Consider the following 56,775-nt stretch of genomic DNA (forward strand, 5'->3'; position numbering starts at 1 on the left):
GAGGCCGGCGGGCTGAAGCATCCGTGGTTCACCTTCGGCCTCTACCCCGACGACAACTCCGGCGGCATCGACATCATCGGCAACATCGTCTTCCGCGTCGCCCACACGCCCATTCACATGCACAACTCGCGCGATTGCATCGTCGAAAACAACATCTTCGCCCTCGGCGGGAAGTTTCAGTTCGATCTGCACGGCTGGACCAAGGAGCAGCGCTTCTACACCAGCCACATCGACACCATGATCAAAGGCTACGAATCCGTCGCCGGTCAGCTCGCTTGGGCCAGCATGCGCGGCATGGAGTTGCATCCCAAGGACGCCATCCGCGACGACGGCACCATGATGAGCGGCAACAGCTTCCAGCGAAACATCCTGTTCAGCGACACCCCCGGCGTGAAGTATGGCGACATCCGCCACGCCACGGCCAAGTGGAACACCATCGATCACAACCTCGCCTGGAATGGCGGTCATCCCGTCGTCACCGGCGTGAACAAAGTCGGCCCCGACAAGCCCGGTGCGCCGCTGCTCACCGAAACCTTCGACAGCGCCGAACCCGGCAAGACCCCGAAAGGCTGGGGCTTCAACCATCGCCCCAACAAGGACGTGCAACTCGTCGTCGCCGACGGCGCTTTGCGTGCCGATTGCGCCCTCGGCACCGACCCTGGCAATCCCAAGACCGTCTTCCACGGCCCCGACATCCCCATCAAGCCCGGCGCGGCCTATCGCATTCGTCTGCGCATCCGATCCACCGAACCCACCGCGAAGCTCAGCCTCGCCTTCGCCAGCTTCAAAAACGGCGAAGGCTACTGGCAGGCCGGCAGCACCAGCATCACCGCCACGCCCGAGTGGACCGAGTTCGAAGCCACCGGCCGCATGCTCCGCGAAAACGAAGCCGCCTGGAAACCCTGGATGAAGCACTTCTGGCTCCGCATCGACTGCCACGAGCCCAAAGGCCAGATCTTCATCGACGACATCCGCCTCACCGAATGCGAACCCCTCGACGAATGGACCTCCTGGCAAGCCGAAGGCTGGGACCAACATAGCCTCATCGCCGATCCCAAATTCGTGGACTGGAAAAACGACGACTTCCGCCTCCAACCGGACTCACCGGCCTTCAAGCTCGGCTTTGAAGCCATCCCCGTGGAGAAGATTGGCATCAGGAAAGACTGAGAAGTCTGTTTGCCGTCATGCATTTTTCATCTTCATTCCCCCATGGCCAGCATCACCACCGAAGAACTCCTCGCTCACACCCAATGGCTCGAAAGCGGAAGCAAGAGCGGTCGCAAGATCGACGAGACGGGCATGAACCTCGCGGGAGCGGCGCTCAATGACCTGAATCTTGCAAAGGGCCAGTTTGTGGGCACCACGTTCACGAAGGCGAATCTGGCGGGCACGAATTTCGCCGGAGCGGATTTCAGCGGGGCGAACTTTGACAGCGCGAACATGCAAGGCGTGGATTTGAGCGGCGCGGATCTGGGTGGTGTGTCGCTGCGGCATGCGAACCTGACAGGCGCGAATGTGCGCGGAGCGGATCTTTCCGGTGCGAACCTGGAAGGCGCGAATCTGACGAACGCGGACTTCACGGATGCGGACCTGATCGCCGCAAACCTGACCGGAGCCACGCAAACGGGCATGAAACGCGCCGGAGCCAAGCTGGCGGACACGCAGGGGCTGGTGGAATAAAAAAACGGAGTGATGCGTATGGCACCACTCCGTTCGGATCCGGCTAAAGCCGGGACTAAAACACGAGTAGATTACTTTTTGGCGTCTGGTGCCGCAGGCTTCTCGCCGGTCACGGGATTGGCATCAGGTGCAGGCGCGGGTTTGATCTCGGGCTTGGGGGCTTCAGGAAGCGATGAGGCAGGCGTGAGAGTGGGAGGCGTGGCGGCAGGCTTGAGCCCTTCCAGCATCTTGGTCACATTCGGCAGTCCGCTGGTAGGAGCCGTTCCGGCCGCAGGTGCGGCGGCATCTTCTTTTTTCTCAGGCGCGGCGAGGACTTCGGCGCGGGTTTTGAGCAAGGTGCTGACGGTGTATTCGGTGACTTCATAAGCCCAGCCGGAGAGCTTCTTTTCAGCGGCGAGTTTCTCCTCCTGCTTTTTCTTCTCTTCAGCGAAGGCCTCGTCGTTTTTCTTTTTGTCCTCGGCTTTCTCATCCTTCACGGGGGCCCGTTCCTTCGGGATGTCGGCACTGACGGCAACGGTGAGGTAGTACTTGTCCGCGTCAGCGACTTTTTGCTTCACGGTCTGCACATCGTAGGTGAAGCCGTCAAAGGTGACGAGACGGGCCTTCAACGCGCCTTTCATGGTTTCAGCAACCTTGTCCTTGGGGAGCACATCGTTGAAGGTGGGAGCGGAGAGCAGGCTGGTGAGGTTGATTTTGCCATTGTCGAGCTTTTCACCGGGCTTGGCGCCTTCAAGGGTGAACTCGGTGGCGTCCGCGTTCGCACGCGAGGCTTTCCAGGAATCCTCCGGCTTGGCGGCGGTGACTTCGACGGACTTGAGCTTCTGCACATCGAAGAAGGCTTTTTCGATCCAGTTTTCAGGAGCGGTTTCGAGATCGGCAAAGGTGTTGCCAACGACCCAGATGGTGTCGCCGTCTTCAGGAATGCGGATCAAGCGCTCATTGCTGCCGCCGAAGGGCGAGGCGTTGGCGTTGCCGGAGCTGGTGACGTTGGCACCAAGAATGAGGGACTTCTTGAGGTTGCCCTTGGCATCCATCAATTCGACGAGGGTGCCGATACCGTAGGCGTTGGGCTCGCCGGGAGGCTGCACACCGATCTTGCCCCAGGATTCCTTGCCGACGATCTGCTTGCGGGTGTTTTTCTGCTCCTTGAGGGCCAGCAGCGCACGGCTGATCTTCTCAAAGCTGGCCTCGTAACCGCCACGCTCGGCGACGGCCCAGGTGGTGCCGTTGAGAGCGACGTTGACCTCGCTCTTGTCGTCTTTGACGCGGATTTTCTGCACGCTGTTGACGTCGAGGGCGGGCAGCAGCAGCTCGCGCATTTCGACGCCCTTGCGGGCACCGCTGCTGAGGCGGGATTTGCGGTCTTTCTGCTGGTAGAGAACCGCGCCAACGAGGATGGCCAGCGCGATGAGCAGGAGGATGATCTTGTTCATGGGATGCTAAGTGTGTTTAAAAGTGATGATTCAAATCAAACGGCGGCGGTGGTGGCACGGCGGCGGATGGCCAGCAGGATACCGGCGCAACTGACGAGCAGCGGCACGGCGAGGAAGTTCAGCCACTTGAGGGTAGTCTTGGTGTGCTCGATCTCCTTGTTCTGGTCCTTTTTGATCTCGCGCATCTTGCGGGAGAGATCGACGTCGCTTTGCATGAGGGCCTCCAGGTCCTTCTGCTGCTGCGGATCGACGATGTAGCCCTTGCCCTTGGAATCGCGCTTCAGACGCAGCGCGCCCATTTTTTCAGCGGTCTTCTCGCGCTCGGCCTCGAGGGCCATGAGCTGCGGACGGTAGCGGCTTTCGACCTTCTCGCGCATCTCCTTGAGAGTGCTGAAGGGCCGCACGGCGGACTTGCGGTTGCGGACCTGGAGGAGATCCCCACCGCCGGAGAGGACTTCGACGGCGTTGAGCAGCAGAGGCAGATTGCCGGTGCGGGAGACGAGCATGCCGGTCATGGGGTCCTGCTGCACGCAGAAGGCGTCATAGAGCATGTCGGCGTCAGAGAAGAGAATGACGACACCTTCGCTGTTGGCGGATTCCTTGAGCGAGCCGTCATCTTTTTTCTTGGCTTCAGGCTGCGGAGCCGGGGCAGCGGCGGGAGCTGCTACAGGAGCCGCCGTGGGAATGGAGACGGGTGGCGTGATAGCCGTCGCTGGCGCGGCAGGAGCAGCCGCAGTGGCGGGTGCTGTGGGAACGGAAACCGGCGGGGTGGTGACCGTCACGGGACCGGCAGGAGCCGCAGCGGGAACGGAGACGGGTGGCGTGGTAGCCGTCGCTGGCGCGGCAGGGGCCGCAGGAGCAGCGGCGGCGGGCTTGGCCTCGTCCTGGGCACCACCGGTGTCAGGCTTGCCGGTGGGTGGCGCGGGCTTGCCGTTCGGGAAGGCGGTTTTGAATTTGCCGCTGAGACGCAGACCAATGAGCTGCTTGCGACCGCTGGAAGTGAAGTTGGAAAGCCCCTGGGGCGAGCGAGCTTTTTCTGCCTCGGTGATATCAATCATGGCGGACTCCTCGGAGCTGCTGACGAGCGTGTTGGCGTCGATGCCCTCGCGCTTGTCGATGCTGAAGGAACCTGCGGTGACGAGGGTGAGCGAATTGAGGCCGGAGGTGATGCGATCGTCGGGATTGATGGCGGCGGCGGGCAGCAGCAGAGCGGTGGGATTGTTGCGGCCTTGCAGCATGCCACGGTAGTTCATGTCGGCGATGACCATGTCGTTCTTGAAACCGACGCCCCAGGCCTTGAGGAGGTTTTTCAAGTCGGAGGCCGTGTTGATCTGGCCGCCGGGCTGGCCGGTCATGGGGTTCTGCTGGCCACTGAACGCCTGCGCCACGACGCTGTTGGGATCCACAAAGGCGATGACCTTGCCGCCGCCGAGCAGGAACTGGTCGATGGCGTATTCGGCAGACTCACTGATGTCCGCCGGATGCAGGACGATGAGCACCTTGATGTTGGTGTCGATCTTGTCGGTTCCCATCGGCACCTCCGTGACGGTGTAGTCGGCGCGCAACTGCTGCACGATGACCCACGGCCCCTGGCCGGCTTGTTTCTGAAACGGATACATGGGCGAACCCATGACCGGAATGGAACTCATGACACCGATGACATTCTGCGCGGGCTTGGTGACCTTTGAGATGGCACGGGCGATGTCATACTCGACGGCGGAACCTTCATTCGGCGCGGGAGGATTGAGGAAGGGAATGACTTCCTTCTGGCCGAGGCACTCGACAGCCAGGCCAAAGTAAATCTTGTCACCCTCCTGATTCACCGGGCCCATGTCTTGAATTTCATCGGCGCGGGCCTTGTCCTCCTCCTCGGTGTTCGGGTTCGGATGGATGGTTTCGAGGATGATCTTGTCACCGGAGGCTTTCACCAGTTCCAGCAACAGGTCTTCCACGGCGCGGACGTGTGACTTGAGCACGTTCGGCATGACGCGGTCGTCCGTGGTGTAGTAGTAACGAATGGTGACCGGCTCGTCCTCGTTGAGGCGGCTGAGGATGTTTTTCGTGCCCTGGGACAGGGTGTAGATGCGGTCCTCGGTGAGATCGAGGCGGAAGTTGCCGAGGCCGAGGCCGCCGACGAGGAAGTTCAGCACGACAACGATGGCGATCACCAAGATGGCGGTGATACCGGTGGTGGCTTGTTTGCTTTTGAGATTCACGCTCATGGGGTCAAATCAGGTTGGAAGGGTTGGTTTGATGCCAGGATCAGGCGCGCTTGGCGCGCAGGGCCAGATGGGTGATGATCAGGGTGACAACGATGACGGAGAGGAAGTAGAGCACGTCACGCATGACGAAGATGCCCTTGGTCAATTCATAGAAGTGATCCATGAAGCTGAAGTAGCTCACGAAACGTACAAAGCCCTCGGCCCACTCGGGTGTGGTGCTGACAATCGTCTGCGTGACACCTGGGTCGCCAATGAGGGCGATGACGATGCAAAACGCGACGCTCACGATGAAGCAAACCACCTGGCTGCGCGTGATGGCGCTGACCGCGCAGGTGACCGAGAGGCAGGCCAGCGCATACAAGTAGCTGGCGACGTAACCGCTAATGATCGGGCCCATGTCAGGCTCGCCGAGGTAGCAGACCGTCCACACGATGGGGAAGGTCAGCGTGAGACCGATGAGCCACACACAGGATGCGGCGAAGAATTTGCCCAAGATCGCCTGCCAGGGAGAGACCGGCATCGTCAGCAGCAGCTCGATGGTGCCGAGGCGATGCTCCTCAGACCACAGACGCATGCCAACGGCGGGCGCGAGCACGGTGTAGATCCACGGATGCCAGACAAAGAAACGCTCGGTGAGGGAGACGTCCTCGCTGTCCAGGATGCGCGAGAAGAAGAACGGGAAGCCCATCGCCGCGAGAAGGAAGATGACGACGATGACGTAGAGCACGGGCGAGTTGAAGTAGGCCAGGAACTCCCGTTTGAAGACGGCCACGGTGTTTTGAATGTCGCGGTTTCGCATGTTCAGGTTAGATTGGGGTTGGTTTGAGAAAGGAGGGGATCAGGCGGCCTTTTTGTGGGCCGTGTCAGGCTTCGTGATGCTGCGGAAGACCTCGTCGAGCGAGTTCGCGCCGGGAACGAGCTTCTTGAGGCTGTCCGGCGTGCCGTCGGCCACGACCTTGCCACGATCGATGATGATGGCGCGAGAACAGGCGGCCTCGACTTCTTCCAGGATGTGCGTGGAGAAGATGATGGCCTTGTTCTGGCCCATGCGCTTGATCATGCCGCGCACCTCGTGTTTTTGATTGGGATCAAGGCCGTCGGTCGGCTCGTCGAGGATGAGCACATCAGGATCATGAATGATGCTTTGCGCGAAGCAGGTGCGGTGGCGATAGCCTTTGGAGAGCGTGTCCACACTCTGGTTGCGCACGTTGTCGAGGAAGCAGAGGTCGAGCACGCGGTCGATGGCTTTCGTGCGGTCCGCGCCATGCAGGCCGCGCATTTCGGCGCAGAAGCCGAGGAAGCTGGCCACGGTCATGTCAGAATACAGCGGGGCGTTTTCCGGCAGGTAGCCGAGGCGGAACTTCGCCTCCTCGGGATTCTCCAGCATGTCGATGCCACAAAGGCTGATGCTGCCGCTGGTGGGGCGGAAATACCCTGTGACCATGCGCATGGTGGTGGACTTGCCGGCGCCGTTCGGGCCGAGGAAGCCGAGCACCTCGCCTTTTTCCACGGAGAATGAGATGTCATCGACGGCCACCTTTGTGCCGAACACCTTGATGAGGTTCTTAACTTGGATCATAACGTCGTTGTATCGGTAGGGTTGGGGGAGGAAATGAACGTGGCGAGGGGCGGCCATGGTTGTTCGCCCCCTCCGGACTTTCAATCGCGGAGCGCTGCTTTAGGAGGAGCGAACCGTTTTTCAACTGAATTTTCATAAAGCGGCGGGCCACCTTCCGCGCCTTTGCACAGAACGGGTTGCACATAAATTTCAACGTGACGCGGCAATCCGAACACCTACACTCCGCCGCCTCAGCCGCCGCCCATGCTTTGGAATCAAAACATCGACCCCACCAAAGACCCCGCCAAGAAGCCCTTTCTGCTCTGGCGGCCGTTCGTCGCGGCGTGGCAATGGCTGGTGCCGCCCACCGTCGCGCATCGTGACCGCCAGTCGCCCCTGGCGCGCTGGATCGCCACCTTTGTCATTGTCAGCATCTGCACCACGCTGGTCGTCGTGGGCATCATTTATGCCCAGCCGATCAAAAATTCGATCAAGAACATGCGTGCGGAGCGCCTGGTCAAAGAGGCCCGGCGCATGGCCGAGAACGGCCAGATGATCAACGCGGTGATGCAGGCCCAGGAAGCCTATCAGAAGGCTCCGGAGAGCCTCGACGCCATCCGGCTGAACTTTGAATACTTCACCCTGATGAAGCGCGACACCGCGCTTTATTTTTATGACAAGCTCAAGGAGCGCGACGCCCTGACTTCCGCCGACAAGCAGCTTTATGTCCGCAGCCTGATCAATCTCGGCAAGCCCAAGGAGGCATCCAAGGCCCTGGAGGAGCTCATGCGCGTGGAGCAGCCCGGCGAGGCGCTGATGAAGCTCGCCGAAGAGGTCTGGGGCCAACGTGAGCAGAACAAACCGCTGCTCAACGTGCTGCGCAATTACACGCAGATCCACCCGGAGGACAAGGACAGCGCCCTGCGCCTCGCCAAAGTGCAAATCTCTTCCGGCAACCCCACTGAAGTTGGCCAGGGCATGGAAACGCTCTGGAATTTGGCCGACCAGGATGACACGCTCGGTCTCCAAACGCTGGAATACATCAACTCCCTGCCCTCCCTCACGCCGGAGGACATCAACCGCCTCATCTCACGGCTCAAAACCCACCCCAAGGGCGACCACCGGCACTATGTCACCGCGTTGCAGCGTGAAGTAAGGCAGTTCCCGCACCGCAAAAAGGAGATTGTCACCACGGCGGCGGACAAATACCGCGACAAGAAACGCGACCAACTGCTGCCCTTCATACGCTGGCTCGTCGAAGAGAGCGAGCCGCTTCAGATTCTGGCCATCCTGCCCGAAGAAGAAGCCAAGACCCATCAGGGTCTGCTCGAAAACTACCTCAACGCGCTGACCATGCTCAATCGCTTCGGTGATGTCGAGCGTCTGGTCAACGATCCCAAGATCAAGGACGTGCTCGATCCCACCACGGTGGCGATGTTCAAAGCACATCTTGCCTATGTGCTCAAAAAGCCCGCCGAGGAGCTGCGCTCCAAGCTCATCGCCGCCAAGGACATGGCCGAGGTCAACGGACGCTACCCTGCCCTTCTACGCATCGCCCAGTATGGCGAGGATCGCGGCCACTTCGACATCGCCGAAGACGCCTACCGCCTCACCATCCGTGCCGCCCAGCGCGCCTCTGCCCCGCCCCGCATCGAGCGAGAGGCCTACACCGGCCTGATCAAGGCATGCGAGGCCAATCAGAACACCGAAACCCTGCTCCAGGCCACCCAGGCCGCCGTCACCCGCTGGCCGGACGACACCTCGTATGTGGAGCGCAATCTCTACGTCAGTCTGCTCGTGGGCAAGAACACCGAACTCGCTCTTCGCAACGCGCAGAAGCTGCTGCAGATCCAGCCCAAAGATGATCAGCGCAAACTTGCCGTGGCCCTGGCGCATCTCCGTCTCCAGGACATCCAGCAGGCCGTGTCGTATCTCCAATACATGGACTTGAACCAGCTCAGCGAAGGCCAACGCGCTGTGTTTGCCTCCATCGCCCGCAGTGGTGGTTTTCGTGAGGAGGCCGCCGGTGTCATCAAGGCCATCAATCCCAAGGCACACATGCTGCCGGAGGAGAAACGCTGCTTCGAGCGCGCACTGGCACCCTGAGCCGCAACACCGGTGTTTTTCAGGTACGAAAAAGGCCGCCTTGAAACAAGGCGGCCTATACATCCGGTGGCGGAACGGACGGGACTTGAACCCGCAACCTCCAACGTGACAGGCTGGCGCTCTAACCAATTGAGCTACCGCTCCCTACCGAATGGGCCGCGATAGTAAACGCATGACATGTTCTGGCAAACGGAAACTTCCCTGCTCGCAAAATTTCATCACTGCCCCTCTTCACACGAGCCTGACAGGACACGAGGCTTGCGGCGTGGATTGACCGCGCTACATACGGCGCATGATCCAGCCCAACCTGCTTCTCGGTGTCAACATCGACCACGTCGTCACGCTGCGCCAGGCGCGCTATCGCACGATGCTGGACTCGCCGAACGCCGAGCCCTCCGTCCTCGCCGCCGCCCTGGAGTCGGAGGCAGCAGGTGCTCACTCGATCACCGTCCACCTGCGGGCAGATCGACGTCACATCCAGGACGCCGATGTACACCTCCTGCGTCAGAACATCGCCACCAAGCTCAATCTCGAAATGGGCAACACCCGCGAGATCCTCGACATCGCGCTCGCCATTCGTCCAGATTTCGTCTGCATGGTGCCGGAGAGCCGCGAGGAAGTCACCACCGAGGGCGGTCTCGACGTCGCGGGTCAGCGCGAGGCTCTGCGCACCACCGTGAAGGCTCTGAGCGACAATGGCACCCGCGTCAGCATGTTCATCGACCCGGACCTCGACCAAGTCCGCGCCAGCGCCGAGATCGGCGCGGCCATGATCGAACTGCACACCGGCACCTTCGCCAATCACACGGGCGACCTGCGCAAGGCTGAGGTGGACCGTCTGTGCGCCGCTGCCGAGCTCGGTCATGCCCTCGGCCTGCAAATCAACGCCGGCCACGGCCTCACCACGAAAAATCTGCCCGATCTTTGGCCCGTGCCCCATCTCGCGGAGTTGAACATCGGCCACCACATTGTTTCGCGGGCCGTTTTCATCGGCCTAAGGACAGCGGTGCAGGAAATGCTCGCCGTCATGGCCACCTACCGCGATTAAACGCCGATGAAACCCACCGGCATCGGCATTGATCTCGTGGAAGTCCCGCGCATCCGCGAACTGCTGGAGAAGCATGGTCAGCGCTTCAAAGAGCGCACCTTCACCGCTGGCGAGATCGCCTACTGCGACGCCTGCGCCGAGCCGGCCATGCACTACGCCGCCCGCTTTGCCGCCAAAGAGGCCGTCGCAAAGGCCCTCGGCACCGGTTTGTGGGCGGAAGGCGTGATTTGGACCGACATCGAAGTCGTGCGCGAAGCCAGCGGCAAACCAGCGATCGTTCTCCATGGCGCGGCAAAACAGCACGCCGCCGAGGCCATTTGCCTTGTCAGCCTCACCCACACGCGCGACCTCGCCATGGCGCAGGTCATCCTCGCCTGAGCTTTCTGCTTTCACCCGCAGAGCGCCTCCTCTACACTCGGCTTTAGAAAAATCATGCGACGCGCGATCTACCCCGGCAGCTTCGACCCCCTCACCAACGGTCACCTCGACGTGCTTCAGCGTGCTGCGGGCATTTTTGACAATCTCATCATCGCCGTCGCCCGCGACAACGCCAAGGACAGCCTTTTCAGCGTCGAGGAGCGTGTCGAGCTCATCCGCCGCGCCACCGCCGAGATCAACGGCATCGAGGTCATGCCCTTCGACGGCCTGCTGGTCAATTTTGCCCGCCAGCACCGCGCCTGTGCCCTCGTACGCGGCCTCCGCGCTGTGTCCGACTTCGAATTCGAGTTCCAGCTTGCCCTCATGAACCGTAAGTTAGAACCGAACCTCGAAACCCTCTTTCTCATGCCGCGCGAAGAGTACACCTACATCAGCAGCCGCCTAGTGAAGGAAATTTGCCGCCTCGGCGGCCATATCGAGCAGTTCGTCCCCCCGAACGTCGCCGAAGCGCTCTGCGCCAAGCTGCAAACGCGTTGACCCCCTATCCAGCCATGCACCGCCCCTTTCATATCGACATTCGCTCCCTCCCCGAGAGTGGCAAAGACATCACCGGCCAGGAATCCCCCGCATTCTTCGGCCTCGACGCCAATGACCCCATCCAGGTGCTCTCACCCCTCAAATATGAGCTGCACCTGCAGAAAGACGGCGAGGATCTCCTCGTCTCAGGCCGCCTTGAGGCCCTTTTCAGTCTCGAATGCGGGCGCTGCCTGGAGCGTTTCGAGCACCGCGTCGATCTTCCCCACTACGAGACCGAGCTGGAGATTGCAAAGGATGGAACGATCAACTTGACGGATACGATCCGGGAAGATACTCTCGTGGCCCTTCCGAGCTACCCACGCTGCGAGGCCGGCAATGTCCGTCCCCGTCAGTGTCCCGCCGAAGGCAGGTTTGAACCCGTGCTGGAGACAGCCGAAGAAGAGCCTCAAAGTGCGGGTCCGGGTGTGTGGGAAGCTTTGAACAAACTGAACTAGACCCCCACCCCAGAAATCTCATGGCCAATCCCAAGCGCAGACAATCCAAGAGCCGCCAACGCATGCGTCAGGGCGCAAACCGCTGGAAAGCGCCCACCCTCAAGTCCTGCCCCGAGTGCGGCACCACCGTCCCCGGCCACGTCGCCTGCCCTTCCTGCGGCTACTACCGCGGCCGTCAGGTGATCAGCAAAGTCGCTGGCGAGGCTTAATCGCCCCTCTCCCTTTTCAATCAACCCTGCCGTGTCTATCACGGCGGGGTTTTTTGTTTTCCCGCATGCAGGGGTTCACCACACGGCGCAATGATTCGCCGCGCCCTGCCAGAAGGTGTCGGCAAAGTTGCCCACAGCCCCACCGCCACGCGGCAGGCCTATTCCTCGGTTTCAGGCACACGCACGGAGCCGCCCCGAAACCAAGGATCAGAGTTCGTCGGCTGAACAGGATTCACCGGCGACTGTAAAACTACTTCGCCAGGTAGGGCAGCAAGTCTGTGTGGTGCCCGATCATTTTCCACTCGCCCTTTTCTTTGCGGAAGATGCTCGTGGCGCGAATCAGCACCGTCTCCGGCTTCCCGTCCGCTCCCTTGTTCTCGCCCTTCTCGTAGTTGTGCATGACCGCCAGATCCTCACCGGCGTTGATCTTTACCTCCGTCGCATCCACATGGCCTCCCAGCTTCATCGCTGCCTGCGCCTCCCAACTGGCCTGTACCTGGCTCCATCCCACCTGAAATCCTCCCGTTGGCCCCATGTAGGTGACATCTTCGGCGTGCGACCAGATCTCCTTCATCGGGCCCGCGTCACCCGTGAACATTGTGTTCAACGCCTGGTAAAACTGCGCCGCCGCTTTCGCGACCGCCTGCTCATCTTTCTCCGCTGCCGTGACGTTGGTTACCAGCATGACCACGAGCATGGCCAGCGCGCCCAGATTCGCGATGTACGTTTTCATAGGTGTCTCCTTCAGGTTGGTTTGGATTGTTGAACAGGGCCGACTCTGAAACAAACACCCGTGTCGGTTCAAGCGCCGCACCCATAAAGAAAATATTGTTCGAGTTTCAACGCCGCGTGTCGAGAAAAAACATCACCGCAGCGGAGAACCAGCCTCCCCGTTCATGCTGTGCCCCTCTGGCTTGACTTTGGCACCTCGCTCTGTGAAAAACTGCCGGTCCTTTATCTTTAAAGCCATGCCCACCTCCCCCTTGCGCAGCATTGTCACCCAAAGCATTCCCCTTTGGATTCTGGCCGGCGGTCATGTGTTTGCCTCCCTGTTTCTGCGGGAACTCAGCCTCGGCCTTGATCACATTGAGGATCCCGGGCTGCTGGGCACCGTTCAGTTCATCTCCGGCTTCTACCAGTGGACGAACCACTGGCTCAAGCCCGTCGTTCTCGTGCTCATGGTCTTTTTGCAGCTCCGCATCTTGCGCGGGCGCTCCGTCCAAAGCGGCCAGGATCTCCTCGGCGGTCTGCTCTGCCTGCGCTGCCTCTTTCTCTTCGTCACCATGAACCTGCTGCTCATGAGCCGCCTGAAGGCCGACGGCATGCTGCTCTGGCAGTTGGTTTTGTTCATCCCTGTGGTCACTCTGAACTTTGGCTGGCTTTACTGGCGGCTCGATTCCTCCGCCCGCAGCGCCGGGCGGCGGCACATCCGCTTCGAAAACGAAGCGGAAGACCCTGTGAGCATCTTTGACTACTTCCATGCCTCGTCCATGGCCCTGCATCAGTTCGAGCCGAAAGGCGCCTCCCCCACCAGCCGGCTTATGAAGACCCTGTTCATGCTGCACGGCGCCGTCATGCTCGATCTCGTCGCCCTCACCCTCTCCCGGGCCATCGCCCTGGCCTCCGGTGGCTGAGACCACCCAGCCGCGCCATCCTGCAAATCAGTCTGGCCTTTTCCGCCGATCTCTGAGAACATCCGTGCCATGAATTCGCTCATGTCCTCTCCTGATCGGAAATGCCTCAGCCGCCGCGAGATCCTCCGTTCATTCGGTGCCGCCGCAGCCTTCGCCGCCGTTCCTTCCATGCGCGCGGCAACGGCGGGCAAGGATTCCCTGCCCATGCAGTTCTACAAAAGCCTCACCGAGGAGCAGCGCGGCAAGATCATCCTGCCAGTGGATCACCCGAAGCGCCAGTTCGTCAGCAACTGGTGGTACATCTGCCCTGAGCAGCGCCTCCACACCTTCTACACGCCGGACCAGCAGGATCTCGTGCGGCAGATCTTCGAATCCCTGCATCATCCCGAGCATCGCGAAAAGATGAACTGGCAGGTACAGAAGGATCTCATGGGTCAGATCAAAAACACGCCCTCCGTCGGCTTCTTTGGCACGCCGGAGGACAAGGACTTCGAGTTCATCTACACCGGCCACCACGTCACCCGCCGCTGCAACGCCCACACCGACCAAGGCCTCGGCTTCGGCGGCGCCCCCATCTTTTACGGAAACTTCGCCAAGGCATTCCGCGAGTCGAAGGATCACGAGGGCAATCCCTTCTGGTATCAAGGTCTCGTGTTCAATGAGTTCGTCAGCGCCCTCGACGGCAAGCAGCAGGAAAAGATCCTGGTCGGCCGCGAACCACGCGCCGAGAGCCCCGCCGCCGTCATCCAGAGGCGCAAGACGGATCTCCCCGGCCTTAGCGGTGCCGATCTCAGCAAGGATCAGCAGGCCAAGCTCCTCGAAACCATGCGCCGCATGCTCGTCTGCTTCCGGCCCGACGACGTCACCGCCACGATGAAGACCATCGAGGACAAAAAACTCGTCGAACGCCTCTTCATCTCCTGCTACGGCGGCACCTTCGACATCGGCGCTGACAAAGTCTGGGACACCTGGCAGATCGAAGGCCCGGACATGGTGTGGTACTTCCGAGGCTACCCGCACATCCACGGCTACTTCCATCTCCCGAGCTAGCCAGGCCAAGAGACGCGGATGACCCGGCCGGCCATCCCTCGCTCGGATTACTCCGCGTTCCCACGCGTGCGACCCACGCGATACAGCGCCAGTTCCGTGCGGATGAGCAGATCGTTGTCGCAGACGGCCATGGAAGCCAGGGTCTTCTCCTTCAACTCGCTGGTGGCCACCACCTGCAGCGTCTTGCCCGGCTTCACCACGGCGGACGCGCCCTTCTCATCGATCGCGTAGATCAGGCCGTCGGCATACAGCAGCGAGGCGGAACTCGGGCCGAGCAGGCGCTCTTCAAAATACACCGTGTTCGTCTTCGCGTCGCGGCAGGTGAGGAGGCCGTTGTCAGCCAGCATGTACAGTTCGTCGCCGATCACCAGCATGGAAGGATTGTGCGGCACATACTTCGTCTCCTGCCACACCACATGCGTGCTCGTCACGTCACCCTTGCCATCCGCCTTGATCGCCAGGCCCACCGGTTTGTCGTAGCCCGTGCTCAGGAAGATGATCCCGTGCGCAAACACCGGCCTCGGCACCACCGAGTAGCCCGTGCCATACATCACATGCCAGATCTCGCTGCCATCCTTCGGGTTCAGAGCCTGCACGATGCCGCTGCCTGCGCTGATCACCTGCTTCTGGCCTGCCACCTCAATGACCAGCGGCGTGCAGAAGGAAAACTTGCTCTTCGCCTCCGTCGCCGGGCGGGCGACTTTCCAGCGCGTCTTGCCCGTGGACTTGTCCAGCGCCACCACGCTCGGATCCTTGATCCCGTCCGCGCTGAAAATCAGCAGGTCATCCACCAGCGCCGGGCTGCCGCCCGTCCCGTGCTGCGGCAGGTACGCGTTCTCCTGCGAGGTCCACACCACCTTCCCCGCCTCATCCAGGCAGGCCGTGCCATGGTGGGAGAAGTGCGCGTACAGCCGCCCCGCCTCATACACCACCGACGGACTCGCCTGGCTGTTCTTGGCGTGCATCTTCAGCGCCGCCGGATCTTTGGCTTCAAACACCTTCGTGTCCCAAACAGCCTTCCCCGTCGCCGCATCCAGGGCGATCACATGCAGGCTCACCGGCTTCGGCGCTGGCGGCGGTGCCTTCTTCGCTGGCGCGGGCCGCTTGGAACCGTCCGCCTGGGGCGCTGCAGCCACTGGTGGAGGCGCGACGGGCTCCGCAGCCACCGCGTTCGGATCCACCGGCAACTCGACCGCCGTGGTGATGAAAATCCTCCCGTTCGCCACCACAGGCGACGACCAGCCCTTGCCCGCCACTTCCGAGCGCCACACGATGTTCTTGTCCGGTGCCCATTCCGTCGGCAGTCCCTTGGCGCTGGAATACCCCTGCGCCGTCGGCCCGCGAAACTCCGGCCAGAGCGATTCAGCGTGAGAAGAAGCCGCCATCAGGCAGAGTCCGAAGGAGAAGAGGAAAGGAGAGCGAGTCATCATAAGCGGGCCGAAGGAACGGCCCGCCCGCGCACAAGCTTTCGGCTCGCCGGACAAGCGGGCCGAAAAAGCGAAAAGCGGCGCAAAAACTCCCGCGCTCTTTAAAGCTCTTTCGTCTCTTGCGCCCCCCTACTCTTCACGCCACCCAGTCCTCCATGCCCCTCTCCCTCATCCTCACCCATCCCGGCGGCGCTCATAAGGACGAGCTCCTCGCCTGCTCCCTCCTCGCCGCCGTCCACCGCGTGCCCATCGTCCGTCGTGAACCGACGCCAGAGGATCTCGCCGAAGCATCCATCGCTGTCGTCGATGTCGGCGGCGAGCACGCCCCCGAGCGGCACAATTTCGACCACCATCAGTTCCCCGCCGACCACCCGCCTGTCTGCGCCCTCAGCCTCGTGTTGCAGCACCTCGGGGTCTATGAAGACGCCCGCCAGTTCTGCGACTGGCTGGAGCCCGCCGAGTGGTTCGACACCCGCGGCCCGAATGTCACCGCCCAGTGGCTCGGCGTGAACCGCGCCACCATGAACAAGCTCACCTCCCCCATCGACATCACCGTCCTGCGTCGTTTCGCCAAGGCCAAACGGCTCGAACCCGGCGAGCCCCTGTGGGAAATCCTCAGCTACATCGGCCAGGACCTCCTCGACTACCTGCGCGATCTGCGGACGCGGCTCGACTTCGTCGCGCAGAACGCGGAAATCTGGAGCGTCGAAGACCACGAGATTCTCTTCCTCCCCCGCACCGAATCGAGCCCGGAGGATGTCTCCGCCAGCATTGACCGCTACCTCGACACCCTCGGCAAGAGCCGCAGCGTCGCCGCCCTCATTTATCCCGACCGCCGGGGTGCTGGCTACGGCCTCTCCCGTCACAACGACGACCCCCGCTACGACTTCACCCGCATCGAGCAGGAAGCCGACGTCCACTTCGCCCACGCCCGAGGCTTCGTCGCCAAAACCTCCTCTTCAGAGATCGGCCGAGTGAAGGAGCTACTGGGACTGGCACGGGTGTAGCAGAGAGGAAATCCAGATGGGGCATTCACCCCATGGCCCCGGTGGTGATTCTGCGTCATGGTCGTTCATCGCGGTCTGCGTCTGCGTGCGTCCAGCCGCCTTGTTCCCTGATTTCCACCTCTGCCAATGAATCCCCTCAGCGACCTCCCCGTACGCGCCAAACCCGGCATCATTCGCAGCATTCCCATGCTCGCGCTCGCCTTGCTGGCCTACAATCTCGCCCTTGCCATGGGGCACGACTTCCGGCTCCTGCCGGAGCAGCCGCTGTGGGGCGCCGTCCTCATCTCCGGCGCGGCCTGGAGCGTCAGTTGGAATGAAGTCATGATCGCCGGCGGACTCGCCATGCTCTTCATCGAAATCCTGAAGTCCACCCGCACCACCCAGCACTCCACCCTGGAGCACCTTCTCTCCATGCTGGTGTTCATCAGCTTCATCGTCGAGTTCCTCGTCGTCGCCAGGGCCGGCACCAACGTCTTCCTCCTGCTCGGGCTCATGTCGCTCATGGATGTCATGGGCGGCTACGCCATCTCCATCGCCGTCGCGCGCAAAGACTTGAACATCTCCTAGCCTCCCCGTCTCCCGTCTCCCGTCTCCCGTCTCCCGTCTCCCGTCTCCCGTCTCCAAGTCTCCCCGTCTCCAAGTCTCCCCCCCTGCCCCTCTCCAACCCTATGAAAAACATCCTCCTCCTGCTCCCCTTCGCCCTCCTCACCCTGGCCGCTCTGCCAGCCTGCCGCGAGAAAACCACCGGTGAGAAAATAGGCGACAAAATCGACGACGCCCTCGACCAGCGCCCCGGCGAGAAAATCCGCGACGCCGTGGAAGACGCCAAGAAGTAGCCGCCGTGAGCCGGAGGCTCTTCAGGCATTGGCGCACGCTCCCGAAACCGGCCTGTCCACGCTCCGTTCCATTCCACGCAGCCAAAGACTGCGAAGGATGAATCGTCAAACGGCCTTGGCCCCCTTTTCATCAACCATCGCCAGCAAGTCCAAGGCAGGAAAGGCAGAAGAATGGGATCACTCCGGGTCAAAAGCCTGTGCAAGGGCCTGGCTGGAGGTGAGGATGAGGCGCTCGGCTCTGGGAATGACGTCGAGACGCTGCACAACAAGATGCCGCGAGCACCGCCCCGTGATGCCGAGATGCCGGACCAAGGAAATGTCCTTGGCCCGTCCAACCAGCAGTTTCGTGGCGGCGAGGTCGTGCGGGTCGAGAGCGGCAGCACCCTCGCAGCCGGGCACAGGCACCAAGCGTTCCCTCCAGCCGGGTGGCAGGGTCTCGAAGATCGAGTCCCGCAGCACATCCACATGGTAGCCGTGGCGCAGGCGGAAGGCCCCGGACTCACCCAGAGACTCATGGATCATGAGCGCGCGGTCTCACAAAGTGGCTCCTGCTTGAGAACGCACCGCGAGAAAGGTGGGATCGGAACCTCATCCAAGTCATGATTCCTCTGCCAATCATCACCACGTCTGGGTTCCGTCGAGCCAACCATCCATTCGCCGCTCCAACACTGCGAAGGATGAACTGCCAACCATCCATTCTCCGTAGCAGGCTACTGCGAAGGATGAACCGTGACCCATCGTCAACTCACTCCACCGGCAGCCAGCGGGCGCCATCGACGACGATGTAGCCGTTGGCGCCTTCGTTGGAGATGGTGATGGCGGTGTCGTTGCCGCACTCGTATTCACCGAGGTCGATCCAGAACACGCCTTCTCCCGCCTGGGGGGACTTGAGGTCGAGCTTCAGTTTCTTCACGCCGCCCGCGTGCTGGACCTCAACCGGCGCGTTGCTGGCGCGATTGGTGTTGGGCGTGGTGGCCAGTTGCAGGCGGTATTTGCCGGGGCGGGTGAGCTTGGGCTCAAAGCGCAGGCTGGCCTTACCGTCCTTCGCCTGGCCGTCGTGGCGGTAGCCGTCGCCGATGAAGGCCTTGGCCGCGCCGCTTTCCTGCCAGTGGCCGGTCACTTTGGCGTCCATGTCATCGAGCACGATGCCCTTGAGGGATTTGGGCTCGACACCGCGCGAGGACTTGGGGCCGCTGTATTCGAGGATCTGCCCGTCCTTGAGCAATTGCTCGCGCAGCTTCACATAGGGCACGCGCTGCACCGCCAGGTTGTTGTCGATGGCGATCACCGCGGCCGAGGCGGCGGACTGGCCGAGAATCATAAACACCGGCTCCATGCGGATGCTGCCATACGCGATGTGGGTGGCGGACATGGCCACCGGGACGAGCAAATTGCTCCCCTGCCCTTTCTTCGGCACCAGCGAGCCGTAGGCGATCTCATACGGGCCGTTCGTGCTCACGCCGATGTCACCCTCGTTCTGCACAAAGCCTTCGGGGGTGATGTGGCGCTGCACGTTGTGGCTGTCGATGGTGTAGCTGCCCATGCCGACGGACTCGGGCGTGGGTTTCTTTTTGCGCAGCTCGTTTTCGGTCATCACATAATCACCGATCATGCGGCGGGCCTCGCGGATGTAGAGCTGGTGGCTCCAGTGGCCGTTGTCGGTGAACTCATCCTTGGGCAGGCCCCACTGGCGCAGCTCGTCCTGCACCTTCTTGGGCACACGAGGGTCGTTGGCGACGAACCAGAGCAATCCCTGCTGATAGCGTCGGTGCTCGGCGATGATTTCCTTGCGGCGCTCGTAGCTGGCCTCGGGGTAGTCGTAATTGTAGCCGATGTTGTCGAAGCTGAAGGGGCCGTGGTTGTTCGTGTCGGTCTTGTGGTTCGGGATGGGGTCAAACTTCTCAAAGAACTCGCCCCAGCCGGTGTTCAGCACGCGCAGGAGCAGTTCATACTGGCCGGCGTCGTAGCCGTCCGGCTTGGGAAACGGGATGCGATTACTCGGGTCATCGGTATAGCAACTGCGGAAGCAGTAGGCCTGCACGCGTTTGTCGCCCTCGCCCTTGATACCGGGATCTTCGGCGCTCACGCGTGGCAAAACACCGCTCTTCGGATCGCCCGGCACCTTGTAGGGGCTGATGGGTTCCTTCACCGCGCCGAAGTGATGGCGGTGATGCAGCACGCCGACCTGGATGCCGTTGTGCTCCTCGCCATAGACGCTGTTGGCCTCGCGTCCCACATGGTACTCGCAGCCAGCGGCGGCCATGAGATCGCCCTCATAGGTGGCGTCGATGAACATCTTCCCATCATAAGTCTTGCCGCTCAGCGTGGTGATGGCGGTGATCTTCTCGCCGTCCTTTTGGACGCCCTTGGCGCGGTCCAGCCACTCATCGCGCACGACCTCGATGCCGAACTCTTTGATGTAGTCTTCAAACACCTGCTCCGCCGCATGCGGCTCGAAGATCCACATGGTGCGGTTCTCGCCGTCCATGGCGGGCGTACCCTGGCCCTTGTTGCCATACTCGGACTGCTTCTGCTGCTTCCACGCCTCGGGTTTCTGGTAGTGCTGGTAGATGCGATGATAAAAATCCCGCGCCAGACCACCGATGACGGCCTTGTTGCCCGTGTCCGTGAATCCGAGGCCGCCGCTGCTCAGGCCGCCAAGATGCTTGTCTGGGGAAACGATGATGACGGACTTGCCCATCTTCTTCACCTGCACGGCGGAAGTGACGGCGGCGCAGGTGCCGCCGTAGATGACGACGTCATGCTCGGCGGCGGACGACAGGCTGAGGGTGGCAAGAAGCGCGATGAGGGCGTTTTTCATGGGGATGCGTTGGGAGTGCCGCCTTTAGGCGGAAAAGCGTGCTTCACGAGCAGATTTCTTGATTCGTGCGGCGGAGCTTTGAGTTCGGAGAGTCAGAACTCACTTCCAGCCGCCGCCGAGGGCTTTGAGCATGGCGACGGTGGCGATGAGGCGCTGACCTTCGATCTGCGCGGCGAGGAGCTTGGCGTTGAGCACGGTGCGGTTCGCGTCCACGACCTCAAAGTAACTCGCCAGACCTTTTTGATAGCGCAGTTCGGCCAGACGCTGAGTTTCCTGCGCGGCGGCGATGGCGGCATCAAGCGCGGACTTCTGCTTCGAGTAAGAACGCGCGTCGAGCATGCTGTCCTCGACCTCCTTGAGCGCGACGAGGATGCTCTGACGATAATTCGCGAGGGTTTCCTCATACGTCGCCTTGCTCGCGGCGAGATTGCTCCTGAGCTTGCCGCCCTGGAAGATCGGCAGCGTCATGCTGGGGCCGATCGTGAGCACTCGGCTGCGCGCGTCATAAAAATGCGCCGCACCGATGCTCTCCAGACCGCCGCTGCCACCGATGCTGAACGCAGGGAAGAACGAGGCCTTGGCCACGCCGATCTTCGCGTTCGCCTCGCGCATCTTTTGCTCGGCGGCACGGATGTCCGGGCGGCGTTGCAGCAGTGTGGAGGGCAGACCGCCGGGCACTCTCGGAGGCGAAGGCAGACGCGCGTTGCTGGCGATGCGGAAGGTGGAAGGAAGCTGGCCGCAGACGACAGCGAGGGCGTTTTCTGCGTTGCCACGCTGACGTTCGAGCGCGGCGAGATCATTCCGCGCCAGCTCCAGCTCCGTCCGTGCGCGTGACACATCCATTTCGTTCGCGAGACCGCCTTTGAAGCGGGACTCCTGAAGTTTCAGCGCCTCCTGACGCCAGCTCAGGGTGTCGTTCACGACCTGGATTTGACGGTCCATCGAATGCGCCAGGAAATACAACCGCGCCACCTCTGCAGCCAGGGTCAGGCGCTGCGCGGCCAGGGTTTCCGTAGCAGCGGCCTCGCCCGCCTTCGCGCCTTCCACACCGCGTCTCACACGGCCCCAGAAATCAATCTCCCAGCCAAGCTCAAACAGGTTTTGAAAGCGCCGCCGCTGCAAGGATGGCAACGCGATGCCAGCCGGAAGATTCGCGCCGAAGGAGGTCTGCGACAGGCGTTCGTAGTTCATCGAGTCCTTCATGCTGAGCTGCGGAAACCAGTCCGCCTGCTGCACACCGATGAGCGCCCGTGCCGTCTCAACCCGCGCCAAGGCTGCGCGCAGCTCTTGGTTGCCATCAATCGCCTGCGCCACGAGCCGGTTCAGCTCGGAAGAGCCGAACAACTGCCACCATTCGCCGGGCATGGGCAGATCACTCACGCTCGAGCCGCTTTTCCACTTCGAGGGCAGCATCACATCCGGCAGCTTGAAGTCCGGCCCGACGGAGCAGGAGGCAAGCGTGAGGACGACTGCGGGACAAAGCAATGAGCGGAGGTTCATCACGGTCATTGATGCGGTGGAAGACACGGCTTGCAACCAACTCAACGCGGAATCACGCCGGACACCTTGCGCTTCCATGTGGCAAAGATCTCGTTTGCCATCTCGTGCGCCTCGCCGCCCTCGACATGCTCGGTGACGGTCTGCGGCTGCGGTATCCATGCAGGCGTGGTCGTTTCACCGATGTGGTCCTGTTTTTCGGAACGGAGAAAGGCGCGGAGGTTCACCGTGAGCTGGTTGGTGTGGCGGTCGTGGTTGGCGACGGCCTCGGCGCAGACTTCGTATGCGGCACCGTCGATTTCGAGGGTGCCGAGGACTTGCGTGGCATCGAGCAGGGCATGGATCATGCGAAGAGAATGATCGTAGCTTCGCTGAATAGCGATGGGTTTGTTCATGCTGATTTTGGCGAAGGTTTGGAGGCCGGACGAACGTTGAAGGGCGGCCATGCGCTCTCTGATCTGCCTTTTTGCCCTCACTTCGCTCGCCGCTGCGGCGGAGAAGCCTCTCAACCTCTTGTTTTGCTTCGCCGACGACTGGGGGCGCTACGCCAGCATCTACGCGGAACATGAAAAGTTCCCTTCGCCGAACCAGGTCGTGAAAACGCCGAACATTGACCGCATCGCCCGCGAGGGGGCGCTGTTCCGCCGGGCGTACGTCAACGCACCGAGCTGCACGCCCTGCCGCAGCGCCCTGCTTTCCGGCCGCTACTTCTTCAACACAGGCCGCGCGGCCATTTTGAACGGCGCGGTATGGGATTCGGCGATTCCGAGCTTCCCTCTCACACTGAAGGACCAGGGCTACCACATCGGCAAGGCCTTCAAAGTATGGAGTCCGGGCGATCCGGCGGACGCGCCCTTCGGCGGGCAGGCGCATGCCTATCAAAAATCCGGCGGACGCTTCAACAACTTCTCCGAGGAGGTCACCAAACTCGTCGCGGGCGGCACCGCGCTCGATGCGGCGAAACAACAGCTCTACGATGAAGTGCGCGGCAATTTTGACAGCTTCCTGGCCGCACGCCCCAAGGACGCGCCGTTCCTGTTTTGGCATGGGCCGACGAATGTGCATCGCAAGTGGGTCAAAGGCAGCGGCGAGGCCTTGTGGGGCATCAAACCGGATGATTTGAAGGGCAAGCTGCCGAAGCATCTGCCGGACGTGCCGGAGTTCCGCGAGGACTTCGCCAGCTACCTCGGTGAAATCCAGGCCTTCGACGCGCAGGTGGGCGTGCTCATCAGTCAACTCGAAGCAGCAGGCGAATATGACAACACGGTCATCGTCATCAGCGGCGATCATGGCGCTCCGGGCTTCCCCGGCGGCAAGTGCAACCTCTACGATTTCGGCACGAACGTCACGCTCGCGATCCGCTGGCCCGGGCAGCCCGGCGGGCGCTTCATTGACGACTTTGTGAACCTCATGGATCTGGCACCGACTTTCATGGAGATCGGCGGCGCGACGATTCCACCCGGAGTGAACGGCAAAAGCATCGTGAGCGTGATGAAGTCTGGCAAAAGCGGTCTTGTGGAACCGGAGCGCGATTACGTCATCACCGGTCGCGAGCGGCATGTAAGCATCGCGCGTGAGGGCAATCTGCCGTATCCGCAGCGGGCGCTGCGCAAGGACGGCTTCCTCTACATCCACAACTTCAAGCCCGAGCGCATGCCGATGGGCGACACCAAGAACCTCACGGACAGCTTCACCCCGGACCAGGACAGCCTCGAAAACAACACCTATGAGGCCTTCCCGGACATGGACAGCTCGCCTGCCAAGGCGTGGCTCATCCAGCATCGCCATGACTCGCAGTACAAATGGCACTTTGACTACGCCTTCGCCAAACGTCCGCAGGAGGAGCTCTATGATCTCAGCAAAGACCCGGATGCCACGATCAATGTCGCCAAAGAAGCCGGTTACGCCGAGGTGAAATCCAAAATGGCCTCAGAGTTGATGGAAAAGCTCAAAGCCGTCGGCGATCCACGTGTCACCGCCGATCCGGTGCCTTTCGAGCTGCCGCCTTTCACCCTGGACACCAAGTCTGACAAACCCGGCAAAGGCAAAAAGAACAAGAAGGCGAAGGGATGAAACAGACTTTCCCATCATTCGATCTTGGTGAGAGCGGCGATGAGGCTGGGGCGGTGGCGGATAGTAAGCCGTGAATGTGTGGAGAACGCATTCGCATTTGCCACGGTGCTCACTCGCTCTAGCATCGACGCATGAAACGCAACCGCCTCGGCCGCACTGGCATCGTCGTCACGGACATCTGCATGGGAACCATGACCTTCGGCCTCCAGGCCGATGAGAAGACCTCCTTTGCCATCATGGACCGCGCCATCGACGCGGGGATCGACTTCTTTGACACCGCCGAGATGTATCCCGTGCCGCCGAGCGCGGAACTCTTCGGCGTCACCGAGCAGATCGTTGGCAAATGGCTCAAGGGCCGCACGCGGGGCGAGATCATCGTCGCCAGCAAGGTCACCGGTCCCGGCCACGGCTGGTTCCGCCCGCCGATTCGCGGCGGCTTCACCGCGCTGGACCGCCGCCAGATCTTCCAGGCCTGCGAGGACAGCCTGCGCCGCCTGCAAACCGACTACATCGACCTGTACCAGACGCATTGGCCCGACCACGGCATGGAGCAGGCCGAAACCCTCGGTGCGCTGACCGATCTCATCGACCAGGGCAAGATCCGCGCCTGGGGCAGCAGCAATGAAACCTGCTGGGGTGTCATGAAGAACCTCTGGGAAGCCGAGAAGCACGGCCTGGCCCGCATGGCATCGGTGCAGAACAATTTCTCTCTCATCAACCGCCGCTGCGAGAGCGAACTCGCGCAGGTGTGCCGCAAAGAAAACGTCAGCCTCCTGCCCTACTCCCCGCTCGGCGGCGGCGTGCTCTGCGGCAAGTACAACGGCGGCGCTTTGCCGAAAGGCGCACGCTTCACCGACTACATCCAAAACGGCGGCCCGCGGCAGAAGCGCATGGCCGCCCGCTTCGTCAACGAGCGCAGCCTTGAAACCACCGCCCGCCTCCAAGTCATCGCCGCTGACCTCGGCATCAGCGTCACCACGCTCGCCCTCGCCTGGAGCAAGCAGCACGACTTCGTCGCCTCCACCATCGTCGGTGCCACGACCGTCGCCCAGTTTGAAGAAAGCCTCGCTGCAGCCGATCTCGTGCTCAGCGCCGAGACGCGGGCCCGCATCGACGCCATCGACGAAGCGATTCCGAATCCGATGACGGAGGATGGGTTGCGGAGGCTGTAGCCGCACTCGCCAGAACGCGTGGTTTCTGTTTCAAGTCATGGGTCAAGCAACCGAACACTAACATGCCTGAATTAGACTCTACATCGAAAGACAAGACACCCCAGTCAGATCCAAAAATCATGTGGGCGAGCTATGGTCTCGGTACCAATGCTGAGATTGAAGACTTCATTGTTGGATCACAAGCTGGACTCCAACGGCTAAAAGAACACATTGAAACAGCCATCGAATACGGAGAGTCGGTTGTTCAAGAACCAGGGATCGAATTCAATGGAATTCGTCGATGTGATATTCGAGAAGATGAGCCGGTTGGTTCTTGGCCTGCATTGCTGTGGGGATGGGGATGCTTGCTCCTTGCAATATCTATCTTGTTCTTTGCAATCCTTGGTATCAGTTCACTTTTCTCCCAATAAGAATTCCCCCATCGACGAGGCCGCCCCAACTCCGAAGATGGGGAATGTTTTGCGGCGGCTGTGAGCCCCTGATGCGGAGTTGCACAAATCCCAGGATGATTGGATGATATGGCATGCTCACCGCAACCGTCACCGACTTCATGGCCGATGTGGCCTCCTATCTCGCCCGTGTGGAGCAGGGCGAGCAGGTCTGCCTGACGAATCACGGGCAGATCAAGGCCCGGATTGTTCCTGACCGCCCCGTGGTGCGTGCCTCTCTTGAGCGGGCCGAGGCCTTGCGTGCAGAAATCAGCCATGGCAGCACCGAAGATGACTGGAGTGCCGCCGACTACCTTCACGCAGGCCGCCGTGAGTCATGAACCTCGTGGCTGATGCCAGTTCCGCCCTGGGTGTCGTCCTGCCGGGCCATGATCCGGCGGTGACCCAGAAGTTTCAGGACCATCTCCTGCTCGGCGACGACATCCATGTGCCCAGCCTGTGGTATCTCGAAACACTCAACGTGCTGCTCGTGCGCGAGCGGCGAAAGAAGATCACCCCGGCACAACGCGATGAAGCCATCTCCATTCTGCACGGTCTGCCGATGCTCAAGGACTCCGCCTGTGCGGATCACATCGCCCACATTCAGCAGTTGGGATGCCGTCATTCACTCAGCGCGTATGACGCCTGCTACCTGGAGCTTGCCATCCGCCTCGCCGCACCGCTGCTGACAGCGGATGATTCCCTGCGTTCCGCCGCTGTGGCCGAAGGTGTTCCGCTGCTTTGATCATGCAATGGTGAAGCCAGGGATTGAAGATGCTTCGCCCGCGCTTTCCGCAAGCAGCGGCTGGCCGTCAATCCAGCAGAGCCGCCCACTCCGCCATGTGGCGTTCCCAGGTCAGGGACACCACGGTTTCACGAGCAGCGTTGGAGAGCGCCTGCCATTGCGTCTCTCCCAAGGAGAGCGCCTCCTGGATGCGTGAGGCCAGCTCCTGCGGCTGCTGCGGGTGGTAGAGCATGAAGCCGTTTTCGCCGTTGCGGACGTGATCGACAGCGCCGTCCATGACGGAGACGAGACCGGGCAGGCCGCAGGCCATGCTTTGCAGCACGGTGTTGGAAAAGGCGTCGTATTGTGTCGGATGCACGAACCAGTCGGCGGCCTGATACAGCTCCACGAGATTGCTGGTGACAGGCGCGACACGAACGCGTGATGAGAGGTCGTTTCGATTCACGAAATCACGCTGCACGGCATTGAGCCCCTTCCCGGCGATCCAGAGCGTGGCATCCGTGCTTTTCATGGCCTCCAGCAGCGGCTCCAGGCCGCGACGACGATGGCTGAGCGAGATAAAAAGCAGCACAGGCTTCGCCGTGTCGGTTTGGAGCTTGCGACAGAGCAGTTCGCGGACGTTCGCACGGTTTTCAGCCGGTTTGAAAAGCTGCGTCTCGACGGGCGGTGACAGGATGTGAAAGCGCTCGCCATCGGTGCCGTAGATGCCCTGAAGCTGGGAGGCCACGCGGGCGGAACTGGTCACAAACCGCCTCGTCTCCCGACCGGTGTAAAGCCTGCGCTCCAGATGCAGCTCAAACAGATGCTTCACGCTGTAGCGCTGCCAGAGCGGCAGCAGATTGCCATAGAGACGATGGGTGCCTGTGCCGTTGCGGTGGATGTCCTGCGCGCAGGTGCGGCCAAAGCCGATGCTTAAATCGACACGCGCCTCGGCGGCGGCACGCGGGGCGAGGCGGTTGAAGTGCCACATCCGCATCGTGGCCGAACCACGGATGCGCGGCAGCAGCTCCCAGCGCCCAGGCAAGGCAGCACCGATCTCCGGCGTGGTGAGCGAGGTGATGTAGGTCAGCTCATGCCCCGCCGTGACGAGACGCTTCGCGAACTCGATGAGAAAGGTCTCCACACCCGTGCTGCGGATGATTTGCGGATGAATCAGGGCCAGCTTCATCCTTCACCCTTCGACTTTGCCTCCGCCTCGGCTTCAAACATGCGGCTGTAGCGATCAAACGTGAAGAACGCCGTCGCCCCGGCGATCCACAGGCCGGGAAAACCATCGAGAAAGCCGCGCTTCAGCACATAGGCCCGCACAAAGCGCCACCAGGGCCGGAACAGCGTGTGCAGCAGCGACCAGCGCCTGCCTTTGCTCTGCTGTGTCTGGAGAAACACATTTGAGTACTGCACATGCTTCACAAGATAGTGCTGGATGTTCTTGAACGAGTAATGCAACAGATCGCCCTTGAGCGTGGTGCAGGGTCCATCGACATCGAGCCGCTCATGCACCTGCCCGCCGCCATCGGCGGCCCAGCGGCTCTTGTCGCGGCGGAAGAGGCGCACTTTGCGGTCGGGATACCAGTCGCCATGATGAATCCAGCGCCCCATGAACCACACGAGGCGGGGCATCCACGCGCCGTAGTATTTTTCGTGGTCGCCGTTCTCGAAGAAACGCTGAATCGACTCCCGCAGCTCGGGAGTGAGCTCCTCATCGCAATCCAGCGCCAGAATCCACGGCTGTGAGCACAGCGCGAGACAGTGGTTCTTCTGCGCCGTGTAACCGAGCCAGTCCTGATGCACAAACTTGACCCCAAACTCCGCCGCGATCTCCGCCGTGCGATCGGTGGAGCCGGAATCGACAATCACGATCTCCTGCGCCAGCTCCACCGCGCTGACGAGGCAGCGGCGTAGATTGGCCTCCTCGTTTTGGGAGATGATGGAGATCGAAAGCGGCAGCCGGGTCATGCGTGGCGCGACTCTCGCGAATCCACCGCCGGTGCCAAGCAGGAAAGCGGCCTGAGGTAGGGCGCTTGCTCCTGCAAGCGCCGCAGCGGCGGGCTGGGGACAGCCCGCCCCACCTTCTCACACCGCCGCCAAAGACACCGCCGCATTGTGCCCACCCATGCCGGAGGCCAGTTTGATCACACGATCTCCTGAAGCGACTTTGAGAGGCGCTTCATTGAGCGGCAGACCGCACTCCGGTGGCGTGAGGCATGGCAGCACGGCTGGCAGCCAGCCTTCGGCCATACAGGCCGCCAGCAGCGCCACATCCAGCAGACCGCTCGCGCCCAGCGCGTGGCCTGTTTGCGGCTTCAGCGGCAGCAAGGGCACCACTTGTTCCTCCATGGCCCGCAGCAGGGCCGGAGGCTCCACCCGCGCATGATTCAGCGTCCCCGTGGCATGCGGGCACAACGCGATCACCTTGCCTCGATCCCCGGCTTGCAACGCTGTGCGCACACAATCCGCGATGCCGCCGCCGTCCTCGGGAATCATGAGCGCGTCGTAGGCGTCGCTGTTGGCGTTGTAGTGTTCGATTCGACAAACCTTCGGCCTTCCCGCCACATCGCGCTCCAGAGTCAAAGCCACGGCGGCCTCCGCTGGGAAAAAGCCGCTCGTGGCCGGTTCGCAGGCGTTTTTGCCTCCCAGGGCAAATGGATCGATAAGACCGTTGCTGGAGAGCAGCCCTGTGTCACGAAAGTCCCGCAAGAGTTGTGGCACCAGCGGCAGATCCACGGCCACCACAAGGGCTCTCGGAGCCAGACCGCTGCCCACAGCCATCCAGGCCAGGCCCAAGGCATCTAGACCGGAGGAGCAGCCATTGGAGACCATCTGCCACGGGCCGCGAATGCCCAGTTCGATGCTCACCGCCGCCGCGATCTCGCTGTGCATGGAGTTGCTGGCACTGAATCTGCGTATCGGCCTGCGCCATGCATTGGAACCTGCTGTTTCTCCCACATTCCCCCGGCTGCTTGCGGCGTAGAGCCACGCGCCGACCGTTTCCTCCTGCGTCCACCCTGCCCTGCCTGCGGCTGAGCGTGCCACATGCACCGCCGCGTTGGCTGCCGCCCCATAGCGCCTGCCCCGCAGCAGTTCGCGTGAGGGAAAACGACCCGCAGGCATCATCGCAAACTCCTCTAGCCCGGGCAGTCCGCCTAGCGGCTCCAGGCCCCCACACCTACCACGCAAGGCCGTGAGGCAGTCAGCCGTCGTCAAACCAATCGCACAGGCCGTCTCCACGGCTGTGATAAGCACAGATTCCATCATGATTCGACACAGCCGCAAAACTCACGCCGCGCAACTCCGCGCAACATTCTCGTTACATCAACCTCACAAAAAATAAGCAAGCCAAAGATTGACACTCAACTTGCTAACGCTCTATATTTTACATCTCATGTTAAGGCAAATCATTGGACAACCCGAAGGGCAGAAGGACGATCGACGTCCCGAAGCGTCCGCACCGGCACCGGCGGCCGAGCGCGCACCCATTCTCTCCGCCGCCTCCGCACCCGCTGCACAACCCCCACGCACTCACTCCGCTCCTGTCATGACCACCAGCAAAAACGTTCTCGCCAACGACGTCGAAATCAAAGGCTCCATCAAATTCTCCCACGACCTCATCATCGACGGCAAAATCGAAGGCGAAGTCATCTCGGACGGCAGCCTCACCGTGGGTGAAAACGCTCTCATCAAGGGCGAGGTCAAAACCCGCTCCGTCATCATTTTCGGCAAGGTCGAAGGCAATATCACCGTGCAGGAGCGCTGCGAACTCAAGAGCAACGCCATCCTCGTCGGCGACATCGCCGCCGGCACCCTTGCCATCGAAGAAGGCGCCACCTTCATGGGCCAGTCCCAGGTCGGCAAAAAGCCAGACGCTCCGAAGCCCGCCTTTGGCGGCGGCGGTCCGAAACCACAACCTTAACCCGTCCTAACCCGAGTGTTCGGCCGGTTCTTCGGCTCGAAGTCCAGCATTCTGCCCACAACGCCAAAGAATCAAATCGAGGTGGTGTGTCCGTCATGCGGCGCGGGTCAATACGAGCCGCGCCTTGTCGTTTCCACGTTTTGTAAAAAATGCGGGGTGCATCTCACCGTGCAGAAAAAGCGCGTGACCGCCTCGGAAGTCACCCGCTCTGGTGCCGGCGCAGGCATGGCCGATCCTTGGGCGGATGAAGCGCCGCCACCCGCCAAGCCGGCCGAACCAGCACCGCCCAAAGCTGAGGCCAGCACCACCGCCACACCGCCTGCCGCCCCGGCAGAAAACCCGCTCTCCGCTGTTGAGGGTTTTGGAGCCTACCTGCAAAGCCAGGCTCAGCCAGCGGACACCTCCGCCCCCAAACAGCAGGAACTGGCGCTGGAGCAGGAAGCGCAAGACACCGGCACCACGCAGATGCGTCGGCCGCAGTCCAATTCTCCGCCTCCCACGCCATCCCCCGCGCTGCAAACCGCCAGCTCGCTGCAAAAAATGAAGGAGCAGGGCATGTACCGGAACCAGTACTTCAAGGACGCCGAGTGCTTCGACTGCGGACACAAATTCAAGACCGGACGCTCCGCCAAATCCGCCAACTGCCCTGCCTGCGGCGCTTACATCTCGCTCGAAGATGTGGAGATCAACATGACCTCCACGCAGCCTGTCAAAACACGCGGTGATGTGCTCGTCCGCAAACGCGGCCGCCTTTCCACCAGCAGCGTGCATTGCCGTGATCTCGAATGCCACGGCATCATCGAAGCCAACGTCACCTGCTCCGGCGACGCCGCCTTCCGCACCACCGGCAGCATAATTGGCGAAATCCGCTGCCAGCGTTTTGTCGTCGAAAAAGGAGCCGATGTGGCCTTCCTCAATCCCGTACATGCCGCCGAGGTCGATATACAAGCCCGCATCACCGGCACCATCTACTGCACCGGCCTCGTGCTCATCGGCGGCAACGGCTCCGTCAATGGTGATGTCACCGCCCGCTCCGTCTCCATCGAGCCCGGAGGTGAGTTGAATGGCGCGATGAACATCGTGCGCGGCAAGGCTCCGGCACCTGTTCCCACGCCGGGGGCTTGATTCAGACCTTCGCGTATGAGACGGCGCGCCATTCTCACCGCGGTGGTGCTCATCGCCTCTGGTGTGTTGATCGCATGGTTATACTCGTTGAAACCTGTCCGCCTTGGCACATCCCACGTCATGCAGATCATCACCCGTGATCACCTTTCCCTGCCTTACGCTCTTCCGCCCCCGCCGGAACAATGGCAGCCCATGAACGCCGCAGACCGCCTCACCAACGTGCGCTCTCGTCTTTTGCCCAAGCTAGACGACGAACTCGCCGCCAAACAGCTCGAGCTCGGCCAGCCCGCCTTCATCCGCATTTTTAAAGAAAGCCGCGAGCTCGAACTTTGGATCAAAAACAACCAAGGCTGGCAGCTCTTTCGCACCTACCCAATCGCCTGCTTCTCCGGCTCTCTCGGTCCGAAAACCAAAGAGGGCGACATGCAGGCACCCGAAGGCTTTTACAGCGTCACGAAGCAGCAGCTCAATCCCGCCAGCAGCTACCATCTCTCCTTCAACATCGGCTACCCCAACGCCTACGACCTTCATCACCAGCGCACCGGCAGCTTCATCATGGTGCATGGCAACACCGTCAGCATCGGCTGCTTCGCCATGACCGATCCCCTCATCGAAGAGATCTACCTCATCGTCGAGGCCGCCCTCCAAAAAAGCTCCGAGGTGCCCGTTCACAGCTTCCCCTTCCGCATGACCGAAGAGCGCATACAAAAAGAGCAAAACACCCCGCACCGCGACTTCTGGCAAAACCTCCGCACCGCTCACGACCTCTTCGATAAAGAGCACCGCGTCCCGCAAGTCACCGTGGCAAACGGCCGCTACCAAGCCCGTTAAAAGCCCACGAAAACGACCGTCAAAGGTTCGTCATTCGTCATTCGTCGTTTCCATGCGCTCCCTCACCCTCACCGCCGCCAAAACCTTCATCTGGACCACGCTCCCCGAAGCAGCCTCTCCGCAACAAGGTGAAGCCCTTGTCGCCATCCGCGCCATCGGCATCTGCGGCACTGACTTCAGCGGTTACCTCGGCAAGATGCCGTTCATCGAGTTCCCACGCATCCTTGGGCATGAACTCGGCGTCGAAGTCCTCGCCGTTGGTGAAGGCGTCACGCATCTCCTGGTCGGCGACCGCTGCTCCGTCGAGCCTTACCTCAACTGCGGCACCTGCCACGCCTGCCTTCGCGGCAGCACCAACTGCTGCGAAACGCTCCAAGTCCTCGGAGTCCATTGCGACGGCGGCATGCGCGAGCGCATGATTCTTCCCGCGCATAAGCTCCATCCCTGCAACGCGCTCGACTTCGAGCAGCTCGCCCTCGTCGAAACCCTCGCCATCGGCTGCCATGCGGTGAACCGCGCCCAGGTCACCGCTGCTGACGATGTCCTCATCATCGGCGCCGGCCCCATCGGCCTCACCGTCCTCGAATTCGCCCGCGCTGCGAACGCTGCCATCACCATCCTCGAGCTCAACGCCGCCCGCCGTGAGTTCGTCGCGCAGCACTACCCCGGCGTTCAAGTCGTCGCATCATTGCCCGACGCGCCCGCCTTCCAGATCGTCTTCGATGCCACCGGCAATCCCAGCTCCATGGCTACAACGCTGCGCTTCGCCCGCTTCACCGGTCGCATCGTTTATGTCGGCATCACCAAGGAACCCGTCCTCATCGACGATCCCCTCTTCCACCGCCGCGAGCTGACCCTCCTCGCCAGCCGCAACGCCGTCGCTTCCGACTTCCCGCGCATCCTCGCCATGATCCAGTCCGGCCAGATCAACACCCGCCCCTGGATCAGCCATAGGTGCGAGTTCGGTGAGCTGCCTGCGCAGATGGGCGCGTGGTTGTTGCCCGAGGCCCGTGTGATCAAAGCGGTCGTCTCAGTGTGATCAAACTCAGGTTTCCCTCGCCCCTCTGGGGAGAGGGCTAGGGTGAGGGGCCTTGCATCTATCGTCTGACTGCGATAACGACGGCTCATGCCCACCCTTACCGTCCAGCCCCGCGCCCGCCTCTTCCACGGTCACCTCTGGGTGTACGCCACCGAAATCCAGAAGCGCTTCGGCGATCCCAAGCCCGGCGACGTCGTCCATCTCCAAGACGTGCGCGGCAAGCCCCTCGGCAGCGCCATCTACAATCCGCAGTCGCAGATCTCCGCGCGTCTCTTCTCCTACCGCCGCCAGGATCTCGATCTCGACTTCTTCACCCGCCGCATCCAGCGCGCCATCAAGGTGCGCGAAGCCGCTGGCGTCGATCTGAACCTCTGCCGCATCGTCTGGAGCGAGTCCGACGGCCTTCCCGGTGTCATCATTGACCGCTACGGCGACTTCCTCGTGCTCCAGACGCTCACCCTCGCGATGGATCTGCGCAAAGACCTCATCATCCAGGCCCTCAACGACATCCTCAAGCCACGCGGCATCGTCGAGCGCAACGAAGGTGCCGTGCGCAAAGCCGAAGGCATGGAACTCATCAAAGGCGTCATCAGCGGCGAGACACCCGCGCCCTACGTCGTCCGTTATCAGGGCAGCGCTTTCCACGCCGACCTCCTCGAAGGCCAGAAGACCGGCCTCTACCTCGATCAGCTCGACAACTACCAGCTTGTCTCCGCTTTGGCCAAAGGCCGCCGCGTCCTCGACTGCTTCTCCAATCAAGGCGGCTTCGCCCAGGCCTGCGCCCTCGCCGGAGCCAGCGAAGTCACCGCCGTGGACATCAGTGAATCCGCCACTGAGGTTGCGAAACAAAACGCCGCCATCTCCGGCACGAAGATTGAATGCATCGCCGAAAACTGCTTCGACTTCCTCAAGCGCAACGAAGCCGCCGCCGCCCGCTACGACTTGATCATCCTCGATCCGCCCTCCTTCACCAAAACCAAAAGCTCCGTGCGCGATGCGCTACGCGGCTACAAGGAGATCCACCTCCGCGCCATGAAGATGCTCGAGCCCGGCGGCATCTTCGCCACCTTCACCTGCTCCCACCACGTCAGCGCCGAGGAATTCCACAGCAGCATCACCGACGCCGCCGTCGATGCGAAGAAGACGCTCCGCCGCGTCACCACCTACACCCAGCGCCCCGACCACCCCATCCTCGCCACCATCCCCGAAACCGAATACCTCCGCGGCTACGCGTATGAGGTGGTGGCTTCTTGGTGACGTCCATTTGTGACACATGCTGAAAGGCTTGCCTCAGCCACTTCCCTCAAAAAGCTTCGCTATGAATACAACAGCTAAAGGTGACAAGCTTGAAGCTGCTATTTATGAGTTATTCAAACGGCTCATCGACAATGGGGACTTCTGGGCCAAGAAAGACTATTGCAGACTCCTGCCCAAGCCAAAATACCATTCACGAGACCGTGGAAGCGATATAACGTTTGATCTGTCTATCGAGATTTGGACGCCAGGAGCCGACAGACCTGCACTGCTCTACGTCATAGAATGCAAAGACTACAACCATGCAGTTCCAGTGGATGACGTGGAGGAATTTCATGACAAGCTGAAACAGATTCAGGCCCACAAAGGCATTATTGCAACACGCGGCGGCTTCCAGAAGAGCGCTCACGCACTCGCCAAAAATAGAGGCATGGGATTATTGAGATATTTCGCACCAAGTCGTCACAAATGGATACTCGAACGCACCACATCTGCGAACATCATCTCCGTTCCAAGCAAGTCCCTCCAAGAACTTGCCGCAGTGATGACAGATGAGGAATTTGAATCCCCTGTTTTGGATCTGGTATGTGATTCCACACACGGGACAACCACATCAGTTTGGGAGTTTTTCCGCAATTTGGCATCAGACAGTGCTCTTGCTGATTTGTCGAAAATTGAAACCGAAATCAAAAGAATCGGCGGAAATGTTCCATACCTTGAAGAGACTGTAATTGAAGATGCGGCACGGCTAACCGCAGGAATTTTGCATTCTTCAGGCACAGCGCTTGATTTGGATGCGCTGTGCGATCTGGAGAATCGAAAGTCCGGCCTCAAAGTGATAAAACATCGAACGACCGAAGGCCTGGCGGTCAACAAACACACCTTGGGTCGAATAGTGTTTGATGACAAAATCATCGAGCTATTTCTTCAGAACGCAAAAGACGAGCAGCAACTACGCTTCACTTTGGCCCACGAACTCGGTCACTACTATCTGGGTCACCAGCGTTACTTGAAATTGGACACTTGTGAGGCAGACGATTTGGAGGGCATCCCAAAAGGATTCATCGAAATGACAGATGTGAAAAAGTTGGAGTGGCAGGCCAACAGGTTTGCTGCTTCGCTTTTAATGCCTCGCACTTCATTCACCGAAGCGGTCGCAACAGTCTGGGAGAGACTCGACATGCGGAACAAAGGCCATGGCTTGATCTTTGTTGATGGACAGCCAGGCAACCAAGCAGCCTTTGAATTAATTTGTAGAGATTTGGCGAGAAAGTTTGGCGTCTCGTTCGGAGCTACCGCAGTGAGATTGGAACAGCTTGGTCTTCTGAACGATCAACGCGGTAAGTTGGCATTAAGGCCATAAACCTGTGCCAACGTTGAAAGCCAAGCAACTCGACTCACGGCACTGCGATCAGGCTGCAACGGCGTGACAAGCAGTGTCCTGCTTCGCGTTCCTCTCTACAGGAGCACGGCGAAGAAACCCACGCCGAAGGACGCTCAATTTGGCCACGGCGGGTCCAGCGGCTCGATCCTGGGCTCCCAACGGCCCGCGATTTCGCCCGACCGCGCCGGGTGCCAAACTCGCTCCCGACACCGGGAAGCCTGCGCCTCCCCAGGCAGGCCAGAAGGAGAAAAAACCACGCCTGAGCCGCGACAAGGCATGCCTGAACCGAAAAAGGAGGCTCCATCTCGGCAGAAAGGAGTCCCTGAACCGGAAAAAGCCTCCCCTTTTTCCCAAAAGGTTCCTCCTGAGTGGAAAAAAGGAGGAAGTTTCGGACAGAAAGGCATGCCTTTGCGGGAGAAAGGTTAGCCTGATCCGAAAAAAGGCGTGCCTTTGCTGGAGAAAGGCTTGCCTGAATCGAAAAAAGGCGTGCCTTTGCCGCAGAAAAGCTTGCCTGAACCAAAAAAAGGCGTGCCTGCGCCGGATTACCGCATGCCTTTTCCGCATGCCGCTTGCCTCCCCGCCAATAAACGAGCCTCTCCCCACGGTCGGGAACACACCCGCACCGGGCACTTTCGCTGAGGCCGCAGAGGGGCAACAAGGCAAAGGCGGCAGAGCCTTTCTAAATCTCTCCGCCCCCACGGCTCCTCCGCCTCTCCTGACCAATTTACCGTGGCTGGTAAAAGATGGTGGGTAACAGATGGGAGCCTCTGTTTTCATTTTTTACCCCTCACCTTTTACCAGAGACAGATACTGCCTGTGCCACACTCAAGGCACGCTGAGTTCGATTGCTCAGCGTTAAATCCGAACAATGGAGCGCTGACTGTAGCCAAAGTGGCCACGGCGTTTCTGTCTGTAAACTCGATGCCCTCCGCGAACTCGGTGGCCAAACGCCGCTGATTCAATGTCCCGAGCCGCAGGCTCTCCAGCATCCAGCATCCAGCATCCAGCATCCAGCATCCAGCATCCAGCCGACTTGAAGAAAATTGACAGCCTCAACCGTGCGGACGAGGAGGCGTGCCGCTTTCCTGGCACGCAACCCAACTCCCTACCGATGATGAACGAAGCCCCTGGCCGCCGACAGTTTCTGCGCATGCTGGCCACCAGCCCGGCCCTCGCAGCGGGTGGATGGGCAGCTCTTCTCAACGGCATTGCCAAGGGCGAAGACCTGATCACCGCTGCCGATCAGGCGGTGAACGTGCTGGAGTTCGAGGACGTGGCGCGCCAGAACCTCCCGCCCTGGCATTACGGCTACCTCGCCACCGGCGTCACGGATGACTCCACGCTGAAGGCGAACCGCGATGCCTTTGCCCGCTACCAGCTCCGCACGCGGCGTTTGGTCGATGTGAAAAAGGTGGACATGTCCGTGACGCTCTATGGCACCACCTGGGACTCGCCCATCATGCTCTCCCCCGTCGGCAGTCAGCGGGCGTTTCATCCTGAGGGCGAGATCCCGGTGGCGCGTGCCGCAGCGGCCCAGAAGCACAACCTGATCGTCTCCACCCACAGCTCCACGCCCATCGAGGCCGTGAATGAGGCGCTCGGCCATCCCGCGTGGTTTCAGCTTTATCCCACCGACGACTGGAACGTCACCAAGGCCGTCGTCAAACGTGCAGAGAAAGCCGACTGCCCCGTCATGGTGCTCACGGTCGATTCCCAAAACGGCGCGCTGCGCGACACGCTCTTCAAGCTGCGCCGCGCCGCCCCGGTGAAATGCACCGACTGCCACATCGGCGGCTTTGTTTACAACGCCGTCGCCAGCCGCCGGCCGATGTTTGAAGGTCTCGACCTCTCCAAAGTCACCACGCAGTTGCCGCTCGACATGACCTGGGATGTGCTGCCGCGCCTGAAGGAACTCACCACGATGAAGCTCGTCATCAAAGGCATCGTCACGCGTGAGGATGCCCTCCTCGCGCTCGAACACGGTGCCGATGGCATCATCGTCTCCAACCACGGTGGCCGCAGCGAGGATAGCAAACGCGCCAGCATCGACTGCCTGCCCGAAGTCATCGCCGCCGTGAACGGCAAGGTCCCCGTGCTCGTGGATGGCGGCTTCCGCCGCGGCACCGACTTCTTCAAAGCACTCGCCATGGGTGCCCGTGCCGTCTGCGTCGGTCGTCCGTATTTGTGGGGCCTGGCCGCCTTCGGCCAAGCCGGTGTCGAGACCGTTCTCACGCTCCTGCGCAAGGAACTCCAGATCGACATGCGCCAAGCCGGCACCGCCTCCATCAGCCAGATCACCCGAGATTTCCTGATCGAAGGTTAGGCCCGATTTGAAAACCGAAGGCAAACGCTCAGGCGAAGCAAAGTAGTCCTCTCGCTCCGCGAGAGGAACTCAGTGGGTGGCTGGCTGAGCGGTTGCCCCAATCAACAGAACCCTGGTGTCACCGGGACAGCTTTGCTCATTTGCTGTCGCTTCGCTCCACCCTGCGGGCAGCCTACGGCTGGCTATCTCCCTTCAGTCGGTTCGACGGAGCGAGTTAGCCACTTTGCTGGCGCAGCTTTCGAAGCCCAAGATCGTTTTCAAACACGGCCCACGGATGTGATTCATCCAAGATGATGAGCGGAGAAGCGGGAGAGAGGCACCGCAGAAAAGCCCCTTCTGCATCCGCGCTCTGCGGTTATCCGAACTCTCGCGGTATGAACGCGTTCGTCACGACGCTAATGCGTCAGAGCATAAAACACGATGTTGATGCCCAGCGGATACGCGTGCTTCTCGGAGACGTTGCTGAAATACCACGGATCGCTCTGCTCCTGCTCCTGCTCCCAGCCGTCGCCGAGGTCGTTGTTGAGGCAGATCAGCATGACCATGCGGCCACGATCATCATGCACGGCGCGGAAGATGGGCTGGGCGGCATCGGGGCGAATTTCGTTGTGCATGTTCGTCCGCCCCTGCCGACGCATTTCCTCCCAATAGACATTGCTGTGCACCTGTGGTGGCTGCGAAAGATCGAAGACGCTGTAAAAAGCAGGATGATCCGGCTTCAGCTCGGTGAAGCCGCGGTCCGGCAAGATCTTCTTGAAGGTCGGTGCAAATACCTTCCATTCCTTCCCGCCCAAGAAGTCATCCATCAGGATGAAGCCGCCCTTGAGCATGTACTCGCGCAGTACACGCGCCTGCTCGTCGCTGATGTCCATGTTGCTCGGCTCGGAGACGTAGAGGAAGGGATGGTGGCGGAGCTGCCCGGCGTCGATGTCGATGATGACCGGGAACGGATTCACCTGCACCGAGGTGAGCTGATGCAGCCGCCAGAAGAAATTCAGCTCGGTCTCGGTATAGCCCGCCGTCCAGCGCAAGCCTCGGCGAAAGGGATAGCACAACCGCGCAAAGGTGAAGACATCCTTCGGCAGCTCGTCAGACACCTTCCACACCGGCAGGTTCCGGCCGTAATGCCGCAAGCCGCGGAACTGCCGCGCGTCCTGCGGAAATTGAACCTCCCGGCCCTTGTAAACGCCGCGACGAATCTCCGGTGCCACCTGAGAAAGGGATCTCCCCAACGCCAGCAGCCCAAGGCATGGCAGCAGTCATTTCCAAAATCTCATGGAACCTCTTTTAACCGAAGAGACGACTCAAACGCCATTCTTTTCTGATCACTCAGTCAGCGATCACAACCTGCGCTCCTTCACCTCCGCCGTGATCTCGGTGAGGAAGTCGGCGATGGGTTTGACGCCGAGATCGCCCTTTTTGCTGTGGCGAACGGCGACACTCTGCACGGCGGCTTCCTTTTCACCGACGACGAGCATGTAAGGGATCTTGTCGAGCTGGGCGTTGCGGATCTTGGCACCGATTTTGTCGGCGTCGTTGTTGAGGGCGACGCGCAGGCCGGCAGCCTTGAGCTGGGCGTAGGTTTCCTCGGCGAAAGCGTCGGCCTTTTCGCTGATGGTGAGGATGCGAACCTGCTCCGGCGCAAGCCAGGTGGGGAAATGACCGGCGAAGTGCTCGATAAGCACGCCGCAGAAACGCTCCATGCTGCCGAAGGGGGCGCGATGGATCATGACGGGGCGGTGCGGCTTGTTGTCGGGACCGTTGTAGTGGAGGTCGAAGCGCACGGGCAGTACGTAGTCCACCTGCACGGTGCCGAGCTGCCATTCGCGACCGATGACGTCCTTGATGACGAAGTCGATCTTCGGGCCGTAGAACGCGGCCTCGCCAGGCTCTTCGGTGAACGGAACACCAAGCGTGGCGGCGGCTTTGCGGCAGGCTTCTTCAGCGGCGTCCCACTTGGCGGGATCGCCGGTGAATTTGCTGCTGTCGGGATCACGCAGGCCGACGCGGACGCGGTAATCGGTCATGCCGAGAGTGTTGAGCACGATTTTGACGAGGCTGAGGCAGCCGAGGACTTCGGCGGCGACTTGTTCCTCGGTGCAGAAGAGATGGGCGTCGTCCTGCGTGAAGCCGCGGACGCGGGTCATGCCGTTGAGCTCACCGCTTTGCTCCCAGCGATACACCGTGCCGAATTCGGCGAGGCGCACCGGCAGGTCGCGATAGCTGCGCGGCTGGCTGTCGTAAATTTTGATGTGATGCGGGCAGTTCATCGGCTTCAGCAAGAAGCCGTCGAGCAGCTTGTCATCGGCCATCACGCGGTCCTCGGAGACGACTTCCGTGCCCGCACGCTCATTGAGCTGGCTGCGCAACTTCGCGGAGACGGCGCCGAGGCGCTCCATGACCTCGCAGCAGCCGCAGCCTTCCTTGATGACCTTCGCGAGATCATCGTTCTCGATGACCGGTGCGAACTGGCTGTCCTTGTAGTAAGGGAAGTGGCCGCTGGTCTTGTAGAGCACGGTCTTGCCGATGTGCGGCGTGAAGACCTGACTGTAGCCCTGCTTGCGCAGTTCCTCGCTGATGAAGTTTTGCAGCTCCTGACGCAGGATCGCGCCGTTCGGCGTCCAGAGGATGAGACCCTGGCCCACGTCCTCGTCGATGTGGAAGAGCTTCAATTCTTTGCCCAGCTTGCGGTGGTCGCGCTTCTTCGCTTCTTCGAGTTGTTCGAGATGCTTGGCGAGTTCCTCGCTCGTCGGGAAGGCGGTGCCGTAAAGGCGCTGGAGCTGCGGCTTGGTCTCGTCGCCCATGTAAAAGGCGCTGGCGACGGACATGATTTTCACATGCTTGCACTTGCCGCTGTAACCGACGTGCGGTCCGGCGCAGAGGTCGATGAAGTCGCCGTTCTGGAAGCAACTGATCTGCTCGCCTTCAGGAATTTTGTCGATGAGGTCGAGTTTGAACACGCTGGGATTGCCCGGACGCTCGCTCAGGCCGCCGAGACGACCGCTTTGGGCCATGGCCTTCGCCTCGTCACGGCTGATGCCCTTCCATTCGAACTTCTGGTTCTCTTTGGATATCTTTTTCATCTCCGCCTCGATCTTCTCGAAGTCGTCGGGCGTGATGCGGTGATCCGGCAGGTCGAAGTCGTAGTAGAAGCCGTTCTCCACGGGCGGACCGTAGGCGAACTGGGCGTTCGGCCACAGGCGCAGGATGGCGGTGGCCATCACATGGGCACAGGAGTGGCGCAGGCGGTCGATGTCGGACATCTGAGCGCGTTCTTCGAGAGTTTTTCGTTCGGCGGACATGGTTGTGAGAGGGGCGGTGTCCATGCCGCAGGACGTGGGGGGTTTCAAGCGGAGAGCGTGAGGCGGAGGTGGGAAGGTGTTAGAAGTCAGAGGTCAGAAGATCAAGGTGAAGCAGACCTCTCACGTCTAACTTCTAACTTTTCACCACGCTCTTCACCGTGCCCTTCGCCAGACGCGTCACCAGCTCCTCGCCTTCGCTCACTTCTCCCGCGTCGGAGAGCACTCGGCCTTCGGCGTTGGTGGTGTAGGAGAAGCCGCGGGCGAGGACGGATTCGGGGCCGATGTGCTTCAATAACTCGCCACGGGCTTCCAGGCGGTCGTTGAGGCGGTCGAGGCGGTGCAGGACGCTCTGGCGCAGGCGCTGAGAGAGGTTTTCGGAGCGATGCACGGCCTCGGCGAGTTGCACGCGGGGATGATGGGCGGCGAGGACGTGCTGCTTTTGCGTGAGATCGTCGGTCAGAGTCTGCAATCGCTCGCGCAGGGCATCGCGCAGGCGGGATTCGGCCTCGTCGGTGCTTTGCTCGGCCTGCTGGAGCAGGCGCTCCGGCGCGTGCAGCAGCGGGCCTTTGGCGGTGAGGTCGATGACGTGCTGATGATGGTCCAGCAGCGTGCTGACACGCGCTTTGAGCGTGCGGGCGATGCTTTCAAAGTGGCGTTGCAGCTCGCTGGCATCGGGCGCGAGCAATTCGGCGGCGGCGCTGGGCGTGGGCGCGCGCAGATCGGCCACGAAGTCGGCAATGGTGAAGTCGATTTCATGCCCGACGGCGGAGATGATCGGAATCGGGCAGGCGGCGATGGCGCGGGCGAGGCTTTCCTCGTTGAAGCACCACAAATCCTCCAAACTGCCGCCGCCGCGACCGACGACAATCGTGTCCGGTACGGGAAGATCGTAATCCTCGGCATTGCCGAGCACTTGGAGAGCGCGGACGATCTCTAGCTCGGCCCCCTGCCCTTGCACACGCACGGGAAACACCAGCACACGCACCCACGGGGCGCGACGCGTGAGGATGTTCAGCATGTCCTGGATCGCGGCACCGGTGGGCGAGGTGACGAGGGCCACCACACGCGGGAAACGCGGGATGGGGCGCTTGCTCTCCTCATCGAAGAGTCCCTCGGCATGCAGTTGGCGCTTCAAGGCTTCGAAACGCTCCTGCAGCGAGCCTTTGCCCTTCGCCTGCACCTGTTTGACGACCATCTGATACTGGCCGCGTGGCTCATAGACGCTGATCTCGCCATGCACCTGCATCAGCGCTCCATCGTGAATGCGAGCTGTGCTGCGGGCGGCGGCACCGCGAAACATCACGCAGGAAAGCTGCGCTCCGGCGTCCTTCAGGGTGAAGTATTGATGGCCGGAGGATTGCAGGCGGTGGTTGCTGATCTCACCCTCGACCCACACGCTGCCGATGTGGCCCTCCAGCACATCGCGGATCTCGCGGGTGAGCTGGGTGACGGACAGAATCTCGGCATCTTCGGGCATGGGAGCCGGATTTGACACAGATGCGGGCAAAGTCCAGCCGCGTCACCACACCCAGCCCAGAAGCCAGCCAAAGATGCCCGCCGCCACCGACCACCAGCAGCGCAACACCTCGGCAAGCCCCAATCCCGGCGCGGGCGAGGCGGCTAGGAACAGGGCGATGAGCAGGAAGGCGTTGATGAGGAAGATGAGCATCATCGAGAAGAACTCGCCGTTACGTTTGAGATCGCCCTGCTCGGCGATGACCGTTTTGACCGTGTAGGTGGCGTGGAAGCACCAGGTGAGGCCGATCAGCGCGTAAAGAAGGCGCAGCGGCTTCAAGTTCACGGTCCATTTCCAGATGGAAACGGCATGCGCCTCCTGCATGTCCAGCGCCAGACCGATGCAGCCGAAGACCGCCATGATGATCAGCGTGTAAAAGGGCACCAAATACGGGGCGAGCGTGATCCAGGTGTTCGATTTGTCCGTTTCGACGTAGCCGCCCGCCGCGCTGACCTTCCAGTCGAAAATCCGTCCGCCAAACATGCGGGCGGTGACGTAGTGGCTGAGTTCATGGCCTAAAACATAGGCCGTCACTGGTCGCAGCCCCGTCAGATAGGCCAGGCCCCAGAGCAGGCCACCGAAGGAGAAAAAGACGAACTCCTCGGAGCGCAGGAAGTCCATCCGCGTGACCGCCCGCCAGAGCATGACGATGAGTGTGATGGCCGTGACCAAGCAGGCCGGAGCCAGGAGCGCCCCGCCGATCCAGCGCTTCAAAAGCAGCAGAAAACGGTCCTTCTGCACGTCCTGCCGGTTCTTGATGCCGGCAGGGCGGTTGCGGGTCTCGTGGAGATGTCGGCGAACGTTCGCGGTGGACATGGGAATGACGGTTTATTTAACATTTGTTAAACATCTTCACAATTTAAATGTTAATATGTGCATAACCTTGTGAATCAAGGGGACAACTTGCCCAGGAGAAAATCACCGACTGCGGCCGGTTTTACTGCCCCGCGTTTCCGCTCCTGAGCGGGCGTTGCAGCCGGAAACTGAGGGCTGCCAGCAGGAATGTGCTGGCGATGAGCAGGGTGCTGAGCGCGTTGATGACCGGCAGGCTGCGGCTGGTGCGCATCATGCTGGCGACTCGGAGCGGCAGCGTGGTGGTGCCGGGACCGGAGACGAAGAAGGTGATAACGTAGTCGTCGATCGAGAGCGTGAAGGCCAGCAGGCCACCGGCGAGCACACCGGGCAGCAGCAGCGGGAGGAGCACCTTTTTCACCGCCTGCACCCGTGTGGCACCGAGATCACGGGCGGCGTCGATCAGGGTGAAATCGAAGTCCTGCAACCGCCCAAGCACGACCATGGTGACAAAACTCAGGCAAAACGTGACGTGGGCGATCCAGATCGTCAGCAGCCCGGTTTCGACGCCGGTGAGGACGAACAAGGCCAGCAGCGACATGCCCATGAGAATGTCCGGCATGACCAGAGGCAGCGTGATGAGCATGGAATGCGCGCTTTGCAGCCCGGAGCGGAAGCGGTGCAGCGCATAGGCCGCCAGCGTGCCGAGCAGCATGGAGGCCAGCGAGGCGGACACAGCAATTTTGAGCGTGATGGCGAGGGATTCCCATACCTCATCCGCCGCCCAGAGCTTTTCATACCAGCCCCAGGTGAAACCATCCCACTCACCGCCAAAACGGGAGGCGTTGAAGGAATTGACGACCAGCACGACCAGCGGCGCGAAGAGGAACGCGATCACGCCAAGTGTCAGCAGCGCTGGAAACCCTGATTTCCTCATGACGCGGCCTCCTTCCGGCCAAAACGCTGCCACGCGGCCACCACAAACATCGGCACGAGCACCGCGAGCATCAAAGCGGCGGCCAGGGCGCTCGCCTGCGGCAGATTGCGGTCCGCAAACACACGCTGGGCGATCTTGCTGCCGATCATTTCATCCGAAGCACCACCCACCATCTGCGGGATGACGTACTGGCCGAGCGAGCAGACAAACACCATCACCGCCGCCGAAATGAGGCCACGACGGACTCCAGGAACGAAAACTTTGGAAAACGAGCGCCACGGCCCCGCGCCGAGATCACGCGCGGCATCGAGCAGGCTGAAATCAAACTTCTCCGCCGCAGCGTAGAGCGGCAGGATCGCGAATGGGAGCTGAGTGTAGATCATCACCAGCAGCACCGCGCCCACGTTGTTCAGCAGCAGCGCATCCTCTAGCACAAGGTGAAGGCTGATGAGCAGCTTGGTGAGCGGGCCTTCAGGATGCAGCAGGGATTTCCAGGCAAAGATGCGGATGAGGAAGTTCGAGAGAAAGGGAATGACAACGAGCAGGAGCAAAATCTGCCGCAGGCGCGGCCCGACCCGGGCCATGTGAAAGGCCATCGGCAGCGCGAGCGCCAGACAGATGAACGTGGTGGCAGCGCTGAGTGCCACGGTGCGCCAGACGATGGGCAGCCAGGCTGGATCGCGCAGCGCCTCAATGTTTTCCATCGTCCCCCCTGCCCCGACACCCCCATGCAGATCCGCCGGGCGAAACGCGGTGACGACGATCAGAATGGCCGGAATGACAAAAAACACGCCCAGCCAGGCCAGCGAAGGCAGCGTGAGCAGCCATTGTCTCGAACTCGGGCTTCGGGAGATCATGCGCCGCCCTCCAGCATCACCACGCGGCCTTCATCGGGGTGAAAACTCATCCACACCTCGGCGCCACACGCAGGCTCGATCACACCGCCACTGAAACGGCTGCGCTGAAGCTGCGCCAGAACGCGATGCTCACCGGCGCGGATGCGATAACGTGTGTGCGGGCCAAAGTACGCGATGTCCTCGACGACGCCTGGAAAGGCGTTCACACGCTCGCCGCTGGGCGGGCGTGTGAGCGTGAGGCTGATTTTTTCCGGGCGCACCATGAGGCGCAGGGTTTGGTTGGATGAAACCGCGCCGTTGCTGATCACGAGCGGACTGCCCAGCCCCTCGATCATGACGCGGACGTAGCCCTCGTGCTGGAGCTCGACGGCGGTGCCGGTGAAGAAGTTTGCATCCCCGATGAAGGTAGCGACGAAGCTGCTGCGCGGAGACTCATACAGCGCCTCCGGTGCATCCACTTGTTCCACTTTGCCCTCGTTCATGACCGCGATGCGGTCGCTCAGGCTCATGGCCTCGCCCTGGTCGTGGGTGACGTAGATGAAAGTCGTGCCGACCTGCTCGTGGATGGCATTCAGCTCCAAGAGCATGTGCTGGCGCAGCTTCAAATCGAGCGCGGCCAGCGGCTCGTCGAGCAGCAAGACCTGGGGGCGGTTCACCAGAGCGCGGGCGATGGCAACGCGCTGCCGTTGCCCACCGCTGAGCTGAGAAGGACGTTTGCGAGCATGCTCGGAGAGCCGCACCAGCTCCAGCATGCGATCCACGCCACCGCGGATCTCCTCACGCGGGCGGCGGCTCATGCGCAGGCCGAAGGCGATGTTCTCCCACACGTTCAGATGCGGAAAGAGCGCGTAGTTTTGAAACACGGTGTTCACCGGACGCTGCTCCGGCGGCAGCGCAGTCAAATCCTGCCCGCCGAGGAGAATCCGGCCGCTGTCAGGCCGCTCAAACCCGGCCAGCATGCGCAGCAGCGTGGTTTTGCCGCAGCCGCTGGGGCCGAGCAGCGCAAACGCCTCTCCTTGGGAGACCGACAACGACACGTCATCCACAGCCCGCAAGGAGCCGAAGGATTTGGAAACGTGGTCGATGACAAGAAAGTCGCTCATGCAGGTCGGAACAAGAAATCTAGCCTGCAAACAAGGAGTGTGGCAAGGAGCTTGCGCGATCCGCTCTCAAGCGCGAGTTTTACAGAATGCCCGCACGTTTTGAGATTCTGCGTCCTCTGGAGGAGGATTCCGCCAGCACGCTGTTCCTGATCCGCGACGAGAAACGCGGAGTGGAAGCCTGTCTGAGGCGTTTCAAGACGCAAAAAGCCCAGGAAATCGAGGGATTGAAGGAGTTGTTCACGCAGCTGGCAGGCATCGAGAGCAACGGCATCGATAAGCCGGAGGACTTCGGCACGGACAAGGATGGCTTTTATTTCATCACCGCTGGAGCACCGTCGGGAGAGACCTTGGAAGCTGTGCTGGAACGCGGACCGCTCACAGCAGACGAATTTGAGGTCGTGGCCCTGCAGCTTCTCGACGCACTGGACGCGCTGCATGAGCAAGCAGTCGTGCATGGCAGCATCCGGGCGGACTATGTGCGCATCACCGGCAAAACCGCCGCAGAATGGCGCGTGACCTTGCAAGGCTTTGGCCAGGGATTCGCCACCAAGGACGACACCAAAGAGGCGCAGGTCCGCGCCTATCGCTGCACCGCCCCGGAACAGTGGGTGGACGGCACCACGCGCCGCCGCACAGACGTGTATGCGCTTGGCTGCGTGTTATATGAGGCGCTGGCCGCCCGCCCACCCTTTGATGGCCGAGCCCTCAAGGAAATCCGCCACAAGCACATCGGGCACGATCTGGCGCCGCTGCAAAAGCTGGCCAATCATGTGCCCTCATGGATGTGCGCGTGGGTCATGCACCTGATGGCGGCAGATCCCGAGCAACGCCCTCGCAAGGCGGCGGCGGCCCGTGAGTTGTTTGAGCGGCGCGAAGCTCCGCCCCTGCCCGAGCTGCCGCCCCGCTCAGAAAGTCCTGCTGAAGCCGTTTCCAGCACACCGCCGGTGAGTCTCAGCGCACAGCCTGTCTCAGCCCCGGTGACTCTGCCCGCAACGCAGCCAGGAGCCCGCCATGCCACTTCGAGCACCATCCCCATCACCCCCGGTCCTCATGTGGCAGCAGCAGCCGCACGCCGCCGCACGCCGCCGCCTGTTCAACGCAAGACCTACACGCCTCCGCGCAAGCCGCCTTCGGCTGGCAAACCCGGGAACAAGAAATACATGATCATCGCGACCGCCGCAGTCGTGCTGATGATTGCGGTCTTCATCCTGCCCCGCTGCGGCAAACAACCTGAACCGGCGAAAAGCAAGCCGGCGCAGAAGCAAAAGAAATAAAAACGGCTAGATCAGGACTCCTCGCGTCTCTTGCGCATGATCTGGCGAATGCCTTTGCGCAGTGTGGGCACGTGAAAATTCACCATCAGCCCGGCGCGCAGCTTGCTGAGTTTGAACAACGACTCGAACTGCTGTTCCTCCAACTTGGAAAGCATCTCCTGCGCCCGCACTTGCAGCAGCAGGACGCCGTTCACCACAAAGTCGAGCCGGGTGGCGGTTTTCACCCGCTTGCCACGATAGTCGAAGGCCAGCGGCACCTGGCGCTCAATGTCAAACTCCAGCTCCCGCAGTTCCAGCGCCAGACATTCCTCATACGCGTCCCGCGTCAGACCTGGGCCGAGCGCGCGATGCACGTTCATGCACGCGCCGATGACCAGATGCGGCAGATCAGCGTCGTTCACGGCACCGAGGCTGGCTGGAGGGTTTCCTCGCCCAAAATGCCATAGATCTCCTGCGTGGTGCTTTGTTGATGCGTGGTCAGCCAGCGATCCAAGGCGGCGGCGAGACGTGCCTTGACCTCGGGATACTGCTTTTTGATGTCTTTCTCGCAGTGCGGGTCGTCCCGCAGATCAAACAAGCGCTCAATGGAATGCCGCATGCCCGGTGTGCGCACATATTTGAAGCGCTCCGTGCGCACGCATTGCTCTTTCGTTTTTAAAACCGCGTCCTGAAACTTGTCCTTGAGCACAAAGTGGAAGTCGAAGTCGGGATCAATGAACGTCGTCTCATCCATCGGCGGAATGAACAGAGGTTCTTCGCCAGGAATCTTCCGACGGAAGAACAGGTAGCTCGTCTCGCCGAAGTAGGCCAGATCCAGGCTCTTCTTCTCGCCACGAATCAGCGGTGCCAGGCTCGTGCCCTCGAAACGTGACTCGGGCGCTGCTTTGACCAAATCAAGCAGCGTCGGCGCGAAGTCGATCGTGCGAGTGATCTGCGTGTGCTTCTGCGGCTTCTCCAGACCGGGGATGTGCAAGATGGCCGGCACATGATTCGCCTGATCGCCGCCGTTGAAGGTCGTGCCGTGGCCAAAGGTGCAGTTCGGTTCGAACAGGTCGTCGCCATGATCTCCCGTGATGAGAATGATCGTGTCATCCATCAGGCCCAGCCGCTCCAGTTCCTTCACCACGCGGCCCACGGAGTCGTCAAACATGCGCGTGCAGCCATCGTAAAGCGCGGTGATCTGCGCCACCTCCTGCGGCGGCAGCTTGCTCCACTTGTCGTTGATGTCCGTGTTGCCGATGAACTCGTCCACATTCAGCGCCAGCTCGTGCTTGTGCAGGCCGTCATACTTCGGGTCCGTCCATAGCTTCGCGTAATGCGTCGGCGTCTTGTAGGGCAGATGCGTGCAGGAATAATAGCCGAGCAGCAGGAAGGGCTGACCATCTTCCGCACGTTGCTTGAGCCGGTCGATCACCTGGTCCGTCACCACCTCGGGCGTCATGTAGTTCGCGAAGGACTTCAGCTTCGGGAACAAGCTGTGGCCCACTCGGTTGTCGAAGAACAGCGGCAGGATCTGGTGATGCAGAAAGACCACCTCGCTCAGGTAAACGCGGAAGTTGTCGAAGTCGGAGACGATGATGTCCTTGAAGCCCATCGGCAGCTCATTGAATCCGCATGCGCACCAGTCGCCGATCACCGCCGTGTCATAGCCGAGCTTCTGCAATGCACCGCCCAACGAAGGAGCCTCACGGTTCGCGTTGTCCACCATCGCCCGGCTTGGGAACATGTGCCGCACTCCGTGCGTGTGCGGATACTGCGAAGAAAACATCGACGTGAGCGACTCCAGCGTGGAGGCGATCGGCGTCAGGCAGCGCTGAAAATTCACCCCTTGCGCCGCAATGCTGTCAATGTTCGGCGAGGTCATGCGGTGGTAGCCGTTGCAGGACAAATGATCCGCCCGCAGCGAGTCCGAGCCCAGGATGAGGATGTTTTTCGGCCGCTTTTTGCCACCCGCCAGCAGTGCCTCATCCTCTGGCAGGCGATTGATGCCATAACCGCTCACCGCCAGCAGTGCCAAGCAGCCGAGCACAGCGGCAAAGCTAAACAACATGGGTCGAGCCGCGCGTGCGAAGAATTTCCTCAGTTCAAAGAGGTAAAAGCCAGCGGCGGCGGTCATCGCCGTGATCGGAAACACCTGAGTGATCAAACCGTGCACCGCAGTCTGGACTCCGGTGCCGCAGAACTGCCCAATCGCGTCATACCAGCCCAGCAGGTAGCTGTAATCGCCAAAGTAAGGCTTCTCCAGCATCAGCTTGAAGATGAAAAATCCGTAGAGCAGTCCCGCAAACAGCAACGTGCGCCACACGATGCCCCAGCGTCCAAAGGGCCGCGCCTTGCCCCACAGACGCACCAACGGATAAATCAGCGCCACATACCCCACCGCCACGAGCAGATAGCCCTTCAGCACCACCAGATTGCTCCAAACCAAGTACCACCAGTGATGTTCCAGAGCGATCTCGGAGAAGCGGTTGTTAAAACCATATGAGTTTCCCGCAAAGCTCAGCAACGCGGCCAGATACCAGGCCGCCAGCGTGCCAAACACCGTCAGCGCGACGAGTTTGAGAATCTGACGACGTTTAAACGGCGGATGGGGAGTCATGACAGACGGTTGGCTCACAGGAGTCTCCTATAGCCCGGTTGCGCCTGCCTCTCAAGCCCTCACTCCTCCGGCACCTCGCCCGCCTTGGCAGACTTCACGATCTTCGCCTGCGCCTTCGCGCTCAAGGAACTCGTCTTGACGTATTCGCCATCGAAGTAAGCACGGGCACCGTGATAGTAGCCGGTGCTGGCACCCACGACCTCCAGCTTATGCCCGCGCAAGATGAAGCTCAGATTGGCTTCAGCGTCACCGGCGTCTTCTCGCCCCTTGTCGCTGAACCAGCCAATCGGGTCATTCCAAACCGCGACACCCGCGAGGCCGCCTACATGCGAGGTCGGCCCGCGCACGCATTGAATCACGAAATAAAGCTGCCCCTCGCGCTCCACGATTTCGACACTGCCGCCGTAACTGTCCGTCCACACGCCCGTAAGCGTCTCAGCCTCGCCCCACTCGCGCACCAGACCGTTGAGCCACTGCGTGCGCTCCTCCGCCAGTCCTGCCGCAGTCTCCAGATAGTCCGGTGAATCCAGCGCCAGCTCATCCTGCCCCTCCGCACCCGTGTACATCGGCGAGCGTGCCAAATAATCGCGGTGTTCCACCCAGGCACGCTGGTCTTCCTTCAGCTTGTTGAACTCTGACTCCGGCAAAACCTTCTTCGCCTCCGCCCAGGCCGCATTCAGTGACTTGTCAGCCCTGTCAAAAGCCGCTTTCGCCTTGGCTGAAGTGAGTTTTTTCTCCTGCGCGAGGCTGGAACCGACAAACGCCGCGCAAAGCAGCACCGTGAGAATTGAAATCGCGTTTCGCATGCGGCCTGAGCATAACGCTCAGCCGCGCCGTGTCCAAAAACGTTTCAGCAAAGCCAGCACGAGAACCACGACCGCACCCAAGAGCAGCATCGGCCACGGATCATTCCTCACCGGCTCCGGCTTCGTTTCCGCACCGATCTTCACCGTCTGCGGCAGCAGATCGGCGATCTCGCTCAGTTCCGGCAATTGCTGGCCCGGCATCGCCTGATCCTTCACCATTTTCTTCCAATCCACCGCCATCACCAAATCCACGCCTGGATTCTGCTCCTTCACCTGACACGAGCATGAGCCGATGAGAAACTGCGCCGCGCGATCCACCGTCTCCACCTTGATCCCTTTGCCAACGAGCGCATAAAGCACCCTGCCCTGGCCAAAAATCGGGAATGCGATGGGTTCTTCGATCCCCCGTAGATCAGGCTCGCTCGCCAGCAGCATCGCGATGAAGGCGCTCTCGGCTGCATCGTCCCGTTTCACCCGCAGCGTCGAAAATGCCAGCCGCAAACCATCGCCGGGAACCGACACGAGGCCGTTTTTGACATCCTGCTGATCCAGTTTCGGCAATTCCATGACGCCAGAGAGATATTCCAGCCGCTCATCGAGAAATTTCATCGCCTGCTCATCCTTCGCCTTGTCGCCGGACTCCAGCAGCACCCACACCGCGCTCTCACCCGCGCCGAAGCGCTCGGCAATCTGCTGACGCGCAGGCGAATCCACCAGCGTCTTCACATTCGCCTCATTGTAGTCCGCCGACCAGATCACTTCCTCGTTGCGCATGATGGCCGGCTGCCGCAGCTCGATTTTCGGCGTGTCCGCTCTCGTCACATTAAACTTCCCTTCCACCTTCGCTCCATGCGGCACCGTCACGCGATACGCATCCGCCTCCCAGTGTTCCAAAGCATAACGAAACACCGGCACCGAGCACGCAAAGGCGGACGTGGAGGCGAGCAAGAATAGGATGACGGAGCGCGGCAGCATGGGAGCAGACAATACGCGGCTCTTTCGATGAATTCGCCGCCATGTGTGCGTTTTAGTTCGACCATGCGCCCGCTCCTGTTTCTTCTCGCCCTTTCCACCGCCAGTGCCGACTGGCCCATGTATCTGCACGATGCCTCCCGCGTCGGCGCCACCAAGGAGGAGATCAATATGCCACTCCAGTCCGCGTGGACGTTTGAATCACCCACAGCCCCCAAGATGGCCTGGGCAGGCGAAGACGGACGCGTGATCGAAGGCCATGAACTCTTCAATCGCATCCGCTTCGATGATGTGTTCCATGTCGCCATCAGCGGCGGGCGTGTCTTCTTCGGCTCTTCGGTCGATGGACGCGTGATCTGCCGTGATCTGGCCACGGGGGTGGACAAATGGTCGTTCTTTACCAATGCGCCGGTGCGTTTGGCTCCCACGGTAGTGAATGGAAAGGTCTTCGTCGGTTCGGATGACGGCTATGCTTACTGCCTTGATGCCAAAACGGGCAAGCTCGTCTGGAAACTCCGCGCTGGGCCGCATGACGAGCGCATCCTCGCTCGCGGACGCATGATCTCGCGCTGGCCGGTGCGCACGAGTTTGCTTGTGGATGGCGGCATCGCGTATTTCGGCGCGGGCGTGTTTCCGCATGAGAAGGTCTTCATCTATGCGGTCGAAGCGGCCACAGGGAAGATCATCTGGAAGAATGACGCCATCAGCGAGAAGGACGCAGGCCGCAACGACCTCTCGCCGCAGGGTTACATGCTCGCGACCAAGGACATCTTGTTTGTGCCATCGGGCCGTTCGCTCGCAGCATCGTTTGATCGCAAAACAGGTGAGTTCATCGCCAAACCAGAGCCGGGCTGGCGCGCCGACGCGGGCGGGCAGATCGGCGGATCGCAGGCCTTTCTCGCGGATGATCAAATCTACGCCGTGGGTGAGCATCACATCCTCGCGCTCGATCAGGAGAAGCAGAAATCCGGCTTCGGCTGGTTCGCGGGCACGCAGATGACCCTGGCAGGTGACATGGGTTACATGACAAACGGCACGAAGATCACCGCCATCGACCGCATCAAGCACGCCGAAGGCACACGCATTCGCCACGGCCACGAAATGGCCATCGCCAAGATCACCGCAGATCTGCGCAAGCATCCGGCCGTTGCCGAAGCGAAGAAATTCCAAGCTGCTGAAGCCGCCGCACGCAAGGTGAAGGATGATCCGGCGGCCTTTGCGAATGCGCAGGCCGAACTGGCCGCAGTCGCAACCAAATACGAGCCGCTGCGTGTCGCTTACAAAGCGAAGCAGGACGAGATCGCGAAGCACAAGACCGATCTGGCGGCTGCGTCTGATGTCGGTGTGAAGTGGACACTCGATTCGCCGCATCAGTCAGCGCTGATTGTTGCGGGCAAGACTTTGATCGCTGGCGGCAAAGGCGAGGTGATCGCTATTGAGGCTGAAACGGGCAAACTCGCCTGGAAAACGGCTGTGGATGGCGAGGCACGAGGTTTGGCCGTTTCTGAAAGGCATCTCATCGTCAGCACGACCACGGGACGTGTGTATGTCTTCAGTGAAAAAGCTGGAAGTCCTCTCGCCGCCAAGAACAGCACGTTTGAATCCGATGAAGCCCACGCGGAGGCTGCCGAAGCCATCTTGAAGCAAACCGGGGTGAAAAAGGGCTTCTGCATCGTCCTTGGCAATGACAAAGGACAGCTCGCCTACGAACTCGCGAAACGCAGCGACTTGATCATCTTCGGTGTCGATGCGGATGCGAAAAAGGTCGCTGCATCGCGTGCTGCCTTGCTCACGACCGGCCTTTATGGCCCACGCATCACGGTGGACCATCTCGATCTCGCGGTGATGCCGTATTCGAGCTACTGCGCCAATTTGATCGTGAGCGACAGCTCCGAGCCAGTCGGCGTGCCGAAGGATGTGGCGCGGCATTTGAAGCCGATTGGCGGCAAGTTTTGCTTCAAGGCAACGCCAAAGACCGATGAATGGCTGGCAGAGACGAAATTGAGCGAAGAGAAGGCGAAGATCGCGAACGTGGATGGCTGGAGCGTGCTGACGCGTGCCACATTGCCCGGCGCGAGTTCGTGGTCACATCAGTATGGCAATGCAGCGAACACCAGCAGCACCGATGACCGCCGCATCAAAGGCGGACTGAGCGTGCTGTGGTATGGCGATCCCGGTCCGGGCCAGGTGGTGAATCGCCACGATGGCGCCGTGGGGCCGCTTTCGGTCAATGGACGCCTCTTTGTGCAGGGCGAGGACAGCGTGCTGGCCTATGACGCCTACAACGGACAGTTCCTGTGGGAGACGAAGAACCCCGGCGCGATGCGCACCGGCGTTTATAACGCCCGCGAGCCCGGCAACATGGCCGCGAGCGATGATTTCCTGTTCATGCTCATGGAAGACGAGTGCATTCAATTCGACGCCGAGACCGGCAAGATCGTGCGCACCCTCAAAATTCCCGGCGCTGGCACAAAGAAGGATCTGCAATGGGGCTACATCGCCTACCACGAAGGTTTGCTCTACGGCACGGAGACAGAACGCGTCGAGAAGGCCGCCGAAGTCGCGCGCCGTGGCAAAAGCGGCTCAATTTCGACGGACAAGATCTTCGCCTTCGATGTGAAGACCGGCGCGTTGAAATGGACACATCAGGGCAAGCACATCTCGCATGTCAGCATCGCGATCGGTGATGGTCGGCTGTTTTTCATCGACGCCTCGCTCACGCCCGAGCAACGCGCCCTCATGCTGGCGCAGGACAAGACGGATCTCGCCAAACTCACCGGCAAAGAACGCGAACTGGCCGAAGATCGCGTGAAGAACAACGATCTGCGCATGGCTGTGGCGTTGGATGCCGTCACGGGGCAGCAGCAGTGGGCGAAACCGGTCGATGTCACCGATTGCAGCGAGATCGGCATCGGCGGCGGCGCGTTGACGCTCATGTATCACAACGGCCACCTCGTGCTCGGCGGCGCGAACGCGAACGGGCACTACTGGGAGCAATTCTTGAGTGGTGAATTCAAGCGCCGCCGCCTCGTCGTGCTCGATGCGAACAAAGGAGAGAAACTGTGGGCCAAGGACGCCAATTACCGCCACCGTCCCGTCGTCATCGACAACGAAATCATCGCCGAACCGTGGAGTTACGACCTTTACACCGGCGCACAGAAGACCCGCAAGCATCCGATCACCGGCGAGGAGTCCGCGTGGATGTTCGCACGCCCCGGTCACCACTGCGGCGCGATCTCCGCCACGCCAAACATGATGTTCTTCCGCTCCAAGTTCACCGCGTTCTATGATCGCGACAGCGACAGCGGCACCGAGCACTTCGCCGGGCATCGTCTCGGCTGCTGGATCAACACCATTCCCGCCAACGGTCTCGTCATGATCCCCGAGGCCAGCGCAGGCTGTGTCTGCCTTTTCTCCATCGCCAGTACCGTCGTGTTTGAGCCGCGTGAAGACCGCATGAACTGGGGTGTGTACAGCGCAGACGGCGCCTCCCTGCCCGTGCAGCACATGGCGCTCAATCTCGGCGCTCCCGGTGATCGCCGCGATGCTCACGGCAAGCTCTGGCTCGGCTATCCACGCCCCAGCAGCCGCGCCGGCATTGATCTGCCGCTCGATTTCAAACCTCAGTATGCCAAAGACGGCGGCGCTTACAGTTTCAACGAAGACAGCCACATCGTGAAAGGCCACGACACGCCGTGGATCTTCACCAGCGGCCTGCGCGGCCTCACCAAGCTCGACATTCCCGTTCTGGCCAAAGGCCAGCCTGCCGCGACCTACACGGTGAAGCTGATGTTCGCTGCTCTTGATGGCGACAAGCCGGGACAGCGTGTCTTCGACGTTAAACTCGGCGACAAAGTCGTCTTGAAAGCCTTTGATCCCGCCACGCGCCAAGGTGCCATCGTCGAGGAGTTCCAAAACATCTCCGCGACGGAGAATCTCGTCGTGGAGTTGATTCCTTCAACGGGCGAGCCTGTTCTGAACGGCATCGAGATCCTCAAGACCAACGCCAAGGAGATCACCGCCGGAGTGGCCGCGAGGTGATCAATCCGCCTCAGGCCGTGGATCACGCGAAAGGAGGGCGCGCATGCCTTCCTTGGGCGACTTGCCCTCGTGGACGAGCGCGTAAATCTCATCCAGCAGCGGCATACGCACGCCACGCGTTTTGGCGGCGCGATGGAGGCTGGCGGTGTTGGGCACGCCTTCTGCCACCATGCGGGTGCTGGCGATGATTTCAGCGAGCGGTTTGCCCTGCCCGAGCATGAGACCGACGCGGTGATTGCGGCTGTGCTCGGAGTAGCATGTCGCCATCAGATCACCGACACCGCTGAGGCCGTAAAAAGTCTCGACCCGGCCGCCCTCAGCGACACCGAGACGCACCATCTCAGCGAGAGCACGA

Annotated in this window: 52 protein-coding genes and 1 tRNA gene (1 of these 53 only partly in view); 27 read left to right on the forward strand and 26 right to left on the reverse strand. The window is 61.1% G+C overall.

All coding sequences use genetic code 11. From position 1 onward, the window contains the following. Together ACILSI_RS10655 and ACILSI_RS10660 are read left to right on the forward strand one after the other, a co-directional pair. Positions 1-1,167 (forward strand): hypothetical protein (locus ACILSI_RS10655; protein WP_395721859.1); only part of this gene is annotated, 1,167 nt, incomplete at its 5' end. Between the two features lie 42 nt (positions 1,168-1,209). Further along, entirely contained in the window at positions 1,210-1,680 is a 471-nt protein-coding gene (locus ACILSI_RS10660; RefSeq protein WP_395721860.1) for a pentapeptide repeat-containing protein, read from the forward strand. A gap of 71 nt (positions 1,681-1,751) precedes the next feature. Here the strand turns inward: ACILSI_RS10660 and ACILSI_RS10665 are convergent, their stop codons facing one another. The 4 genes from ACILSI_RS10665 to ACILSI_RS10680 are packed head-to-tail and all read right to left on the reverse strand — an operon-like array spanning position 1,752 to position 6,914. Next, positions 1,752-3,113, reverse strand: coding sequence for a DUF4340 domain-containing protein (locus tag ACILSI_RS10665; protein ID WP_395721861.1), 1,362 nt, complete (start codon positions 3,111-3,113; stop codon positions 1,752-1,754). A 35-nt stretch (positions 3,114-3,148) separates the two neighbouring features. Next, entirely contained in the window at positions 3,149-5,335 is a 2,187-nt protein-coding gene (locus ACILSI_RS10670) for a Gldg family protein (RefSeq protein ID WP_395721862.1), read from the reverse strand. A 40-nt stretch (positions 5,336-5,375) separates the two neighbouring features. After that, on the reverse strand, positions 5,376-6,134 hold the full coding sequence (locus tag ACILSI_RS10675) for an ABC transporter permease (RefSeq protein ID WP_395721863.1): 759 nt from the start codon (positions 6,132-6,134) through the stop codon (positions 5,376-5,378). A gap of 39 nt (positions 6,135-6,173) precedes the next feature. Continuing rightward, the gene (locus tag ACILSI_RS10680) at positions 6,174-6,914 is read right to left on the reverse strand and encodes an ABC transporter ATP-binding protein (RefSeq protein WP_395721864.1); all 741 of its coding nucleotides are present in this window, start codon (positions 6,912-6,914) and stop codon (positions 6,174-6,176) included. A 243-nt stretch (positions 6,915-7,157) separates the two neighbouring features. Here ACILSI_RS10680 and ACILSI_RS10685 point away from each other — a divergent pair, with 243 nt between their 5' ends. Beyond that, positions 7,158-8,999 (forward strand): hypothetical protein, encoded by a 1,842-nt coding sequence (locus ACILSI_RS10685; RefSeq protein WP_395721865.1) that lies wholly within the window; start codon positions 7,158-7,160, stop codon positions 8,997-8,999. 67 nt (positions 9,000-9,066) lie between these two features. On the opposite strand, the gene ACILSI_RS10690 is transcribed toward ACILSI_RS10685, so the two are convergent. Further along, positions 9,067-9,143, reverse strand: a tRNA-Asp gene (locus ACILSI_RS10690). Between the two features lie 148 nt (positions 9,144-9,291). Between ACILSI_RS10690 and ACILSI_RS10695 the strand changes: the two genes are divergently transcribed. From ACILSI_RS10695 to rpmF, 5 genes are read left to right on the forward strand one after another with little or no spacing between them, the layout of a single operon-like run. Continuing rightward, positions 9,292-10,047: a pyridoxine 5'-phosphate synthase gene (locus ACILSI_RS10695; protein WP_395721866.1), complete on the forward strand. Its 756-nt coding sequence runs from the start codon at positions 9,292-9,294 to the stop codon at positions 10,045-10,047. Between the two features lie 6 nt (positions 10,048-10,053). Then, the gene (gene acpS, locus ACILSI_RS10700) at positions 10,054-10,425 is read left to right on the forward strand and encodes a holo-ACP synthase (RefSeq protein WP_395721867.1); all 372 of its coding nucleotides are present in this window, start codon (positions 10,054-10,056) and stop codon (positions 10,423-10,425) included. Positions 10,426-10,476: 51 nt separating this feature from the next. After that, the gene (gene coaD / locus ACILSI_RS10705) at positions 10,477-10,962 is read left to right on the forward strand and encodes a pantetheine-phosphate adenylyltransferase (protein ID WP_395721938.1); all 486 of its coding nucleotides are present in this window, start codon (positions 10,477-10,479) and stop codon (positions 10,960-10,962) included. A gap of 14 nt (positions 10,963-10,976) precedes the next feature. Continuing rightward, a complete protein-coding gene (locus ACILSI_RS10710; RefSeq protein WP_395721868.1) occupies positions 10,977-11,456 on the forward strand; it encodes a YceD family protein in 480 nt (159 codons plus the stop codon). A 20-nt stretch (positions 11,457-11,476) separates the two neighbouring features. Then, positions 11,477-11,665: a 50S ribosomal protein L32 gene (rpmF, locus tag ACILSI_RS10715; protein ID WP_395721869.1), complete on the forward strand. Its 189-nt coding sequence runs from the start codon at positions 11,477-11,479 to the stop codon at positions 11,663-11,665. A 250-nt stretch (positions 11,666-11,915) separates the two neighbouring features. Here rpmF and ACILSI_RS10720 read toward each other — a convergent pair whose 3' ends face one another. Then, positions 11,916-12,398 carry a YybH family protein gene (locus ACILSI_RS10720; RefSeq protein WP_395721870.1) on the reverse strand — a complete coding sequence of 161 codons (483 nt, stop codon included), beginning with the start codon at positions 12,396-12,398 and terminating at the stop codon, positions 11,916-11,918. Positions 12,399-12,633: 235 nt separating this feature from the next. Here ACILSI_RS10720 and ACILSI_RS10725 point away from each other — a divergent pair, with 235 nt between their 5' ends. After that, a complete protein-coding gene (locus tag ACILSI_RS10725; RefSeq protein ID WP_395721871.1) occupies positions 12,634-13,299 on the forward strand; it encodes a hypothetical protein in 666 nt (221 codons plus the stop codon). An 81-nt stretch (positions 13,300-13,380) separates the two neighbouring features. After that, positions 13,381-14,349 (forward strand): DUF3500 domain-containing protein, encoded by a 969-nt coding sequence (locus tag ACILSI_RS10730; protein ID WP_395721872.1) that lies wholly within the window; start codon positions 13,381-13,383, stop codon positions 14,347-14,349. Between the two features lie 47 nt (positions 14,350-14,396). Here ACILSI_RS10730 and ACILSI_RS10735 read toward each other — a convergent pair whose 3' ends face one another. Further along, positions 14,397-15,779, reverse strand: a complete 1,383-nt coding sequence (locus ACILSI_RS10735; protein ID WP_395721873.1) for a PQQ-binding-like beta-propeller repeat protein — start codon at positions 15,777-15,779, stop codon at positions 14,397-14,399. A 152-nt stretch (positions 15,780-15,931) separates the two neighbouring features. On the opposite strand from ACILSI_RS10735, the gene ACILSI_RS10740 reads away from it, so the two are divergent. The 3 genes from ACILSI_RS10740 (at position 15,932) to ACILSI_RS10750 (ending at position 17,619) form a co-directional block, all read left to right on the forward strand. Continuing rightward, on the forward strand, positions 15,932-16,783 hold the full coding sequence (locus tag ACILSI_RS10740) for an MYG1 family protein (protein ID WP_395721874.1): 852 nt from the start codon (positions 15,932-15,934) through the stop codon (positions 16,781-16,783). 126 nt (positions 16,784-16,909) lie between these two features. Next, positions 16,910-17,350, forward strand: a complete 441-nt coding sequence (locus tag ACILSI_RS10745; RefSeq protein WP_395721875.1) for a hypothetical protein — start codon at positions 16,910-16,912, stop codon at positions 17,348-17,350. A gap of 101 nt (positions 17,351-17,451) precedes the next feature. After that, positions 17,452-17,619 (forward strand): hypothetical protein, encoded by a 168-nt coding sequence (locus ACILSI_RS10750; RefSeq protein ID WP_395721876.1) that lies wholly within the window; start codon positions 17,452-17,454, stop codon positions 17,617-17,619. Positions 17,620-17,796: 177 nt separating this feature from the next. Here ACILSI_RS10750 and ACILSI_RS10755 read toward each other — a convergent pair whose 3' ends face one another. The 4 genes from ACILSI_RS10755 to ACILSI_RS10770 form a co-directional block, all read right to left on the reverse strand. Beyond that, entirely contained in the window at positions 17,797-18,141 is a 345-nt protein-coding gene (locus tag ACILSI_RS10755) for a DUF6036 family nucleotidyltransferase (protein ID WP_395721877.1), read from the reverse strand. A gap of 223 nt (positions 18,142-18,364) precedes the next feature. Next, positions 18,365-20,440, reverse strand: coding sequence for an FAD-dependent oxidoreductase (locus ACILSI_RS10760; RefSeq protein ID WP_395721878.1), 2,076 nt, complete (start codon positions 20,438-20,440; stop codon positions 18,365-18,367). A gap of 99 nt (positions 20,441-20,539) precedes the next feature. Next, complete coding sequence (locus ACILSI_RS10765) at positions 20,540-21,940, reverse strand: efflux transporter outer membrane subunit (RefSeq protein WP_395721879.1); 1,401 nt, start codon at positions 21,938-21,940, stop codon at positions 20,540-20,542. Between the two features lie 41 nt (positions 21,941-21,981). Then, on the reverse strand, positions 21,982-22,383 hold the full coding sequence (locus tag ACILSI_RS10770) for a hypothetical protein (RefSeq protein ID WP_395721880.1): 402 nt from the start codon (positions 22,381-22,383) through the stop codon (positions 21,982-21,984). Between ACILSI_RS10770 and ACILSI_RS10775 the strand changes: the two genes are divergently transcribed. The 5 genes from ACILSI_RS10775 to ACILSI_RS10795 all read left to right on the forward strand — a co-directional run bounded on the left by ACILSI_RS10775 (position 22,382) and on the right by ACILSI_RS10795 (position 26,355). Continuing rightward, positions 22,382-24,010 (forward strand): sulfatase, encoded by a 1,629-nt coding sequence (locus ACILSI_RS10775; protein ID WP_395721881.1) that lies wholly within the window; start codon positions 22,382-22,384, stop codon positions 24,008-24,010. The genes ACILSI_RS10770 and ACILSI_RS10775 overlap by 2 nt on opposite strands. A 131-nt stretch (positions 24,011-24,141) precedes the next feature. Further along, entirely contained in the window at positions 24,142-25,182 is a 1,041-nt protein-coding gene (locus tag ACILSI_RS10780; RefSeq protein ID WP_395721882.1) for an aldo/keto reductase, read from the forward strand. Positions 25,183-25,244: 62 nt separating this feature from the next. Next, on the forward strand, positions 25,245-25,592 hold the full coding sequence (locus tag ACILSI_RS10785) for a hypothetical protein (protein ID WP_395721883.1): 348 nt from the start codon (positions 25,245-25,247) through the stop codon (positions 25,590-25,592). Between the two features lie 113 nt (positions 25,593-25,705). Beyond that, positions 25,706-25,951, forward strand: a complete 246-nt coding sequence (locus tag ACILSI_RS10790; protein WP_395721884.1) for a type II toxin-antitoxin system Phd/YefM family antitoxin — start codon at positions 25,706-25,708, stop codon at positions 25,949-25,951. Then, positions 25,948-26,355 carry a type II toxin-antitoxin system VapC family toxin gene (locus ACILSI_RS10795; RefSeq protein WP_395721885.1) on the forward strand — a complete coding sequence of 136 codons (408 nt, stop codon included), beginning with the start codon at positions 25,948-25,950 and terminating at the stop codon, positions 26,353-26,355. The genes ACILSI_RS10790 and ACILSI_RS10795 overlap by 4 nt, the downstream gene beginning before the upstream one ends. 67 nt (positions 26,356-26,422) lie before the next feature. Here ACILSI_RS10795 and ACILSI_RS10800 read toward each other — a convergent pair whose 3' ends face one another. The 3 genes from ACILSI_RS10800 to ACILSI_RS10810 all read right to left on the reverse strand — a co-directional run bounded on the left by ACILSI_RS10800 (position 26,423) and on the right by ACILSI_RS10810 (position 29,598). Continuing rightward, positions 26,423-27,523: a glycosyltransferase family 4 protein gene (locus tag ACILSI_RS10800; protein WP_395721886.1), complete on the reverse strand. Its 1,101-nt coding sequence runs from the start codon at positions 27,521-27,523 to the stop codon at positions 26,423-26,425. Then, positions 27,520-28,311, reverse strand: a complete 792-nt coding sequence (locus ACILSI_RS10805; RefSeq protein ID WP_395721887.1) for a glycosyltransferase family 2 protein — start codon at positions 28,309-28,311, stop codon at positions 27,520-27,522. Before ACILSI_RS10805 ends, ACILSI_RS10800 begins: the two co-directional genes overlap by 4 nt. Before the next feature lie 117 nt (positions 28,312-28,428). Further along, on the reverse strand, positions 28,429-29,598 hold the full coding sequence (locus ACILSI_RS10810) for a beta-ketoacyl synthase N-terminal-like domain-containing protein (protein WP_395721888.1): 1,170 nt from the start codon (positions 29,596-29,598) through the stop codon (positions 28,429-28,431). Positions 29,599-29,890: 292 nt separating this feature from the next. On the opposite strand from ACILSI_RS10810, the gene ACILSI_RS10815 reads away from it, so the two are divergent. The 7 genes from ACILSI_RS10815 to ACILSI_RS10845 all read left to right on the forward strand — a co-directional run bounded on the left by ACILSI_RS10815 (position 29,891) and on the right by ACILSI_RS10845 (position 38,221). After that, positions 29,891-30,265 (forward strand): polymer-forming cytoskeletal protein, encoded by a 375-nt coding sequence (locus ACILSI_RS10815; RefSeq protein ID WP_395721889.1) that lies wholly within the window; start codon positions 29,891-29,893, stop codon positions 30,263-30,265. A gap of 168 nt (positions 30,266-30,433) precedes the next feature. Then, positions 30,434-31,390, forward strand: a complete 957-nt coding sequence (locus ACILSI_RS10820; protein WP_395721890.1) for a polymer-forming cytoskeletal protein — start codon at positions 30,434-30,436, stop codon at positions 31,388-31,390. Positions 31,391-31,510: 120 nt separating this feature from the next. Continuing rightward, on the forward strand, positions 31,511-32,221 hold the full coding sequence (locus ACILSI_RS10825) for a murein L,D-transpeptidase family protein (RefSeq protein WP_395721891.1): 711 nt from the start codon (positions 31,511-31,513) through the stop codon (positions 32,219-32,221). A gap of 52 nt (positions 32,222-32,273) precedes the next feature. Further along, entirely contained in the window at positions 32,274-33,260 is a 987-nt protein-coding gene (locus tag ACILSI_RS10830) for a zinc-binding alcohol dehydrogenase family protein (RefSeq protein WP_395721892.1), read from the forward strand. 87 nt (positions 33,261-33,347) lie between these two features. After that, positions 33,348-34,517 (forward strand): class I SAM-dependent rRNA methyltransferase, encoded by a 1,170-nt coding sequence (locus ACILSI_RS10835; RefSeq protein ID WP_395721893.1) that lies wholly within the window; start codon positions 33,348-33,350, stop codon positions 34,515-34,517. A gap of 16 nt (positions 34,518-34,533) precedes the next feature. After that, positions 34,534-35,877 (forward strand): ImmA/IrrE family metallo-endopeptidase, encoded by a 1,344-nt coding sequence (locus tag ACILSI_RS10840; protein WP_395721894.1) that lies wholly within the window; start codon positions 34,534-34,536, stop codon positions 35,875-35,877. Positions 35,878-36,859: 982 nt separating this feature from the next. Next, positions 36,860-38,221: an alpha-hydroxy acid oxidase gene (locus tag ACILSI_RS10845; protein WP_395721895.1), complete on the forward strand. Its 1,362-nt coding sequence runs from the start codon at positions 36,860-36,862 to the stop codon at positions 38,219-38,221. 395 nt (positions 38,222-38,616) lie between these two features. On the opposite strand, the gene ACILSI_RS10850 is transcribed toward ACILSI_RS10845, so the two are convergent. The 7 genes from ACILSI_RS10850 to ACILSI_RS10880 all read right to left on the reverse strand — a co-directional run bounded on the left by ACILSI_RS10850 (position 38,617) and on the right by ACILSI_RS10880 (position 46,728). Further along, entirely contained in the window at positions 38,617-39,432 is an 816-nt protein-coding gene (locus tag ACILSI_RS10850; protein ID WP_395721896.1) for a DUF4159 domain-containing protein, read from the reverse strand. 129 nt (positions 39,433-39,561) lie between these two features. Next, on the reverse strand, positions 39,562-41,523 hold the full coding sequence (thrS, locus tag ACILSI_RS10855) for a threonine--tRNA ligase (protein ID WP_395721897.1): 1,962 nt from the start codon (positions 41,521-41,523) through the stop codon (positions 39,562-39,564). A gap of 133 nt (positions 41,524-41,656) precedes the next feature. Then, positions 41,657-43,000 carry an exodeoxyribonuclease VII large subunit gene (gene xseA / locus ACILSI_RS10860; RefSeq protein ID WP_395721898.1) on the reverse strand — a complete coding sequence of 448 codons (1,344 nt, stop codon included), beginning with the start codon at positions 42,998-43,000 and terminating at the stop codon, positions 41,657-41,659. A gap of 42 nt (positions 43,001-43,042) precedes the next feature. Further along, positions 43,043-43,855 (reverse strand): hypothetical protein, encoded by an 813-nt coding sequence (locus tag ACILSI_RS10865; protein WP_395721899.1) that lies wholly within the window; start codon positions 43,853-43,855, stop codon positions 43,043-43,045. 121 nt (positions 43,856-43,976) lie between these two features. Further along, positions 43,977-44,768 (reverse strand): ABC transporter permease, encoded by a 792-nt coding sequence (locus tag ACILSI_RS10870; RefSeq protein WP_395721900.1) that lies wholly within the window; start codon positions 44,766-44,768, stop codon positions 43,977-43,979. Next, positions 44,765-45,625, reverse strand: coding sequence for an ABC transporter permease (locus ACILSI_RS10875; protein WP_395721901.1), 861 nt, complete (start codon positions 45,623-45,625; stop codon positions 44,765-44,767). Before ACILSI_RS10875 ends, ACILSI_RS10870 begins: the two co-directional genes overlap by 4 nt. Continuing rightward, entirely contained in the window at positions 45,622-46,728 is a 1,107-nt protein-coding gene (locus ACILSI_RS10880; RefSeq protein WP_395721902.1) for an ABC transporter ATP-binding protein, read from the reverse strand. Before ACILSI_RS10880 ends, ACILSI_RS10875 begins: the two co-directional genes overlap by 4 nt. 86 nt (positions 46,729-46,814) lie before the next feature. On the opposite strand from ACILSI_RS10880, the gene ACILSI_RS10885 reads away from it, so the two are divergent. Then, positions 46,815-48,002, forward strand: coding sequence for a serine/threonine protein kinase (locus tag ACILSI_RS10885; protein ID WP_395721903.1), 1,188 nt, complete (start codon positions 46,815-46,817; stop codon positions 48,000-48,002). A gap of 11 nt (positions 48,003-48,013) precedes the next feature. Here ACILSI_RS10885 and ACILSI_RS10890 read toward each other — a convergent pair whose 3' ends face one another. From ACILSI_RS10890 to ACILSI_RS10905, 4 genes are read right to left on the reverse strand one after another with little or no spacing between them, the layout of a single operon-like run. Then, entirely contained in the window at positions 48,014-48,403 is a 390-nt protein-coding gene (locus ACILSI_RS10890) for a GxxExxY protein (protein WP_395721904.1), read from the reverse strand. Next, positions 48,400-50,601: a sulfatase gene (locus ACILSI_RS10895; RefSeq protein WP_395721905.1), complete on the reverse strand. Its 2,202-nt coding sequence runs from the start codon at positions 50,599-50,601 to the stop codon at positions 48,400-48,402. The genes ACILSI_RS10890 and ACILSI_RS10895 overlap by 4 nt, the downstream gene beginning before the upstream one ends. Before the next feature lie 59 nt (positions 50,602-50,660). Then, complete coding sequence (locus ACILSI_RS10900; protein WP_395721906.1) at positions 50,661-51,407, reverse strand: lysozyme inhibitor LprI family protein; 747 nt, start codon at positions 51,405-51,407, stop codon at positions 50,661-50,663. An 18-nt stretch (positions 51,408-51,425) separates the two neighbouring features. Continuing rightward, positions 51,426-52,382 carry a hypothetical protein gene (locus ACILSI_RS10905; RefSeq protein WP_395721907.1) on the reverse strand — a complete coding sequence of 319 codons (957 nt, stop codon included), beginning with the start codon at positions 52,380-52,382 and terminating at the stop codon, positions 51,426-51,428. Positions 52,383-52,445: 63 nt separating this feature from the next. Here ACILSI_RS10905 and ACILSI_RS10910 point away from each other — a divergent pair, with 63 nt between their 5' ends. Further along, complete coding sequence (locus ACILSI_RS10910) at positions 52,446-56,420, forward strand: PQQ-binding-like beta-propeller repeat protein (protein ID WP_395721908.1); 3,975 nt, start codon at positions 52,446-52,448, stop codon at positions 56,418-56,420. Here ACILSI_RS10910 and ACILSI_RS10915 read toward each other — a convergent pair whose 3' ends face one another. Continuing rightward, positions 56,421-56,775: the end of an NAD(P)H-dependent glycerol-3-phosphate dehydrogenase gene (locus tag ACILSI_RS10915; RefSeq protein WP_395721909.1), read on the reverse strand. Its footprint extends 647 nt past the window's final position; the window shows 355 of its 1,002 coding nt (coding positions 648-1,002); its start codon lies beyond the right edge, outside the window; its stop codon occupies positions 56,421-56,423. It lies immediately after the preceding gene.

Origin of the sequence: Prosthecobacter sp. (assembly GCF_044232965.1) — a bacterium.
In the GTDB taxonomy this organism is placed as follows: Bacteria; Verrucomicrobiota; Verrucomicrobiia; order Verrucomicrobiales; family Verrucomicrobiaceae; genus Prosthecobacter.

Bases quoted from the DNA above. Each gene is read 5' to 3' on its own strand.
- ACILSI_RS10660 (WP_395721860.1), top strand. From the start codon at position 1,210: ATGGCCAGCATCACCACCGAAGAACTCCTCGCTCACACCCAATGGCTC.
- ACILSI_RS10665 (WP_395721861.1), bottom strand. From the start codon at position 3,113: ATGAACAAGATCATCCTCCTGCTCATCGCGCTGGCCATCCTCGTTGGC.
- ACILSI_RS10670 (WP_395721862.1), bottom strand. From the start codon at position 5,335: ATGAGCGTGAATCTCAAAAGCAAACAAGCCACCACCGGTATCACCGCC.
- ACILSI_RS10675 (WP_395721863.1), bottom strand. From the start codon at position 6,134: ATGCGAAACCGCGACATTCAAAACACCGTGGCCGTCTTCAAACGGGAG.
- ACILSI_RS10680 (WP_395721864.1), bottom strand. From the start codon at position 6,914: ATGATCCAAGTTAAGAACCTCATCAAGGTGTTCGGCACAAAGGTGGCC.
- ACILSI_RS10685 (WP_395721865.1), top strand. From the start codon at position 7,158: ATGCTTTGGAATCAAAACATCGACCCCACCAAAGACCCCGCCAAGAAG.
- ACILSI_RS10695 (WP_395721866.1), top strand. From the start codon at position 9,292: ATGATCCAGCCCAACCTGCTTCTCGGTGTCAACATCGACCACGTCGTC.
- acpS (WP_395721867.1), top strand. From the start codon at position 10,054: ATGAAACCCACCGGCATCGGCATTGATCTCGTGGAAGTCCCGCGCATC.
- ACILSI_RS10710 (WP_395721868.1), top strand. From the start codon at position 10,977: ATGCACCGCCCCTTTCATATCGACATTCGCTCCCTCCCCGAGAGTGGC.
- rpmF (WP_395721869.1), top strand. From the start codon at position 11,477: ATGGCCAATCCCAAGCGCAGACAATCCAAGAGCCGCCAACGCATGCGT.
- ACILSI_RS10720 (WP_395721870.1), bottom strand. From the start codon at position 12,398: ATGAAAACGTACATCGCGAATCTGGGCGCGCTGGCCATGCTCGTGGTC.
- ACILSI_RS10725 (WP_395721871.1), top strand. From the start codon at position 12,634: ATGCCCACCTCCCCCTTGCGCAGCATTGTCACCCAAAGCATTCCCCTT.
- ACILSI_RS10730 (WP_395721872.1), top strand. From the start codon at position 13,381: ATGTCCTCTCCTGATCGGAAATGCCTCAGCCGCCGCGAGATCCTCCGT.
- ACILSI_RS10735 (WP_395721873.1), bottom strand. From the start codon at position 15,779: ATGATGACTCGCTCTCCTTTCCTCTTCTCCTTCGGACTCTGCCTGATG.
- ACILSI_RS10740 (WP_395721874.1), top strand. From the start codon at position 15,932: ATGCCCCTCTCCCTCATCCTCACCCATCCCGGCGGCGCTCATAAGGAC.
- ACILSI_RS10745 (WP_395721875.1), top strand. From the start codon at position 16,910: ATGAATCCCCTCAGCGACCTCCCCGTACGCGCCAAACCCGGCATCATT.
- ACILSI_RS10750 (WP_395721876.1), top strand. From the start codon at position 17,452: ATGAAAAACATCCTCCTCCTGCTCCCCTTCGCCCTCCTCACCCTGGCC.
- ACILSI_RS10755 (WP_395721877.1), bottom strand. From the start codon at position 18,141: ATGATCCATGAGTCTCTGGGTGAGTCCGGGGCCTTCCGCCTGCGCCAC.
- ACILSI_RS10760 (WP_395721878.1), bottom strand. From the start codon at position 20,440: ATGAAAAACGCCCTCATCGCGCTTCTTGCCACCCTCAGCCTGTCGTCC.
- ACILSI_RS10765 (WP_395721879.1), bottom strand. From the start codon at position 21,940: ATGAACCTCCGCTCATTGCTTTGTCCCGCAGTCGTCCTCACGCTTGCC.
- ACILSI_RS10775 (WP_395721881.1), top strand. From the start codon at position 22,382: ATGCGCTCTCTGATCTGCCTTTTTGCCCTCACTTCGCTCGCCGCTGCG.
- ACILSI_RS10770 (WP_395721880.1), bottom strand. From the start codon at position 22,383: ATGGCCGCCCTTCAACGTTCGTCCGGCCTCCAAACCTTCGCCAAAATC.
- ACILSI_RS10780 (WP_395721882.1), top strand. From the start codon at position 24,142: ATGAAACGCAACCGCCTCGGCCGCACTGGCATCGTCGTCACGGACATC.
- ACILSI_RS10785 (WP_395721883.1), top strand. From the start codon at position 25,245: ATGCCTGAATTAGACTCTACATCGAAAGACAAGACACCCCAGTCAGAT.
- ACILSI_RS10790 (WP_395721884.1), top strand. From the start codon at position 25,706: ATGCTCACCGCAACCGTCACCGACTTCATGGCCGATGTGGCCTCCTAT.
- ACILSI_RS10795 (WP_395721885.1), top strand. From the start codon at position 25,948: ATGAACCTCGTGGCTGATGCCAGTTCCGCCCTGGGTGTCGTCCTGCCG.
- ACILSI_RS10800 (WP_395721886.1), bottom strand. From the start codon at position 27,523: ATGAAGCTGGCCCTGATTCATCCGCAAATCATCCGCAGCACGGGTGTG.
- ACILSI_RS10805 (WP_395721887.1), bottom strand. From the start codon at position 28,311: ATGACCCGGCTGCCGCTTTCGATCTCCATCATCTCCCAAAACGAGGAG.
- ACILSI_RS10815 (WP_395721889.1), top strand. From the start codon at position 29,891: ATGACCACCAGCAAAAACGTTCTCGCCAACGACGTCGAAATCAAAGGC.
- ACILSI_RS10825 (WP_395721891.1), top strand. From the start codon at position 31,511: ATGCAGATCATCACCCGTGATCACCTTTCCCTGCCTTACGCTCTTCCG.
- ACILSI_RS10830 (WP_395721892.1), top strand. From the start codon at position 32,274: ATGCGCTCCCTCACCCTCACCGCCGCCAAAACCTTCATCTGGACCACG.
- ACILSI_RS10835 (WP_395721893.1), top strand. From the start codon at position 33,348: ATGCCCACCCTTACCGTCCAGCCCCGCGCCCGCCTCTTCCACGGTCAC.
- ACILSI_RS10840 (WP_395721894.1), top strand. From the start codon at position 34,534: ATGCTGAAAGGCTTGCCTCAGCCACTTCCCTCAAAAAGCTTCGCTATG.
- ACILSI_RS10845 (WP_395721895.1), top strand. From the start codon at position 36,860: ATGTCCCGAGCCGCAGGCTCTCCAGCATCCAGCATCCAGCATCCAGCA.
- thrS (WP_395721897.1), bottom strand. From the start codon at position 41,523: ATGTCCGCCGAACGAAAAACTCTCGAAGAACGCGCTCAGATGTCCGAC.
- xseA (WP_395721898.1), bottom strand. From the start codon at position 43,000: ATGCCCGAAGATGCCGAGATTCTGTCCGTCACCCAGCTCACCCGCGAG.
- ACILSI_RS10865 (WP_395721899.1), bottom strand. From the start codon at position 43,855: ATGTCCACCGCGAACGTTCGCCGACATCTCCACGAGACCCGCAACCGC.
- ACILSI_RS10870 (WP_395721900.1), bottom strand. From the start codon at position 44,768: ATGAGGAAATCAGGGTTTCCAGCGCTGCTGACACTTGGCGTGATCGCG.
- ACILSI_RS10875 (WP_395721901.1), bottom strand. From the start codon at position 45,625: ATGATCTCCCGAAGCCCGAGTTCGAGACAATGGCTGCTCACGCTGCCT.
- ACILSI_RS10880 (WP_395721902.1), bottom strand. From the start codon at position 46,728: ATGAGCGACTTTCTTGTCATCGACCACGTTTCCAAATCCTTCGGCTCC.
- ACILSI_RS10885 (WP_395721903.1), top strand. From the start codon at position 46,815: ATGCCCGCACGTTTTGAGATTCTGCGTCCTCTGGAGGAGGATTCCGCC.
- ACILSI_RS10895 (WP_395721905.1), bottom strand. From the start codon at position 50,601: ATGACTCCCCATCCGCCGTTTAAACGTCGTCAGATTCTCAAACTCGTC.
- ACILSI_RS10900 (WP_395721906.1), bottom strand. From the start codon at position 51,407: ATGCGAAACGCGATTTCAATTCTCACGGTGCTGCTTTGCGCGGCGTTT.
- ACILSI_RS10905 (WP_395721907.1), bottom strand. From the start codon at position 52,382: ATGCTGCCGCGCTCCGTCATCCTATTCTTGCTCGCCTCCACGTCCGCC.
- ACILSI_RS10910 (WP_395721908.1), top strand. From the start codon at position 52,446: ATGCGCCCGCTCCTGTTTCTTCTCGCCCTTTCCACCGCCAGTGCCGAC.